Source organism: Cohnella soli (assembly GCF_042655525.1).
GTDB classification, from domain to species: Bacteria; Bacillota; Bacilli; order Paenibacillales; family Paenibacillaceae; genus Cohnella; species Cohnella soli.
Map to the genome: position 1 here is coordinate 1 of NZ_JBHSMI010000056.1, position 56335 is coordinate 56335.

Here is a 56335-nt window from a genome sequence, read left to right on the forward strand (position 1 = left end):
AGCTATGCCGAAGCGCTCTGGTGAGAGGCTTCGGCACCACTTAAAAAAGTGACATTTTCTCGGACGAGTTAGGGTGACATTTTCTCAGAAGTTTGACAGAGAAAAAGTGAGAATGAGCGACATAGCGAGAGTCACCCTCTGATGCTTGCCGAATAAGAATGGATTTCCGAATATGATGACTGATACCGCATTTTCCAATTCATCCGGACTCACGTAAAATTTGCTTCAGGTTGATGAAAAGCGGGAGGATGGGCTGCATGAACAGCGTGGACAAAATCCGATTTGTACTGCTTTACGGGGAAACGCCTGAGGAGCATTGTTGCGGGTATATGGAGTTGGATCAGGACGGCCATATGGTTGCGCTCTATAATAAGTATGGAGAAGAAATTGATTTGTACGGCGGGCACGAATTCGTCAAGGTGCAAACGATTGGCCGATTCGATAACGAAGACCGCGATCATTTTTACGACTTATTAGAGAGAGACGGCGTCGGATAATGTGGAGCGTAAGGAAAAATCGTCAGTGGATATTTGCGACTTTGTAATTAGTTGCATAAATGACATTTGTATTATCCACTTCAGCCTAATTGTGAGCAACTGGGCTGAAACAAGTGACCTTACTGCAATTATTCCGCTGAAAATCGAGGAAAAGCTGAAATGAGTTGATCTTTATACACTTAGACGATTATACGGTTATTCGCTCATGAAGAACAACGCATTCCACGTCCTTCTCGACGCCGGAGTAGCTTTATTCCGGCAAGAATAAACGTGAAACTTATACTTTTTGAATCGTTAAATAAGGCCATCCCCTTCGGGATAGCCTTGGACGAACCGCTTATCGCCTACCACGGAAAGTGCGGCGTAAATCATCAACCCACTGATCCGGAATCTCCCACGGGATGAAGTGTCCTCCATGCTCATGGGCTGTAACGTTCACGTGATTGTACCAGGCGGCGCGGTCGCTCTCGAGAAAATTTTGCACGCGATTGGCCGTCGTGATCCCTGGCGGATTCTCATAGCCTACGAAGGTGATGCCGGTCGGCGCCTCAATGACTGGCCAGCGATCGTGATCAGGGGTCCACGGATAACGGTTATTATTGGCGTAGATACGCATAGAAGTTTCAATGGCGTTGTTAACCCAGTAGATAGTCGCGTGGGTAAGGATGTCATCTTTCGAGAAAACATTCTCGACGTTGCCTTTGTTATCGCTCCACTTCGCCCATCGTTCCAATATCCACGCGAGCATCCCCGCCGGCGAATCGCTCAGGCCATACGCGAGTGTACCGGGACCGAGAACGTGCACGGCGAGATGCGATGCAAACCTCCGGTCGAACTCCAATATTTTCAGGCGGATGCTTTCAGGAATGTTATCGGGAATTGGCCGGCCTCCGGAAAAATCCCAAGCGCGATCACCGTTAAAAAAGTTAAGCTTCAGAGCGGATCCGATATGGATGGCGTATAGCTCGTCTCGATATTTGTGTCCTAACTGACCGGTCACGAGAGCGCCTACGTCGCATCCCGCCGCTGCGTATTTCGTATAACCTAGCGTATCGGTCATTAACGAATGCCATAGATCGGCGATTTTCCAGAAATTCATGTCAGGGTTGTTCGGCAGCGGCGTAGAAAATCCGAACCCAGGCAACGAGGGCACGATGACGTCGAATGCTTCAGCCGGATCGCCCCCGAACGCGCCAGGATCTGATAACGGATCGATGACTTTGGACCAATGCCAGAATGTCCAAGGCCAACCATGGGACAAAATTAAAGGCACAGGGTTGGGCCCAACGCCCGGTTTACGCATAAAGTGCACCGGAACACCATCAATATTTACTTGATAGTGCTCATAAGCGTTAATTGCCCGCTCCGCTTTGCGCCAGTCAAACTCGTTAACCCAGTAGTCGACGAGCTCCTCGAGATAGCTCCGACTAACCCCGTAAAACCCATCGTCATTTCCGGCGTCAACCGGCCATCTCGTGGACTGCAGACGATTGCGCAAATCCGTCAGAACTTCATCCGATACCCGGATCGGTCTAGGCTCCAACTCGAATGAACCTGTTTCCATCCCTATTCCCCCTTACGAATCGGTTCCGATTTCAACTACGCGTCTCAATGCAGGAATTGCCGCTGCGATCGCCTGCTTCTCCTCCGGAGCGAGTCCTTCCATAAACTTCGATAGATGGTCGATGCGCTCCGAGCGGCGGGAATCAATGACATGCGTTCCCTTCGCTGTAATGTGCACTTGAACGACTCGACCATCGCTCGGATCCGGCCTGCGTTCGACAAGCCCGTCCCGTTCAAGACGAGTCACCAACTGCGTCATTCCCGACTGCGTCACTTGTTCGCTTGCCGTCAACTCCGTTAGCCGCATGGGACTCTTCCGAGATAAAGTATGCAGGACTGACAGTGTCGTAAAGCTCAGCTTTTCAATAGAAGGTAGCCTAATGATCATTCTCGTTAAATCTTCAAATACCATCGCGAAGTCGGCAACATTTAGCTCTTTAGGGTCTTTGTTAGGTTCCATGGGGAAATTATAACACGAATTTATATAAGCATCTAATATAAATCAGATTATTTCCCCATCCCGCTGCGGTACTCGCTCGGCGTAGCGCCACGAATGATGCACATTTCCTGATTATTGATCTGCCTCCCGCGGGTAGTACGTAAAGCCCGGATGTTTAACGATAAATTGTTTTTCTTTTTTCAAAGCGCTTATGAAATCCGGCCCCACATGCAAATTCTGCTGCACGATCTGTTGGGGCGTGAGCGCCATCCACTGATTTAAAGAGACGTCTTCAAAGCGGTCGCTCTGGAACATCTCCAATGCCCACACGCTTTGTGTGCCTGTGTTCTGAATGTAGTGTCCGAAGGCTCGCGGCACATAGCCAACATCCCCTGCGCGATAATCGAAAGTTCGAGCTGTACCATTCGGCGCCATAACTGTCATTCTCGCCGTACCCGAAATATAATACTGCCATTCGTCATTGTTCGGATGCCAGTGCATTTCTCTCATCGCGCCCGGTTTGATCTCCAGTAAAGATGCGGCTATTTGAGTCGATATCGGAAAATTGTTCGAATCGACAATACGTACCGTACTTCCTCCGGGGGTCACAATCGGGTCCTGCGCGAGCAATCGGTGCGAGAAACTTAAGGGTATTGTCCCCTGCGGATCAGTTACTTGCTGGCTTTCAATCGGACCGGGAACGGCTGATTGGAAAATGTACAACTGATGCGTCGGAATATGGTCAAAGGCGCTCGCTGGCACTCCAAAATTGGCAGATAAGACATCCTTCGGCGTATGAGCGAACCAGTCGGAGATCGATAACGTGTTCAGGTCGGAGAAGCTGCCGTCCGGGAACACCAGCAGAAATTCGCAGCCTTCCTCCAGTCCTTGAATCGAGTGCGGGATGCCCGGCGGGAAGTACCACAGGTCGCCCACGCCGATGTCGGCAATAAAGTTCCTCCCGTTCTGATCGACAGACGTAATGCGCGCACGCCCCACAAGCACGATTGCCCATTCCGCCTGCTGATGCCAATGTAGCTCACGCACGCCGCCTGGAGTTAGAGCCATATTCACGCCGGCAATCGTGGTCGCGATCGGAAGTTGTCTAACCGTCACTTCCCTTGACCAGCCGCCGTGATTTAACTGCATGTTTGTATCGGAAAAAGAGAACTTCAGGTTAGGAAGCGATCCGGCATCGGTGACAGGAGAAACAAGCATGTTCGGGTTCTCCTTGTCTCGCATGACGTCCCGCGGTCCAAAATCCCACCAACCGGCGCCATCGTTCCTTATCGGTTGCGGGACATCGCCATAATTCGCGTCATTGACCAACTGTTTTACACCCCGCGTTCTATACGCTTCATACTCGTCACTGGTTAAGTGCCTATGTTACGTTATGAATAGGGGTTGAATTTAGCAACTTGGCCCGCACCATCGACTTAAGTCAAATCATCCCTTGCAGGAACTATCCATCAACTGTCGAAATAGGATTTTATGAAAACAAAGAAAATCCTACTAATTCTGGGCGTATATCTGCTGTTGATAACGGGGGTCCGCCTTCTTTGGGTCGCCTGGATATATCCGCCCTCCCATCCCAATGCCCTTCAAGGCTCCATCGATCTCACCTCATGGGACTATTCATCGAATAAGGCAATTCCTTTGAATGGCGGATGGGAATTTTACCCGTACGCGTTTTACGCGACTGAACATGGAACGATGTCAGCACGCCCGCAGCCCGATTATGTCCAAGTGCCGGGCAACTGGGGGAAATCGTTAAATCCGGCAGGACATTCGCCGATCGGCTATGGCTCATACCGGCTTCTTATTCATATCCATGCCGACAAGAAGCAACTGCTCGGCATTCGAGTGCCTGCTATCCCTACCGCTTCCGAGCTATATATTAATGGGCATTTGTTGGCCCATTCCGGAATTCCGGGGAAGGACGCCGATTCTTTCACAGCGCGCAAAGTACCTTATCACGCCAATTTCCTCCCCGATGGGGATACTTTAGAAGTTGTCATCCAGGTTGCCAATTATTACGACTATTACAAGGGAGGTCTCACTTCTCCCGTCCTTTTCGGTTCTCAACAAGCGATTGAGGAGAACGTATGGTTTTCTCGCAGCATGCAGATGCTTGTTTGCGCCGTCCTGTTCATTCACGCCCTCTATGCTTGTCTGCTTCTTTTCATAATCGGTCGGACTCCCGGACTATTAAGCTTCTTTATGTTAATCGTCAGCGCCATGATCTCCATTCTTATCGATAATGAACGATTGCTGATCGTCTGGTTGCCGATCAACTACGATTGGGTGATCCGACTGTTCCATCTCTCCTATCTCGGCATCATCTACTTCTTGTTTAAACATGCAGCGCTGCTTATGGCGGAACGCTCAACAACCAACCGATACCGCTGGTTCAATTACATCTGCTTACTTTATGTCAGCCTTATTTTGTTTCTCCCTTCGCAACCCTTATTTAAAATGGGTTATTTCAACATTCCTTTATTCCTATTTACGATGGTGGCCGTTCCAACATTGGCGCTTCGCTCCGCTCAAAAAGGCAACCGCGATGCCATATTCCTGCTTATTGGAGGCATTACGATTTCCATCAACGCGTTATGGGGTATCGTTAATTCATTTAACTTTTCCGGAATCGACTATTATCCGTTCGACTTCATATTCGCCGTCATAGCTGTAGCCGGATATTGGTTCAAGCACCACAGCAACTCTATAACATCGTTGAAGCTCCTCACCGGGAAGTTGCAAACAGCCGACAAGCGTAAGGATGAATTTCTTGCTCATACGTCTCATGAGCTTCGCAACCCGCTCCATGGCATGCTTAACATTGCTCAAGCGGTGCTCGATGATGAAACCGACCGACAGCAGAGCAGACATAAGGAAAGCCTGCAATTGCTTATTTCCGTCGGACGTAGAATGTCTTTCCAGCTTAACGACCTGCTCGATATCAGCCGACTCAAGGACAATGCCATTCACATTCAGCCCGCTCCCGTCTACTTGCAGACCGTGGTTCCCGGCGTCATTGACATGCTGGGTTTCATGTCGGAAGGAAAGCCGATCCGGATCGTCAACGAAATCCCGGAGGCATTCCCCCCGGTGCAGGCGGACGAGAATCGGCTGATCCAAATTTTATTTAACCTTCTGCATAACGCCGTCAAATTTACGATGCAAGGCCATGTCGAACTTCGCGCTACTGTACAGAATGGCTATGCGCGTATAGCCATCTCGGATACAGGCATCGGGATTGACCATGCGATGATTCAAAACATCTTCCTCCCCTACGAACAAGCCGATTCGAGCGTAACTTCGTTAGGCGGCGGCATCGGGCTTGGACTAAGCGTGTGCAAGCAGCTTGTCGAGCTGCAGGGAGGTACGATTTACGCTGAATCCGTTCCCGATCGCGGATCCACTTTTATCTTTACGATGCCGCTTGCGATGATGGCAGACAAGACGGCAGGCGACCATTCTTCGGCGGAAGCTGCAGCAGCCATGGAGACCAATAGTATCGAATTGCCGGAAGCCAGCGAGCCAACATCTCCCATCATCGATAAAATTCGCATCCTGGCAGTGGACGATGATCCGATCAATTTGCGCGTACTGACTCATGCACTGGCTTCCGAGCCTTATATGATCAGCACAGCAACAAGCGGAAATGAGGCTATTGAGCTATTGGATACGGCCAGGTGGGACATGATGATTATCGACGTCATGATGCCCGGCATGTCCGGCTATGATCTGACCCAGAGAGTCCGACAACGTTATTCGCTAGCGGAGCTCCCCGTACTTCTGCTTACGGCGCGCAGCCAGCCGGAGGATATCCAATCCGGCTTCCTCGCGGGGGCCAACGACTATATTATTAAACCGACGAATACGATGGAGCTGAAATCGAGAATTCGAGCGCTTACCGATCTGACGCGGGCTGTCCGCGATCGTATGTCTATGGAGGCGGCGTGGTTGCAGGCGCAGATCAAGCCGCATTTCTTCTTCAACACGCTGAACTCCATTGTTGCGCTAAGCGATATCGATATGCAGCGAATGCGCAATCTTGCAGATGCATTCAGCTTATATTTGCAAGCCAGCTTCGACTTTAAGAATTCGGACAAGCTTGTGACCTTGAGTAGCGAATTGGAATTAGTAAAAGCCTATTTGTCGATTGAGAGGGAACGGTTTGAGGATCGCGTTCAAGTGCAGTGGGATGTACAAGCATCCTGGGAAACGCTCATACCGCCTTTATCCATTCAGCCTCTCGTTGAGAACGCAGTACGTCATGGCATTCTGAGGAAAGTACAGGGAGGCACAATCCTCATCCGGCTAATCGATCGTGAAGATAGCATCGAGGTTAACATTCAGGATGACGGCGTGGGAATGGACGAGGAGACCACCCGCCGCATTCTGGCTTACGGTTCTGCGAAAGGGGTCGGGCTGATCAATACCGATCAGCGGCTGAAGCAGCTTTACGGGCAGGGGTTAATGATTGAGAGCAGGCTTAACGAAGGCACCATCGTTTCTTTCCGGGTATTGAAGTAGCCTGCTTATGCTTCTTTACCCCTCTCGATATCGTTCCGGAGGTATGCACCGTGCTCCTGCGTCCAGTTCCACATCGCTTCAAAAATAGGCTGCAGCGCCTTCCCGCTCTCCGTAAATTCATATTCGACGTGTAAGGGCACGCCAGGATAAAGAGTACGGGTAACAAGACCTTTCTCCTCTAACAGCCGCAAACGGTCTGTCAGTGTTTTCGGGCTTATCGGATGCAGCTTACGACGGAGTTCCCCGAATCGCTTCGTCCCATTAAGCAGTTCGAATAAGAGGAGAAGCGTCCATTTGCCGTCCAAAAGCTCCAGAATCGGCTCAACGACGCCAGGACAGGATCGATCGATCATCGCAATCACTCCATAGTTCATTTTTTGAAACTATTGCATTTATATGTATCTACTTCTCAAATGTATCACAGGCCAATTATGATGTAAATCAAGAACCCACTTTGAAGTAGGCAGGTACATAATCCTATGACAGATGCCCATAACACGATCGAAGAGACTGCGCGCGATGCTTACGGAAGGTTAATTTCATATTTGACCCTGAACTGGCGGGATATTGATGCTGTAGAGGATGCATTGGCGGATGCTTTCGTTGCCGCCTTAGAATCGTGGCCGAGGGCCGGCATTCCAGATCAACCGTTATCTTGGCTGCTTAAGGTAGCCAAGAGGAAGCTGATCGACCGCGCCCGCCGCGAACGTGTATCCGAACGAGCGATGCCTGCGTTGATCGCCTTGTCGGAAGAGTCCCAACAGATGTCGGCTACTGACACTGCATTTCCCGATGAGCGGTTAAACATGCTATTTCTTTGCACACACCCAGCCATCGATCCGGCGATACGAACACCGCTTATGCTTCAGACCGTGCTCGGAATGGATGCCGCTCGCATTGCGTCCGCATTCGTTGTCAAACCTTCTACGATGGGGCAACGCCTTACTCGTGCTAAAGCCAAAATCCGTACCGAACGTCTGACGTTCGTCATGCCCGATGCCGAGGAATTGCCTAGCCGTTTAGATGCCGTTCTTGAAGCCATTTATGCCGTATACGGCAGCGGATGGGACGATTGGACAGGCGTAGATCCCCGAAGGAAGGGATTGGTTCACGAGGCCATTTATCTTGGCAAGCTTCTTGCGGGTTATTTGCCTGACGAGCCTGAAGTGCAAGGCCTCCTGGCTCTTATGCTGCATTGCGAGGCCCGGAGAGAAGCTCGGATGGATGCATCGGGAAGTTATGTTCCTCTGTTCGAACAGGATACGGCACGTTGGTCAACTGACATGATCGGGGAAGCGGAACAACGTCTTCGAATAGCCGCTCAAGCCAACAAGATTGGGCGATTCCAACTGTTGGCGGCGATACAATCGGTGCATGCCCAGCGAGTGCGCACTGGGGTCATCGAATGGAAAGAAATCGCCTTGCTATATGAGGGGCTCGCCCAACTTAGCCCTACGATTGGCGTGCTAGTCGGACGAGCTGCTGCTGTTGCGGAAGGATATGGCATGGAACGGGGATTTGCATTGCTGGAATCTATGCCTCGTGATAAAGTCGAGAGTTATCAGCCTTATTGGGCGCTAACAGCCCACTTGCACAGACAATTGGGGAGACGCGAGGAAGCGCGTTCGGCATATAGTCGTGCCATTGGACTTTGCGAGGATCCGTCTATTCGGCAATTTTTATATGAACAAGCTAATCGAATCTGAAATTATTCTCAAGGGCTCGGCCGAATCAAGCCCCTTTCCTCTTCTCTGTCGCAAAGTAAAGCATAGCAACGATCGGAAAAGCGATTCCGATCCATAACGTCTTACTCCACCCACCCGAGGCGTATGCCCATCCCCCTATCGATGAGCCGGCAGCACCGCCGATAAAGAAAATCGCCATGAACAGCCCATTCAGACGACTGCGAATTTCCGGACTTAATGAGAAGATCGCCCGTTGTCCGAGGACAAGATTGGCGGATACGCCGGCATCTAACAAGATGGCCGAAATCACTAGAACGGCAATTCCGACGGGAGAACTCCCCCCGATCAGAAGTGGCAACAGGACGGAGATGATAACAGTAGAGAGTGCGATCCAAGTTGCCGGTCTAGTCCAGCCACGGTCAGCTAACCGTCCAACCACAGGCGCAGCCACCGCACCGGCCACTCCTACAAGCGCGAACAAGGCAACGGCTTTTTGAGAAAAGTGATAACCCGGACCCGTCAACAACAATGGAGCCGTTGTCCAAAACAAGCTGAAAGTCGCAAACACGCAGGCATGATAGGCGGCACGACGGCGCAAGACCGGGGTTGTTCGCAGCAAGTGCCACATAGAACCCAGCAGCGCCGTATAGCGGGTATCCGCCGACGGCCTTCTTGCAGGCAATACTTTCATGAGTAAGATCGCTAAAATCACGATTGATACGGCAGACACGGCGAATATCGCATGCCAGCCAAAGAAGTCTGCCGCCAGACTCGACAACGGCCGCGAGAGCATAATCCCCAGCAACAAGCCGCTCATGACATTACCGACAACCCGGCCGCGTGAAGATTCGGGTGCAAGGTAGGATGCATAAGGGACGAGCACTTGCGCCGCGACCGCCCCCACGCCGATGACAAGCGATGCGGACAAGAACAGGATAGCCTGTTTCAACACCGCAGCGGCAACAAGGGCAACCGATGTGAGCAGTAAGGACACGACGATCAGCTTTCGATTTTCAACGAGATCCCCCATCGGCACGACAAACAGCAAGCCGACGACGTAACCAATCTGTGTCAGCGTTACGATTAGGCCGGCAGTGCCCGAAGACATCCCGATGGAAGAAGAGATGATCCCGATCAACGGTTGCGCGTAGTAAAGATTCGCTACAATCATTCCGCACGCGGTTGCCAGAAGCAGGGTCAACCACGCGGGCATCTCCTTCCCTACTGCTTGATTTTTTCCTCCAGCTACTTCGGCTACTTCGGCTACTTCAATCCCAACGTTTCTCTCCTCATTAAGAACTCCTCCTATTTTTAATACTGAACGTTTAGTTTATTAATTGCTAAGGAAATAATAAACTGTTCGTTTAGTTTTGTAAATAGGCAGTTTCGATTTTCTTTTTTTTCGCCAAACGGTATACTGTACGTATAGTTTATATTTAGGCACCCCATCACGATGGCGAAAGGCGATGATGTCGATGCAGGGCAAGAGAGGGCGGCCGCGTAATGTCGAAGCGCAGAATTCTATCCTTTCCGCATCTTACGAGTTGTTAGTGGAACATGGCTTTGCAGCGGTTACGGTCGATAAAATCGCCGAACGTGCGCAAGTGAGCAAAGCAACGATTTATAAATGGTGGCCCAACAAGGCTGCCGTAGTCATGGATGGTTTTCTTTATGCTTCCAAGGCCAGGTTACCCCTGCCGGATACGGGTTCGGCGTTAAAAGATATTCTCGTTCACGCTACGAATCTGGCCCTGTTTCTGACCAGTCGGGAAGGGATCATCATTACGGAGCTATTAGGAGAAGGGCAATTTGATTCCGGATTGGCGGAAGCCTATCGGGAGCGATATTTCCGCCCCCGCCGGCTTGAGGGAAGGAATCTGCTCGAGAAGGGAATTGAACGCGGGGAATTGAAACAAGACCTCGACATTGAAGTAAGCATCGATCTCATATACGGACCGATCTTCTACCGCTTGCTTGTGACCGGCGAGAAATTGGACGAATCCTATGTGCAGCATCTGGTGACCAGCGCATTTGAAGGAATCCGGTCTAGGTAGATCTACAAATGTCTTAGGAGCACTCATCGGGATTGACGATACCATATTGGAGCAGCAGTTCTAGGGTCTTATTGTCCATGATGACTCTCCTGATACAGCCGCAATACGGTTATTGGCTCGTTGTGGCAGATTTCGCCGTTCTCACGGAAACCGAAGCTTTCGTAAAGCTTTTTGGCGACCAAGTTATCTGCCTCATAACAAGTCCAACAGTAATTTGCAGGCCCTGCCGGAAGGGTGCGAATAAATTCCAAAATTCTTTCCATGGCTTCCCGCCCGTAACCCCGATTCTGGTATTCCTTGCCAATCATTAGACGCAGGATGCAATAGCTGTCGTGAGCGATCGAGGGAAGGTCGTAACCGGTGATTCCATAAGTCAACATAACGAAACCTACCGGCAGCTCATCCGAGTAAATAGCAAATGGAAACGGATGTCCCCCATTGGTCGCAAGGACATAACACGAAGCTACGCTTGAAAGATTGGACGCAACGAAACGCCGTTGTTCTTCTGATACTTCTAAGTTAAATATGTCACGACGGTTTTCCAGCGTGATTTTTCTGAGCGTAATCATGAGGATCTTCTCCCTTAAGTTCTTATGATTTGCGCCGCGGTCGCATAAATAACATACGATTTATCCAATAAAAGTTATAGACTTATGTTGATTATTTTTATAAAATATCATGTATCCATGGCATTTTTAGGGGTGTCGGATTGCCTGTGGCACAGTTCACTCCATTTTATATAAGGGCTGTCTCAAAAGTTTCTCATGACTCGGAAATATCACCGTTCATACTCGAAAGGACCTCAAATTCCACTGCAAAGCGTGTGGGGATTGAGGTCCTTTTTCTCTACGAGGGCCAATCGACTAACAAATCGCAATTGTGCCGCGAACGAGTCGACCGACTGACAATTGAATGGACGAATTCGGTTGAAAATTCATACAAAATCGGGAAGATCGGCAACTGAATGACGTATCTGGATGAAAATTCATACAAAATCGAGCGGATCAGTAACTAGGCGGACGTATTTGGATTAAAATTCATACAAAATCGAGCGGATCAGTAACTAGGCGGACGTATTTGGATGGAAATTCATACAAAGTCGTGCCTATCGGCAATTGGCTTTTGGGACAGCCCCTGCATTAGCTTGATACGTTTATCAGCCCGGCTTTCTTCAGCATCCGTTGTACGATGGCTGCTGTTAAGCCATATTGTCATCGAACACCGCACCATTAAACAAATAACTGCTTATTTTCCCACGACATCATAGAGATACATATAAGCACAAAATAGCCCCGTCCTCTCAGGGACGGAGCTAATCCGCGATATCGCTAACTAACCTAACTTCTTATAAATCTGTTTGACTCTCTTCAGCTGGGCGGCGGTTAGTTCTGGCTCTCTTCGACGCAAGACACTTAGAAAGTCCTCTTTGTTATCATCTGTTACGGCAACAAGCGTGCTTTCAGAGTGCTGTGGAACTTCCTTCGATCTGCAGTTGGCCAGGTGATCAAGCAAGAAGGGGAAAACCTCATCATTGTTGCTCTTACTGACGGCTGCCAGCTTCGCAAGCGTTACAACGCCTTTATCCACCGTAATCACCGAGCCCAACTTCATCGCTCTTTGCACGGTGTTAAGATGAGCCATCATCGTTTCCGACGCGGCCTCAGCAATCGTTGCCAACGCCGTCATGCCGCCCCACACCAAACGGTTATCGCGGCTTGTTAGCAGCTCGATGAAAGTCTGCGCATACTTGCTGATGAGCTCGGGTTTAACTTCACCGATCTCGTACGCGACTTTGATGCAATCATGCTGGATGGCTTTATTCTTGCAAGCAAGGTTCTCGATAATTTCCTCTATCCCTGCATGATCTTCCTCATTAGCTAACCGATGCGCCAGTTCAATATTCGGCTCTTCATCGTTTCGACCTAGTTGGGAAGCCAGTAAGCTCACTATGGACATCAAGATCCCTCACTTCTTTTGAAATTCTCTAATTCCAAACAAATTTCATCTCTCTATATCCAACATCCCACAGTTTCTCATTTCCTTCAACCGTAATCGTGAGTTCCTTCGCATGTTCGAGATAAAGGCCGAACATCTCCGGTTCGCGACTTTGATGTTCCGCAGACGTAGACAGGTACTCATGCCCATCGACGGAAACCGTTAATCTCCCCTGAAACTCCTCCTGATCGGGGATTCCGTAATTCATGTAGAAATAAAGCTCCTTTTTGTCAATCGTATACGTGTAGGTTTCAATCCTTTTGCCTTCGGTGCTATAAACATGATATTGGGGTTCTACGTCTTGACCGCCGACTTTGAAAGGGTATGGTTTCGTTCCCGTGGATGTATTCCCGCTGCTATCTTTCAGTTCGTTAAGCGCGACGAAGGAGCCTAATTCTTGGGTAAATGCCTTGTCCGCAATCCCGAACACTCCCCACACCCCGATCATAAGAACAACAGCGGAAATGCCCGTAACGAAAATATTTCTCCTGATATTTGAGGTGCGAAAGCCAAGCTTGTACGCTCCGAATCCAAGCGCTGCTCCTAGCGAGTTTTGAATGGCGTCATTCACATCAAAGCTGCCGAGCAATGAGAGTGCCTGAATGGTTTCGATGATGAGAATAGACAGGATGAACAAGGTAATGAATCTAATAAAGCTGATTCGATATAGCAAAGGAATCAACAAGCCAAACGGGATGAATGCTGCAATATTTCCAATATCAACCAAGTCCATCAGAGTAGGATGAAGAAGATCTGACAGGTTTGGCACCCTGAAGAAACTGTCCGGTACTAGAATGAAGGTGTAACTGCTCACTCGGTCTACGGTTCCTGTTCTGCCGAAAGCAAGAAACAGAAAATAAAGAATGATAAGGGTATAGACGACGGTTACGGCCAAAGTAATCTTACGCTGTTGTGTAGTCATGATTTACTCCTCTATAAGATGTGCGTACAGTTCTGGTCCGATTTTGAAAAACATCCTTTACGATTATAATGGAATTACACATCCTTATCCAAGGGAAGGAACATCGAATCAATGAGGGACTGGGAATTCGTACTTCTAATGATGCAGACCGTCATAGCCATCATGGCGAATCGATCCAGTACTCTCTTGCGTATCCTTTGCCTCCTCTTGCCTGTCCCTCTGATCGTCCACTTGATCGTTGAGGGCTACCGTTGGCAGATGGTTCCCGCGTACCTATTCGTTCTCTGGGCCTTCTCGAAAGCCGCGTTGCGGATCGTAAAAGGAACGTCGTCCCGCTCCGTTGCGACCGGCCCCCGCCGCTTGAGATGGACTCTTGGGGTCGGATTACTACTAATAAGCTGGATGATTCCTTACTTGCTGCCCGTACCTTCGTTGGAAACCCCTTCAGGGGATAACCCAGTCGGCACGATCGTCTACCACTGGACCGACCGCAACCGAGTGGAACAGACTCCAGGCAAGACGGACCGTTATCGGGAGTTAAACGTCCAAATCTGGTATCCGGCTCAAACAAAGAGCGGAATGAAGCAAGCGCCTTATATTCCCGAGTTGTCCGCATTGAGCCGCTACGCAGAACAAAAGTGGCACATCCCTTCCTTTGTTCTGGACTATCTTCGCCTTGCCCGGACGCATACCTACTTAGCAAGCGGCCTGTCCAATAGTCAAAGCAAATACCCGATTATTATCCTATCCCACGGCTGGCCAGGATTCAGCTTTGCCTATCATTATTTAGTGACGGGGCTGGCAAGCAGAGGTTATGTGGTCGTTGCAATCGAGCATACGTACGGCACGCCCGCGGCTGCATTTCCCGATGGAAGCGTGGAAACCATGGGGCCGTCGCCTTCGGAATTTGACCTTCCCGCCTGGGATCGCATCATCGAAGACGTATGGTCGGAAGACGACAAGTTTGTGTTGAATCAGCTCGGGAAACTCGATGCGAATGACCCAGAAGGACAGTTCACCCATCGGCTGAATTTGGAACAAGCAGGAGTTATCGGCCATTCCTTCGGGGGCGACAATGCGCTTGCTGCCCTCCGCAAAGACAAGAGGTTTAAAGCGGGGATTAGCATGGACGGTTCCTTTTATGGGGATGACAAGACGCCGCTTTCCGCAGAACAGTCCTTTCTATGGATGTGCACCGATAAATACGTCAACCGGATGGGTCTGCCGGAACCGAGCAGCAAACAGTTGTCCGACGCAGGGATGTCGAAGGTGACTTATGACCGTTGGGTAGCGGACTTCCATCGCAGAAGAACCCAAGCGATGGCCGAAGGCGGACAAGTGTTGCAATTACATGGCGCGTCTCATACGAGTTTCTCAGACAAGTATTTGTACTCGCCGATTACGCAATGGGCAGCCAAAGCGCCAAACCCACACCAGAGTCATCGAACGATTCTGAAATACGTCGTTGCGTTCTTTGACGAGCATTTAAAACGCGACGCACCCGGCCTGCTGGAGCAAGAAGCTCGGCAGGATGACCGGGTGCTGTTAAATCCTCCAATATTGCGCTGACTGGCCCTTATTCGCCGCTTGGCGGAGTTTTCGCAATCATGCGTGTAATCCTCCACATCAGATACGGCAGGGAGATTCCCGCGGGATACGCCAGAAATCGCGGTTCCCAGTTCGGGTCGAATTTTTCTTTATATTTACGAATTCCCGAGAAGCGGTACCATCGGTTCGCTCGGCGATAAATCTCGCGGGCTAAGCGCTCCGTCTTATGGGAGAATGTCGATTCTCCGACATTCGCCAAGGGCGCCATGCCGAGGTTAAAACGAGGGTACCCTTCGGATTTCGCCCACTCCAGCAAATGCAGGAACAAAGCATCCATAATGCCATTCGGAGCATCCTGACGATAGCGCATCAAGTCTATCGAGATCGATTGTTTGTCGTCGTATCCCGGCATCAAGTTGGCGAAAGCCAGTATTCGACCGGACGGGTCCCTAAGCAACGCGATTCCCGTACTCTGTAAATAGGATTCCTTGAACCACCCGAGCGAGAAGCCCTTCTCCTGCCGACCTTCCAGCCACTCGTCCGAGATTGCACGCAACTCATCCAGAATCAGCGAAGAAAACGGAGGCTCTATCACTTCATAACGAATGCCTTCCCGTTCATAGCGGTTTTTGACCGCCCGCAAATCCGCCTTGCTGCGCCCCGTCAGTTGAAAGGCGCCCACGTCCGTCATCCCTTCTTCCCCCAGCTTAAAGAAACGAAACCCGTTCTCGTGATACAGGGGCAAATACTCCGGGCGTACTTGATAGAAGACCGGTATGCATGCGTGATTATCAGCGTACTGCCAGAATTCCTGAACCGCTTGGCGGATGGAATCGGGCTCGCCGATCGGGTCTCCTAAAGCGACAAGAGCTTTGCCCGTTCGACGATAGGCAATAAGCGCCTTGCCATCCTTGCTCCAGAACAGGTTCTTATCGCCAAGGAACAAGAGATGCGTGACATAATTGCCTTGTTGATGCTTATCCAGCCACTGTCGCAAGCTGAGCAGTTGGAGCGCATCGGGCGGCTTGGCGACAGGCCTTCCCGGACGCAGCAGCAACCATGCGAAGATCGCAATCCATGTCAAGAACAAAGCGATAATACCGCTGCGCAAGTGCTCATGCTCGGTAATGAGATAGCGGTAGGGCATATGACGATAGAAGCGCGCGGGTGCATCTGGCACCGTATTCAAACCGACCTCGATATACAGCACCGTCATCGAAGCGGTCGTAATCAATAGCCCGGGCAGCGACCGCTTGGTCAGCACGACGTCTTTTCTGCGGAACCGGTCCTTGGACATCCACAAGAAGATCAACACCAGGGCCAGGAAGATCGCTTCTTCGACGTCCATTCCCTTGGTCAGGGAGAACATGATGCCGGCGGCAAGCATAGCCAACGTCGCGAAGTATGCCCTCCGCACTTGTTTGCGGATTCCCGTCGACAGGACGATCAGCATTAGCCCGACCAACACGGTGAAATGGTGCGATACCTTCATCGTATGAAAGGTGACCCAGTGGGTAAGCACGTGCGATCCATGAAGGAACGTTGGAACGGCCGCCGACATCAACAGAACGAATCCGCTGCTGAAGACAAGAGCGGCAAGCGCAACATTGCCGACCCCGCCCATCAACTCCCGTGTTCCCGGCCAGTTCCAAAGCGCCTGCCATCTCCTCCAGGCGGGCTTGAGCAATTCCTCCGCCACGGCGTCGCGTTGAGGGATCCATTCCACGGCTACCAACATCAAGCCGATGAACCAGGGAATAAAGTAATAGAAAACCCGGTATACCAGGATGACCGCCAAGGCTTGGTCGGCGCCGATTCCGTAAGCCGACAAGCCTGCCAGCATGACCAGATCAAAGGAACCTGCTCCGCCAGGGAGCATGCTGATCACGCCGGCGGCGGAAGCTAGGCCGAACAATCCTGCCAATTCCTGAAAAGAAAGATTGATATGCAGCAAATTGCACGCGTTCCAGAATACCCATACTGCCCCGAACCATTCCAAGACAGAGACGACAACGGCGCCGCCGATGTACAGCCATCCGACTTTTTCTTCTAATCCTATACGCCTTCCTATCCATGGAATCTTCGAAATTCCGGCGAACGTCGGCAAGTATAAGACAATGGCCACAGCGGCAATCATCAGGAGGGGGAACTCGGCTCGCAATGGCGATGGTTTGATCAACGCGAAGAAGGAAAGAACGGAAAGCCCTGTTAGCATAGAAGCAGATAGGAAGATGAGCTTCGGCAAAAACATTTCCGCGGGGCCCCCGCGTTTGCGATATAACATCAGGCGCAGGCTAGAGCCTGTCAGACCAGCGAAGCCCATTAGGTTATTGAAGCTGTTTGCGATCCAGCCCACCCTCCATAGGGTGACGATACGAAAGCGATAGCCGGCCATCCTGGTAAGAATGAAGTCATAACCGCACATGAGGGAGACCGCAATCACACTCGTTGCAAGCAGCCGGACATGGTCGGGAAACGTTAACTTGAGCACGAGATGCGCCGCGACTTCCGGCCGAATGCCGTGCATCACGTCGCGGGCTTGAAGATAGATCACTGCGATGATTGCAGCGGGAATCAGGAACTTTATCCACTTTTGGTACTTCCGCAGCCATCCTGCCGCCATAGCCAACTTGCTCATCCTCCAGTTCGAACGCAAACGATAAACCAAATAAAGAATGAATTTCATTCTCCAGAACATAAGAACTTCAACACAAAGGGCCGAGAATCCTTCCAGGAGATGGGGAGATGTTGACGTCTCTGTGTAACGGAAAAACTTTATTGACACAAATGTAACCAACGGTTATATTGTAACCAGTGGTTATGTTGTAACCGGCGGTTATAAAAATATTCCGAATCGAGGGTTGCCATCATGATGACCAGACAGAAGCTCCGTTCCGAAGAGACGAAACAAGCCATCTTGTCCGCGGCGGGAAAGCTGTTCGCCGATCGAGGTTATGATGGCGTGGCGATGAGAGAAATCGCCAAAGAAGCAGGCTGCTCCCACACCACGATCTACATTTATTTTAAGGATAAGGAAGTACTTCTGCATGCACTGTCCATGCCTCCCTTAATCGAACTGAAAGAAAACTTCGAACAACTCGTCACACAAAGCCAATTGGCGCCAGAAACAAAGCTCATTGAAATGAGCATGAGATTTATCCGCTTCTGCTTGTTACACAGATCCATTTACTCGGTTGTTTTTATTGCCAAAGGGGAAAGAGTGGACAAAGAGCAGCAGGATCTCGAAATTAACGAGACCCGCGTTGCCTTATTCAAACAGCTCGGCCAAGTGCTTCAAGACGTTCTTCCCTTGCCGCTGGGCGAGGAGCGCTTACTGCAATTCAATCGAATTTATTTCTTTATGCTGCACGGTATCGTAAGCACGTACTCTCATACTGAAGAGCCTCTGACGGACATCATGGACCGCCTAAGCTCAACTTTCGAGACCGCTTTTGACGCACTTCTTAACGGATTCAAATTAAAAATGACTAACGGAGGATGATGAAAATGGTTGCAACGCAAATCTCGCCAAACATCTGGAGCTTGAGAACGTGGGTGCTGATCCCAATTACCGTATGGGTAGTCGTGGAGGAGGATGGCGTCACTTTGGTCGATACGGGAATATCGCTGATGACCAGAGGCATTCTGAAATTCATCGAACGGCTGAAAGCCGGCCCGCTGAAGCGAATCGTGCTCACCCACGGGCATCCCGATCATGTCGGAGCGCTCAAAGCGATTCTGAGAAAACATCCGGTCCCCGTGTTCGCGCACAGCAAAGAACTTCCCTACCTAGAAGGCGAACTGCCCTATCACGCAGGCAAAAAACCGGTCGCGACTATGGGACGGGGGATGACTCGCATCTTCAACGAAAACGAGCAAGGGCATTTACAATCCATCGGAAGCTTAACGCCTTATTTTACGCCCGGACATTCGCCAGGACATGTCGTCTTCTACCACGAGAAGGATCGCGTCATGCTCGCGGGAGATCTGTTCTCTTCCAAGAAGGGCAAACTTCGCAAACCGCTTTTTACGCCGAACATGAAGGAAGTGCTGGAAAGCAGCAAGATCGTAAGCAAGCTGCATCCCGCTCGGTTGGAAGTCTGTCATGGCCATTCCGTGATGAATCCGGCGGATCAGTTAGAGGCTTATTTCGCGAGTAATGGCAGCAAAAAAACTACGACGGCATAACGAACGATGTACTTTCGGATGGCGTTTCCCCACCGGAAAAAATCGCCGCTATGCTCACCTCGAAGGGGAGAGTCCGCCAAGTAACGGATAATACTGCCGCTACTAAAGGCAAGAGGGCGTGCCGGAAAAGGGCTGCTTCCAGCACAAGAGACCCGAGAGCTAATCTCGGGTCTCTTGGCTAAGATTACTTGCCGAGTTCGTCGGCGGTCGGGCCGTAAACGCCAGGAACCGGCTGGTCGAGCAGACGCAAGTACACGCCAAGCTGTGCACGGTGGTGAACCATGTGGCTCATGCCCATCGTGCGGAATGCAATCGCCTTTGGCTGGACGACCATGATGGTATCTCCGCGACGAAGAGTCCAGTCCGAAGACAGCGCCGTTTCGTCAATGGCGTCCAGTGCCCGATCGAGCTCCCTAATGTTCGTGTCGAATTCGCCCAACAGCGCTTCGCGACTCGTTAACGCAGATCTCCGAGAAGACGTGATCGCCAGGTCAATACCCGGATCGCGAAGAATGCTCAGTTGCCAATTCAATAAGTTGACGAGATGCGTCGCCAGTTCCCCGAGGGCAAACGACTTCGCGTGCGGTCTCCAACCCAGATGTTCATCCGGCACATTTTCTAACAGCCGACGCGTCCCCGCCCACTCATGCATGACATCCCCGACCACTAGAGCTTTATTTAACATCCGCTTGTCCCCCTATTGAGTAAGTTGTAATGTCCTGACCTGCCTAAAATATCCTGTTGGTACAAGCATAATCGAAGGTTTTTTATTTGTAAAACATAGCAGAGGGCCTGAACAGGGCAATCGCTTGCGAAAAACGTGTGCCTGTGTTCGGACGGGGCTCGGGTGGGGCAGTTGCTCGAAAAAATCGAACAACTCGCTCTCGGACGGGGCTCGGGTGGGGCAATTGCTCGAAAAAATCGAACAACTCTCCCTCGGACGGGGCTCGGGTGGGGCAGTTGCTCGAAAAAATCGAACAACTCTCCCTCGGACGGGGCTCGGGTGGGGCAATTGCTCGAAAAAATCGAACAACTCTCCCTCGGACGGGGCTCGGGTGGGGCAGTTGCTCGAAAAAATCGAACAACTCTCCCTCGGACGGGGCTCGGGTGGGGCAGTTGCTCGAAAAAATCGAACAACTCTCCCTCGGACGGGGCTATCAGGATCAAGATACGGACGTGCTCATAGCGAACATGGTGCGTAAATGGCTGCATTCTTGAACGTTAGCTTAGGCGAAAAGGCTGATAGACTTCCTTCTTCGAATAAGTCAATTTTTCTTGACCTGCATCTGGGCATAAATACCGGCGTGTCCACACCATGCAGCCATTGCGGTACTTGTGCCCTTCTTCGACGCGAGGCAGGATTTCTTGAATTATTTCATTGTCAATCCTGACCGTTCCCGCGAGAGGGACTGGCGAATAGAGGCGGCAAGTTAACTGTAAGCTGTCAAAATCAAAGGCCGTTTTTACGACAATATCACCATCATGCGAATTCAAGAGCTTAAGATCTTTGCGACCATATACATAGGCTGCGTCTCCCCCGAGATGAATGAAACGTGAATCTCCCCACATGTCGGTGCTATGATTATGCTTCTCAAGAATAGAAAGATTGGCCTTCAATGCCGCATCGAAAATCAAAGTAGCAACCGCACAAACGCTGCCGCCGTTGGAAAAGACAACCTCGCCGTTAACAATAACCGGGCCTTCTTGAAACCCCAGCTTACCCGAGGTGTCCTTAAAAAACCTGCGCAGGGAAAATACCCGGTTTGGTTCGATCAATACGTCATCCAAGAGAGTACATGCAGTATGCATGTTATGGAAGCGACGGGCGTTAATCTCATCTTTCCCTTCCCAGCGTGACATCTGGATAATAGATTCAGAGAGGACCGCGCAATTCACCAGCTCATAATCAGCATTAACCTTACGAGTAGTCATTCGAAACAACCAGCCGCGCAATAAGCTTCTCAGATTATCTGTGAGTAATCTTGCTTTAAGCCACCTGACTTGCGTGCGATCTCGGCTTCGGAGCATCAAGATCCTCCTGGGGAAATTTATTCTACGGCTTAGAAAAGATATGCTTCTCGCCCCATTCGCTCATCTTATCCAGAAATACAATCATGGATCGTCCTGCCGCAGTCAACCTATACTCTACTCTTGGTCTTGGTTCCGGATACGATTTCCTTTCCACTATTCCGTCTCGCTCAAGTTCACGAAGCTGCTCTGTAAGTATTTTTTTCGTACTTTCCATCTCCCGCCTAACATCGATAACACGCCCTCTACCGGGCACTCATTGAGTTGGGCAGGCATATTTTCCCACCCCCTTTCTAACATTATATACCATCGCTTAAGCAAGCGGTTGGGATACTAAAAAGTGCCTAATTGTACTCATGATTTACAGTCCATATAATCACCTGTAGAAGGGAGAGGGTGATCCGAATGAATATTGGTATTGTTGGGGCGGGGAATGTCGGCAAGATTTTGGGCAAAGGATTAGTCGCAGCAGGTCATTGCGTCGCGATCAGCGGTCGTGAGCCTCACGATCCTAAACATTTGACTTGGAAGCAGGAAGTAGGGGCATCCGGGGATATTACATCGTTTAATGAAGCAGCGCTGTTTGGTGAACTCATTATTGTAGCCCTTCCATGGTCCTGCTTAAAAGATGTGGTTGAAACCATTAATCCTATCTACTGGAAAAATAAGACAGTCATTGATATCAGCAATGCCGTTCATTTTGATGGCGGACTACGTTTACAGCTTGTCGATACATCGGCAGGAGAAATCGTCCAACAGTTGTTGCCGGAAAGTCATGTTGTTAAAACGCTGAATAACGTTAACGACAAGATTATGGTCGATCCCAAGTTCAATGACGGGACACCTCTTATGTTTGTATCTGGAAACAACCCTTCATCCAAAAATCAGGCCCAGACTCTTCTTAAAGACCTTGGTTGGTCCACGATTGTTGACTTGGGCGACATTAGACAAAGCCGATTGCAAGAATCCATTATGGTTGCGTGTGTAATTAGTGAAATTCAGTTACAGTCGCCTGGATCGGCATTTGCTTTACTGCAATGTTGATTTATTAACGATTTGGCCCCTTTAAAACAAACAAAACTGACCATTTATAGAGGGTCAGCTTGAACGACTGGTCTCATGGTTTGAAAACCATGAACACAATCGAGATGAGAACGGCGAGATTAGCGACCGCTTCCAGCCAGAAGGAGCGTCTACGGCTCAGTCGGTACGCCTCGGGCAGATCGTCGCTCTGCGTCTGCTGCAGCAGCTTAAGCTGCTGCTTGATACCGGCAGGAAGCAGTACGGCAAAGATGATCACTATGACCAAGAATAAGACAATCGACGCCACATACCACAGTTCTTGGAACAATGAGGATTCTTGGAAGCCAAACACAAGACCCGTAAGAAACAACAGCGTGCCACCGAGCTTGGGCAGGATCGCTGCCTTTTCCAGCAAGCCAAGCGCGAACTTGGCCTGGCCCACTGTCCTTGCGCCGCTCATGATTAAGGGGTAACAGATGACTGCGGCTATAGCTACCACTGCGGCTATGATATGGACGGATAGTAGGTAATTATACATGGATTGTCTCCTTCTTATGTTCAATCTGATTGACTTCATTGTATAGCGGTTGTAACATCCTGTTAAGAACGCACTTTAAAGTAATGCACTTACTAATAAGTAAGGGACTGATCGATCATTGATTCATCAGCGCGAATGTCCAATAGAGACCATCATTCATGTCATGGGCGGAAAATGGAAGCCGATGATTTTGTGGAATTTGGCGGAGTCAGCTAAGCGATTCAGCGATCTGGAGAAGCTCATCCCCGATGTTTCCCAGAAGATGCTTGCACAGCATCTTCGCGACTTGGAACATGAAGGCATCATTGAAAGAACTGTGTATCCCACCAACCCTCCGAAAGTAGAATACTCCTTTAGTGAATATGGCAAAACATTGCTCCCCGTAGCAGAAGTGATGTGTGCTTGGGGAGACAATCACAATGAGCGTAAACGAGAAGCTCCTGCGTCTTAGAGCTCTTTCGGACATAACGTAATCGTAAAAAGACCCCGTTGAGGGGTCTTTTTCGTATGGCCCCAAGCTACGCCAGACTGGATCTATCCGCGCTGTTACCAATAGTTCATTTTTTTGAAACTATTGCACTTAAATGTAACTGCTTTTCAAAAGTGCCATACGCCATTTATGATGAAATCAAGCCAAGGGAAAACATCCCAAGCCGCTATCCGAACATTATCGAACCGAATATTAGGAGGAATATAACAATGAAAACAGTACTATGGGCAACATTAACCGCTAACGGCAATTACGCACAATCCGGACCTGAAAATCCGCCGAAAAAGGAAGCATTGGATGACTTCTTTACACAAGTCAAAGCAACAGGGAATTTCATTGTCGGGCGTAGGACATTTGAAGGCATGCGCGGCAACGGCGGACCAGGACCCTTCGCCGATATCGATATCGTTGTCGTCTCTAAGAGCGCAACGGAAATCCCAGGAGTAACGGTTGTAAGCTCGCCGGAGGAAGCCTTGAAATACCTGGAACAGAAAGGTCATCAGACCGCTCTGATTAGCGGCGGTGCGGACATCCACAATTCCTTCCTGGGCCAAGATCTTGTGGACGAAGTGATTTTTAATGTAGCGCCTGTGATGGAAGGCAGAGGATTGAATCTGTTAATCGACAAAGAGAACTACCTATACAAACATGTACAACTGCTGGACTGCAAGCCACTCGGCAGCGGCGTCGTTCAATTACGCTATGCGCTTGATCGGGCTGTTTCCTGAGATGGATGAAGAGAAAACCAGGGCATCCATTTCGGATGCCCTGGTTGCATAATATAGGAACTCATAAAATTTTCATCCGTAGCCTATCCTTATAATGGAAACAACCGGTTAATAAAACGGCAAGGGGCTTCGGCATATGACGTATGGAGAAATTCTATTTCGCACGGCAGCGTCCTTCATTGCTTTGCTTGTATTGACTCGTCTGCTCGGCAAAAAACAAGTCGGACATCTCACGTTCTTCAACTATGTTACGGGCATCACCCTCGGCTCCACCACCGCCGAGATCATCGTCAACAACCACATCACGCTGCTGCAAGGAATATCCAACCTAATCCTGTGGTCGCTCATGGCGTTCATTATCGCATTGATGGGGTTACGCTCAGTTAAAACGCGCGAGATTCTCGATGGCCAGCCTACGATCCTGATCAAACAAGGAAAGATTCTGGAGAAGGCGTTGGCTAAGCAACACCTCAACATCGACGATTTATGCATGATGCTTCGGAATAGGGACGTCTTCTCCCCCACAGAAGTCGAATTCGCGATTCTCGAACCGGATGGAAACTAAGCGTGTTGAGAAAAGAAGAGCTGCAGCCTGCGACGAAAAAGGATCTACAAATCACCGTTCAGCCAATACACAGCATCCCGACGGAACTTATCGTGGACGGCAAAATCGAACAAGGGGTTCATACCCGCCGATCCGCCCATTTGCGGAAGCGAACCGTTCTTGCAACAAACACGCTTCCTTTCATCACCGCTTTGTCGCTTGCTTTCCAGGTATGGCTATTTTTATTTTTTCTTCGAATGCCTACGAAATTGTAAGGCGAAGTGGCGAACAGTCTATACCCCTTAGCGCGGCTTCTCCGAATAAAATCTGTATCTTCTCCGAGAGTCCGTGAAGCAAAACGAATGCGTCTGTATAATCGTCTCCTGAACAGCAGCGTACCTCCGGCCACATCTTTCACGAATTTATTTTTTCGAGAAGGCGTTGTAATGACGAGGAGACGCTTTCCTTCAAAAAATTTCAAGTGAGCTCCTTTTCCGACGATTCCGGCCCCTGTACGATGCAACGCTCTTACCTGCTCTTTTAAATAATTGGGCGAGTAGTAGTCATCGTCGTCAAACTTGGCGATGATTGAATATTGGGCTTTTCCAATTCCGTAATTCAAACAACTGCCCAATGAAAGCTTTTCCGGCCTTTTATAAACTTTGATATTCGAAAATGGGGAAGCCTCTCGGCGGTATTTGGCCAGGTTCATGCTGTCTTTGTTTAATACGATGATAAGCTCCTTTGCTTTGTACCGTTGCCTTCTGAAGTTGGCGATTAAGTTTCTGAAAAACAGCGGACGATTCGTGCAAGTAATCACCGAAACCCCGTTTCCACGCCTAACGTGCACACTCATAATGAACTCCTCCCTAAGGTCCACGAGCTTATCCTTGAATTCGAATAACCTCAAATGCTTCTGCAAATTCCTCGTAAATCTGATTGCCGCGAAATTTGGCTTTATGGAAGAGGCTTTCAGGATGAACGGGGTGACGTATGGAGCCTAGCTGAGTCTTGTAAGCCTCCAATGCTTTCATTTTGAGACTGATTTCCTCTTCCGTAAGCGGAATAAAAAGATTAGGTTGAAAGGACAGTTCCCCGTCGGTCTCATAAACCAAGATGGTGCCGTTCCAGAAGTACGGTCGGGCCGCCGCTATCGCTGCTCGATGAAGAGCTTCGTGGTCTTGATGTTTGGTGATGGATGGGATGTATAAAACAGTTGGACGAAACTCCTCGATATGGCGTTCAATATCGGCAACCAGTGCGGCTCGGGGGATACGGTCGAGCTTGCCATCGTAAAGCTGTTTGCCGGAAAGATCCGGGTAAAGGATATGATAGTCCGCCACCCCAAGCAGACGCATCGCTTCTATGAATTCAAATATCCTCCTTTTCCCACTATAGGTGCCGTAGCCGCTTTCTTCCCTGCTGTAGCGTTTGGAGTCGCTTAAAGTCAGGGAGGCGATAACGGTTCGAACCGAACTGCCCTGACTTAAATATTTCTGTATGACACCGGCGCAGCCAAGCGTCTCATCATCTGCGTGAGGGGCTAAAACAAGCACTCGCTGCAAGGAGTAGAGAAAAATCCCCATATCATGACACCCCCTTCGAGTTTTGAATCAATCCGAATACTTTATGAAACGATAGAAGTAGATTCCTATGTAAAAACCCTATTTCTTATCAATTTGTTCGCTTGTCCAGTGCATAAAAATAGCCCTCGAGCGTACTCGACGGCCTGTTTCTCTCGTGCAAGCGCTCCTATTTGATGGAGTTCAATGGACGGTCCACGAATTTTCGGTAGGTCGTGCAATTCTTTCGAACAATGCGCGTTTGCCGATGACGGATAAATTCCCGATCGCTTACTTTCCAGGTATGTGAATTCTGTTGCTTTCGCCGCAATGCGCAGAAATTATATTTGTCCCCTGCATAAAGCTTAAAGCCTTTCCGCCGACAGTCCCGGCAAAACTTCACATCTTCTCCAAGGGAGAGGTTGGCGAATTTCACCTTATTCCACACGCTCTTCTTATAGGAAATCGTTCCGCCCGCCAGAATGCCGACAAAACGTTTTTGCGTGTAAAAGCGCTGCAGCAGCATCTTACTACCGCTTAAGTGGATGAAATACGCGCGTTTACCGACAAGTGCTGCCTTTGAATTACTAAAAGAACGCATGATGCCGGTCAGGTAATAAGGCGCATAATACTCATCATCGTCCATCCTGGCGATATAGGGGTGCTTGGCTCTTGCAGAAGCAAAGTTTAAGCATTGTCCTAATGACCGCCGACCTGGTAGCTGAAACACGCGGATATTTTTAAATTTGGAAGCCATAGCCTGAAATCGTCTGATATCGGCCTTGTCCTTATTCAATACAATGATCCATTCCTTGTTCGGCCACGCTTGTCTGCGGTAATTTGCAAACATATGCTTCAAAAAATGAGGTTTGTTCGTGCTCGTGATTACGGTCACGCCGGTTGGAGCTTTTTTCAATTTATCACCCCTTATTCGTTATGCGTTACAGTCTATGGCCGTGGATTAAGCGATTCCTATGCTGTAACCTATTTCTGCTTTTAATAGGTGCTCGTCCGAATCCAATTGATCCAGGCGGTGACTATATTAGAGATAAAAAGCGAGTAGGTGCGTGAAGATAGATGAAACCAATCATCCGTATTCTCTTAACGGGTGCCGGATCCCCTGGGGCTCCAGGCGTCATTCAGTCGCTGAAAAAAAGCGAGGACTATAAGATCTACATTGTCGGCGTTGACTGCAATCCGAATTCCGTCGGGTTCCACATGACAGACCGGCATTATGTCGGACCGAAGGCATCGGAGGAATCATTCATCCCTTTTATCGAACATATTTGCAAGAAAGAAAAAATCGATGTGCTCTTCTCGCTTGTGACGGACGAATTGATCAAGCTCGCGGAGCATCGGGATGTATTCAGTCGATCGGGTACGCGAATGAACCTGTCATCTGTCCCTGCATTACAAACCGTAATTAATAAAGGAGTACTCTATACGGCCCTGCAGAAGATGGGGATCGCCGTCCCCTCGTTTCAAGTCACCTCATCTGCCAAGCAGTTCAGAAAAGCTCTAACAGCGTTGGGGTACCCGGAACAGCCGATCTGTTTTAAGCCAACGATCTCTGACGGAAGCCGCGGCTTCCACATCCTGGACGACCGAGTTGACCGCTTCGAGCTGTTGTTTCGACAGAAGCCAACGTCTGTTTATATCAGCCATTCCGAGCTCCTTCGCATCATTCAAGGCAGAAAGGAATTTCCGGAAGTGCTGGTGATGGAATATTTGCCCCATGAGGAGTACAGCGTGGATGTGTTAGCAGAGAATGGGCAGGTTGCGATTGCTGTCCCCCGACTTAGGGAAGCAACCGTAGGCGGGATTTCCACCAAAAGTCTCATTCGTCAAGATCAAGACATTATCGACTACGCTACCATGGTAGTGGAGCGCCTGGCGTTACATGGCAATATCGGGATTCAAATCAGAAGAGACCGGTCACATCAACCTAAAATCGTGGAGATCAACCCTAGAATGCAGGGAACGATAGTTCATTGCACGGCGGCGGGGATCAATCTGCCGGTTCTGGCCGTTAAGCAGGCTTTAGGCGTGTTGCCGCTGCATCTGGATTCGAAAGTAAAATGGGGAACTCGGATGGTTCGGCATTGGAAGGAGGTTTTCTATGATGCTGATGGATCTTCATACACACTCTAACTTTTCGGATGGGAAAAATACACCGGAAGAAATGATTCAAACTGCGGTCGAGCTAGGCTACGAGGCAGTCGCGATCACTGACCATGTATGGAGAACAAGCGCTTGGGTGCCAGATTACGCAGAGCATCTAGAACAGCTGAAGGCCAAATTCCGCGGATTAATCCAAGTTTATTCCGGCATTGAAGCCAAAGTTTTAACTTTGGATGGGGATATCGACGCCGATGCGTCCTTCCGTCCACTGGTGGATCTTGTCCTAGGCTCCTTTCACCGCATACCAAAGCCCAATGGTTTTTACTCGAAGACGAGCGATGCCCACATTCCTCGGACCGAGATTGTGGAACATTGGCTCGTCTCCTTCCGCCGTATGCTGGACAACCCGCTGGTGGACATTATTGCCCATCCATTATCTGAACTCAAAGGCTTCGGTATTCAGAAGGATCAGATTCCGACAAAAGAACTCGTTGATCATATCGCAGCATCCGGTAAAATCCTTGAGATAAACGTTCGATACAATTCTGTCGACGAACCGATCATTCAAATGGCCGCGGAGCAGGGTGTCCCCCTCATTGTCTCTTCCGACAGCCATTCTGCGATCGACATGGTCAACAATAGCGTGCTTGTCAAAGACCTCTCCAATCGAGGCTTCCAGCGGGTTGACATCGAGCGCTACATTCGTAATAGAAAACATCGTTTCTGAAAACTAACCATTATTAAGCGAATTCATCATTTGAGTGTATTCCTTGTACCATTTTTCCCATTCGCTTTTACGTGAACCAAACGTCGTCTCATCCAATAAAGCTTTGACGACATCCAGACAGACATGCCAACCGGCAAGATCTTTGGGTGTATGGCTGGTTATCTTATTCAGCTTTTCAATTAAGACCAGCCTGCACCCTTCTGATTCCGGATACAGTTCAAAGCGAACTTGGTCTTCTCCCCACGTGTATTCCAACACGGAATGCAGCCTGAGCTCGATAATTTTCAGTTCCTTAAACGTACCGTCTTGCATGTTAAACTTAATAACTCCACCTTCGCGAAGGTCATCTACTTCCAACTCGGAAAACCATTGCTTTAACTTGTCGTTTTCCGTAAGCGAAGACCACACCTTCTCCACAGAATGCTTCAGATGACGCTCAAACCGCGCGACATATCCACCCTTCGTTTGTTGCAAAGTGGCTAACATGATTTCCCTCCTCTTAGCGCTTTGTCGATATTATTTCTCTTGCTCCTTTATCACTTGCTCGATCCCCAGCAAAATCAACCTCAAACCGAACTCAAACGCCGTGTCGGTCCCCATCAACTCGAACAGCCCGTTCGTGAACATCCTCCGGAACAGTCCCGCTTCCGCATCGCCCATCGTGTCCAGAAGGCGGATCATGTCTTCACCCGGAAGCACTTTATTTTCTTTAACGATAGCGGACACATTGCGCTCATGCTGATAATGGTCCAGAACGAAGTAGAAGACATAGTTCATAAGCGTAGTTGCCACTTGCATTTTCTGATCTGGCTTCAGCGGCGTCGATTCCACGCAAAGCAGCATACGGTTCGTGAACCGTATGATATCCGGCTCATGGGGCAGCGTCATCATCATGAGCTGCGTGGAGCAAGGATATCGGCTAAGCACGCGCCGCACCGTGACTGCCAGCCCCGTTAGCTGCTCCTTCCAGTCCCCATCGGAGTGAAACTCCTCCAGGATCATTTTCGAGACATGGTTGGCCAGACGCTGGTATAGATCTTGCTTGCTTTTGAAGTACCAGTACAGAGAGGGCGCCTGAATGCCAAGACGGTCGGCTAATCGCCTCAAGCTGAATTTCTCGATGCCCTCCTCCCCCAGAAGTGCCCATGAGGCTTCCACAATCTTATCCTCCGAAATTTGAGGCTGCTGCTTTTTCATCGGAATCCGCCCTTTTATCTAACAGTGTAAGTTTGTTGTTTACAGGTTCATGACTCCATGATATCATCTAACACTGTAAGGTTCAAACTAACACTGTAAGATAAACAAAAGAAGAAAGAAGTGATCCGCATGGATGCACAAAACCTCCACTATTTTGAAAAAGCGCCGGTCGCTAAAGCCGTAGCTCACTTCGCCGTACCGATGATGTTAGGCACGTCAATGAGTGTCATCTACTCCATCTTGAATGCCTATTTCCTTGGCACACTGGGCAATACGTCCATGTTAACCGCACTTGCACTCACCTTGCCGCTATTCGCGATCATTATGGCGCTAGGCAACTTGATTGGCATAGGCAGCGGCACCTTCATCTCCCGTTTGCTCGGAGAGAAGAAATACGACGATGTTAAACATGTGTCTTCATTCGCTTTTTACAGCAGTCTAGTTCTCGGTCTCATCGTGATGGCCGTCGGCCTCCCATTCATCGATCCGATCGTTCACGGTTTGGGGGCAACACCTGACTCCTTCGGCTTCACGAAGGACTATGTCACGGTTATGCTGCTTGGCTCGCCGTTCGTCGTCTTATTCTTCACGCTGGAGAATATCGTTCGCTCAGAAGGAGCGGCTATTACGTCCATGATCGGTATGATCCTTAGTGTTGTCGTAAACATTATTCTCGATGCGTTAGTCATCTTCGTGTTCCATTGGGGCGTCATTGGCGTGGCTTCTGCTACTGTCATCTCCAACTTGGTGGCAAGTGCCTTCTATGCTTTCCATATGGGATATAGAAGTCAATTTCTAACCGCCTCTATAAAATGGTTCAAAGCAAGCGCGGATATGATGAGCAATGTATTCAAAATCGGGGTTCCCGTCTTTATTATGAGTATTTTCTTGGGCGCTATGTCGCTCATCTTTAATCATTTTCTGGTCGAGTATGGAGATCCGGCCGTGGCCGCTTATGGCATTTCGTCGCGTTTACTGCAATTCCCCGAGTTTATTCTGATGGGGTTATGCGAGGGTGTCGTGCCGTTGATCGCTTTCTCTTTTACAGCGAACAAATTACGGATGAAGCATACCGTTGGTTTTACCATCAAAGTGATTGTGGCGTTAGCAGTCGTGTTCGGCATCATCGTCTATCTGATATCCGATCATTTAATTGGTTTATTTACAAATGATCCGCATCTCATTGAAATGGGCAGCTACATTCTGCATGTCACGTTCTTATCCTTGTTCATCACAGGAATGACCGCGTTGTTTACGGGGATCTTCCAAGCGACAGCGCAAGGAACCGCCGCTTTCATTATGTCCGTCATTCAAGGAATTACGCTGATTCCTGTGCTCTTCATCTCCAATCGAATGAGCGGCTTTCACGGAGTAGTCTGGTCGCTCGTCATCGCGGATGCCGTCGCCTTCCTTGTCGGCGCTATCATGCTGTATATTCTGCGGAACAAATTGCAGCCGGATTTGGATAGTTTGGTGCAGTAGATCATGCAATGGCAGGATCTGTGCACTTTGTTTTCCATCGTGACTGTTATGCTTGGATTTCCCAGGGCACAAGCTCTATCAGTTACAGCCAACTCATGGGGCTGGAAAGAAATTGCTGTGGATACCACACACAGTTTGGGCTGTGGGCTTATTTCCTGATTCCTCTTCGTCCACCGCAGAAAGCGGCTTGGCATTGCAAAAGAATAAGCATGGACGTGGCATGATTGGCGCGTCTCCACCCCGTCAATCAAAGGCGGCTGAATAGCCTGCTACCGTCTCCGTAAACGAAAAGGGTGCGGCCGAGACCGCTCCCACTGATAACATCTGTTATTCAATTAGGTCGGGCAACTCGTCACCTTCAAAAAGGGGACGAATCGCCCGCGAACTGTGAGGTTTCCAGAATATAAACTTTCTTAGCGCGAAATCGAGAAACTTGAAGCAGTAGCGGTTGACGTTATGCTTGATGGAGCATTAGAAATTTGAAATCCACTTGCAGCTGCTGACGATACAACCCCGAGTAAAGCCATTGTTGCCAGTGATACAGTAACCCATTTCTTCTTCAGCATCTTCCTACCATCTCCTATAATTTAGTATTTTCTGGTACAATCAATATACTAGCTAAGATAATGTTATATATTAAACCTTCTATCAAAAGGAAAAATTTCTATTTTTATGTGTTATAGATATATATATATCCAAAATACATGGAATGGTGCTATTGATGAATAAGCTGCTAACAATACTTTGTTTATGTGTTTTGATCGTTGGCTGTTCCCCTAATTCCCCTAAAGATAAAGAAATCAAAGATACCACCATTCTCACTCAGAACGAGGCTCAAGAGCTGATAGCCAAAAAGTATGATGTTGCCACAAAAGAAATAAAAGTTAAAGAAATAGAAAAGCGAGATCTCTCGTACAACGTAAGTTTTCTAAAATTGAAGAACGGAAAATGGGAGCCTGAAAGTCCCGGTGTTTATTTAGCACTAATCAAGAAAAATAGCGCCGGTGAATATATTGTCGATGTGCCAATATTTTAAGTATTTTACTGTTCAGTTGCACACCTATCATCTGTTTTTCTTACAAACGCAAAGTACTTTATTGTGTAATGACTAGGCATTCAGCTCCTATTCCGTTATGCTCTTGGCTATTGTAGCGCTTTTTCCGTCTACGCAAAGGGAGCGGCCGAGACCGCTCCCACTGATAACATCTGTTATTCAATTAGGGCGGGCAACTCGTCGCCATTATCTATCCCACGTAAAACAAAAACGCCGCCGGCGAAGGTACTCCTTGATTTCCTCCATGACCGCGGCATAGCTGCTTTGTACGCGCCCATCCGATGAAGCGCCTCGAGCGCATTGACTTGAACTTGAGCTTGCTGTAATCGAATCGCCCAGGCAATAAAATGAAAGGGGAAATATTGGCAAATCATCAAGCAAAATATGACAATCGGTATTGATGATATGTCGTTTAAACGATAAATTAGTAATAAAGACTCATAAATAGCAAATCCCGGAACCGACCCGGAGTTAAAATGGTGAAAACATGAAAAAAATTGTGGCTTTAAGCATAGCAATTGTTTTGTTGTTCAGCTCTGCCTCTTCTGCTCTTGCTCATTCTGGTAGGTTAGACAAAAACGGCGGGCATAATTGCTCTGCGAAGTCTAAGGCTAAAGGATTATGTACGGGTTACCACTATCATAAGAAGAAATAGGAAGAACTCCGCCGTTCAATGATCCCCTCGGAACACTCGACTAATAACGACGGGGTTAGTGTTATGCTGTTGGGGCAAATGTTACTTTCAAGTAACTATATGAGTTCAAAGTGCGTACTTTTCACCAGCTTTCCTCCCTCTCATAATAACCGTTATAAGAGAAGGAGGAATGCCCTATGGAACCAAATGAAATCAAAGCAAATAAGACCGCTCTTGTCGTTGGAGCTAACGGAGTGATCGGACGGAATCTCATCGACTATCTGATGACACTTCCTGAATGGAACATTATTGGCGTTTCACGACGAGGCGGAGAGGACGTTGGCCGTTTACGGTATGTGGCGGCAGACTTGCTTAATGAAGAGGATACGTTAGCAAAACTGGGCGGGTTAACTACAGTCACACATATCTTCTATGCCGCTTATCAAGACCGCCCTACATGGGCCGAACTGGTCCCGCCTAACCTAGCCATGCTTGTGAACGTGGTCAACGCGATCGAACCGATTGCCCCGAACCTTGCGCATATCAGTCTAATGCAAGGCTATAAGGTGTACGGCGCGCATCTCGGTCCCTTCAAAACGCCGGCGCGGGAGACGGATGCCAACCATATGCCTCCCGAGTTCAATATCGACCAACAGCAATTCCTTGAACGACGTCAACCGGGAACCGCGTGGACCTGGTCGGCTCTTCGTCCGTCAGTCGTTAGCGGCTTTGCATTGGGAAATCCAATGAACCTCGCGATGGTGATTGCGATTTATGCTTCCATGTCCAAGGAGCTCGGCCTGCCGCTTCGTTTTCCCGGGAAGCCAGGTGCTTATAACAGTCTGTTAGAAATGACTGATGCGAACTTGCTAGCCCGCGCTACAGTCTGGGCGGCAACTGATGAACGTTGCGCGAATCAGGCATTTAACATTACGAACGGCGATTTGTTCAGATGGAACGAGCTTTGGCCGAAGATCGCGGCATTTTTCGAATTAGAGACCGCCCCTCCGTTACCAATGTCTTTAGAGGTAGTCATGGCTGACAAGGAAGCGCTCTGGAACTCCATGGTGGAGAAATATGATTTAATGGAGAATAGCTATAAGGACGTTTCTTCCTGGCGGTTCGGGGATTTCGTGTTCTCATGGGATTACGACTTTTTCTCCGACAGCTCGAAATCTCGCCGTTTCGGCTTCCATGAATTCGTCGATACGGAAAAGATGTTTATGGACATCTTCGAACAATTCCGCAAGCGCAAGGTGATTCCATAACTTAGGGATAGTCGTACCGGTTCCTTCTTTCCAGGGACCGGTTTTTTTGCTCATTCGTCCGATTGCGGCGGTTCGAATAACACCTTGCCTCTAGTGCCGTATACCTTCTCGATATGCGTATCGCCCCATCTGCACATGAGATGAAGGATTTCTTTCAGGCTCCAACCATAGTCCGTCAGCTCATATTCGACCTTCGGCGGAACTTGATTATAAGAAATACGGAACACGACTCCATCGTCTACCAGTTCAGCTAGCTGCTGAGTCAGTACTTTTTGCGTTATGGCAGGCATCAGACGCATCAGCTCACTATTACGCCTTTTCCCAAACGTAAGATGGAACAAAATAACCGGCTTCCACTTACCTCCGATTACTTCAAGAGTGGCCTCTACCGCAGTGTTATAAATTTTATCGGGCTCCTGCATAATCTGAAATTACCCCCTACTGATTCCGCTCTCTGCTGCTGCCAGTTACTTTTCGACCGGACCGAGGAGCGTAAATAAGAGACATCAAGCTGCTACACTTGATGCCTCATTATCCATGCTTCTATATCCTTTTCATTAAACTTACCTTCTGCAGTTCTTAATCCGACTTCAATTAGCTCTTGTTGTGTATACATAATTCCTAATCCATTTATTTTAATTAGGAGTAACATTACTGCAACTCCAATCCGCTTGTTACCATCAACAAATCCATGGTTTTTAATCAATGAATATGTAGTCACAGAGATCTTTCTAATGATTCCAATATACAAGTCTTGTCCATCAAAAGTTTGATTCGCTTTGTTAATCGCACTTTCAAGTAACGAACGATCTCTTACTCCATGTGATCCGCCAGTACTTGTAATAATCTTCTCATGGAAAAGAAGGAGCTGCTCAACAGTGATTGTCTTCACTTAGCCAGCTCCTTCAGGGCTTCTTGGTTTTCAATTATTATGGTATCCATTACGGACTCTAAAGATTGATTGGATTTTGATTTAAGAAATTCAACAAAATCAAGCACTTCAATTTTCTTGTCTTGGGGTAATGAAATAAAATCCTGAAGTAATTTCTCTTCAAGGCTCATTGGAATACCTCCATTCCTATCTTACATTATACACCAAGAAGCTCTGTGGCTTAACATCCGCTCTTACGGATTATAATTAGCCTTTGCTGGTATTTCAGCGTAATAACGCTAATGCGTTCACGACGTCCAACCGACTTAGACTTTTTCCGAGAACCTAGGCTCCTTCGCGTATAGTGGTTACACCTTCAAAATATAAATTTTTCAAATCATCATCTTTAATCCAAAAATAAAGTCTTCCAGTATCATCCCATTCCATATTAGTACTGTCTTCTGAATCAATTTGAAGAAGGAGCCTCCAACCCTCGCCCTTGTATTCACCCTGAACAGAATCATGATACCCATAAAGTCTATTCATTCCTACATGGAATTCCGAAGTGTAGCCATCTATATATTTTTTCGAGAAATTTTCTTTGAATACTTCCCAGTACTTATCGTAATTTTTATCACCCCAAGATAACCCTAGCACTCATTTACTTCAAAAGAATCCGACTCGGGAACACTCCATTCAAGTCGAGGTGTAACTCCCGCGCTAAAAAACTGCAATTCTTTCGATAGTTTTTCAGGTGGTTGAGTTCTTATCAAATTATCCATTTCTCCGCCGTAAAATAGAACTTTTGAAGTTTTAGGGTTATCATCAAAATCTCCATCCATATACATCGCTTCGGGATAGGTTGTATAAAAGAAATAAATGATACCTTTAGTTGGTAATTTATCATCATCCGCCTGAATGTTAGGCATTTCATGCAAATTGATCTGTGCAATAAATGACATGGGATACTCTTTCCAATACGGCCATTCCATATTTGCAGGCAAGTCTGGTTGGCCCCCTAGTTTAGTTTGGCCAATTGCTAATTTTTCCTCTGACTCTCTTTCCGTTATTAAACGGATAGATGGCTTGATCATTCTTTGAAACTTTTCTGAATAATCTTCTAGCCCTGCTTTATGAAACATAGACAAAATATCTACTTTCGCATCCATTGCTGAGCTCGCCTCTTCATTATTAATTGCGTATTTCTTGCCACATCCGGATAAAATCAAAATAGATATTACCAAAAAGATTTGTATACTCTTCAATTTGCTCCTCCTAATAGCTCGAACTAGCTTTCGAAATCTTGTTTAAGTACTTTGAAATATAAATTTACATTGTCTTCTGGTCCATTCATAATTCTCTTAAATATTTTTGCGGGTGGGTATATTTCAGATTCCCCGATTTTAATAGCAATTGCATTCTCAAATGCATTGCTCTTAACCCACTCTCCGCCCAAATGTCTGATTATTGTTTCCCCTATGTACCCACCCCAGACCTTTGCCATTTGATTGATTTGCTCTTCAGATGGCCCTTTAGAGAAGAACTTTTTGAGTCCTTTGGGAATTCCTTGATGATAAATTTCGAGAATTTGATCTAATTTGAACATGCTTTCTTCAGAAAAATCTAATTCAACATTTAGCTGTTTTGCGAGATCTATAGCATCCTCTGAATAAGCACGCATCATGTCAGCGACAGTAAACTGAGTCATAGTCATTCTCCTTGAAGTAGAATGTCACAATCAATTATTTAAATCATGTTTTTCATACTTATTAATAAGTTCTTTATCATCTATATCTTCAAACCAATCAGACTTAATCCATAGAGGGATTTCCAATAAATTTTGAAGCTCTTCAACCGCTTGTTCACAATCTTCAATATTCAAGATTTCATTTAATTTATTTATAAATTGATAGCCAATGTGTTGAGACAAAACACTTATGTCAGCACACTTTTCTTCTAGTCCATAAACTTCTCTAGTTTCTTCTGAACACCATATATGTCCGGTTTGCAATTCCCCATTCAAAAAGAGATTCAATTCAAAAAGATCATCATCAAAATAGGAGATCGTTAAGATCGGAGAACTTATATAACTCGAAAGTTCTTCTCCAAATGCTTCAACTTCTCCCCAATTAAAAGAATCATTCAATACACTTATCCAACCTGGCCTTAATTCACCTAGGTAATAAATGTTCTTAATTTTATTTAATTCTAGTATCGATTCAAAACCTGAATACATTTCGGGATTATAATTTGTTTGTGTTCTACCCGAAGAAATATCTTTTAATGCAGAAGTAACTTCGTTTTTATTATTAGTTATGATATGAATGTTTCCGAATTTAGTCCCCACAGAAATACCTCCGGATGATAAGATGCATTAAATTCCGATGAGCCGGACCGAGGGGCAAATGACCCAAAGAGTGAACATAGTGTTACACGCTGCCCAGCTTCATTGAATCGCCTTCAATTCATTCCTTGACTATCTCTTCAGGCATTATCCAGTATTTATTTGTCTCATTATTCAATTTTAAATGAACTGTTTTTTGTTCACCTTTCTTCAGTCGTTTGTAGCTTGTCCCCATACTGTAGATACTTCTTCCTGGTATTAATTGCAATCCGCTCACTTGTCTATTGTTATGTACTACAAAATATTCGTTAGCTTCAATTTCACTTCCCTCAATAAGATTATTAGAAGTATTATTCCATTTGATGTTTAAAATCCTTATTTTAGTAGAGACTTTATCTGCAATAATGTTTTGTTTACCTGTTCCTTCAACTAAAACTTCTGCATCAGCCTGCACTTGAAAGAAATCATAGATACCTAATTCTTTGTTCGTTCGATCAAGCACTATTAATTGATTCAATATTAAATATGTCCCGATGATTCCGAATAAAGTTAGTGATAACATAACTAATATTTTTCGCTTGAGCGTCATCGAATTCCCTCCAATATCTTTATCGAATTCGCGGGGTTGAGTATAAACGCCAAATTCACGAATCCCCGCTATAGACCCTGCATCAGAATCTAATCACCTTTTCCCAAGCATACCACACCATGGAAAATAGTGGTCGATATTCTAGCTGCGAAAACCGAAAACCCCCGGAACCCAAGGTCCCAGAGGCTTTGCAATCCCTATATGATCATTTCCTCACCGATTTACCCACTGGAATACTTTGAGCAAAACGAAACACATTATGCGGGTCGTACTTTCGTTTCACCTGCTTCAATCTGCCGAAGTTCACGCCATAATACGCCTTAGGCCAGTTCTTAATCTGCAAATCGGGAAAGTTCACATAATCCCCATTAACAAAGGGGCGTAACGCTCTGCGGAACCTTTCCACCCACTGAATATTCCGCTGCTGCTCCCCGTTGTTCCTCCAGCGGGCTGACAGTTCGTAGATGGTCTCCGCCTTCCGATGAGGATAGGCCGTTGCAGTCGTCGATACTCGACTCACTGCGCTTCCTGCACCGCCTAAGCTCTGACTCCACACGCTGGCATGCTTGTTGGGTGCTCTGGATAGAAAGTCGCGAATGATTCGTACCCCTTCACGAGGCAAGGGTTGGAACCTGTAAGCTCCGGTTATTTTAAACCTCGGCTCCAAATTTAAGTCCGACTCGGCAAAAAAGCGGGTGGCTTCAATAAAAGGCACTGTCTTCACCATCACCTTCACCGGAGTGCCTGCTCGGAGGAGCGGTCTGATCAACAGACGCAACTCCTCTGCACCGCCTAGCAATTGCCCGGTAGATAAAATCGTTCCCACCTGCTTGGCTGCTACCTCTATGGTTGAAGTTAAGCGGTTCGTGACAGACGGGGCCCAGCGCTGCCACACCGGTAACACCTTCTCAAGATCAGCCCATTTCCACGTAATGCTGTAAATAGAAACCGATGAAATCGGTCTAACTCGAAAAGTATAAGCTGTAGCAATGCCGAAGTTCCCTCCCCCGCCGCCCCGCGATGCCCACAGCAGATCGGAATGTTTCCTCTTGTTTGCCACAATCGTCTTTGCCCCATAGCGCCCCGAAGCTACGACCATCTTTACTTGTTTTAAGTTATCGCACGTAAGTCCATATTTGCGTGACAGAAGTCCAATGCCGCCTCCCAACGTTAGCCCGCCTACGCCTACGTCGGGCGCAGTTCCAGCCGGGAGTGCCACACGCTTATTCCACAGCTTTCTGTACACACGGGCAAGCGGATTTCCCGTCTGTACGGTTGCCAGCAACTTTTTGCGATCAACTTTAACCCGATTCATCTCGCTGACATCAATAATAATACCGCCGTTTACAGTCGAAAAGCCTTCATAGCTGTGCCGCCCGCTGCGCACTCGCAGCCGTACGCCCCGCTCACGAGCCCATTTGACTGCGTTGATCACATCCTGGGTTCGTCTGCAGAAAACAATGACCCTAGGAAATTTGGAAAAGCGCCTATTGTACTCCATTCTGGCCGCATTGTAGGACGGATTGTCCGGAAATACGATCCTTCCGGTTAATTGTGTACCTGTCTTTTTCCGGGTTTGGGCCATTTATTTTACACCATCCCTTTTCAAGGCATAAGCCTTTCTCATCAGCTTATTTCTATGTAGGGACACCTGACCTAGCAACGGCAAACGCCTTGTTCGCGTCCTGTTTGATCCGTTCCGCCATCAAGGCTTATGAAGTTCTTTTACTTCCATTTCCTTTTTATCAAACCGATACGCTACAGAAACACTTTTTATAATCTCGGTATTCTCGTATGCAAGGGAGCCCTCGAACTCTAAAGTTTCATTGTCACTCCACACTAAATGATCTACGTAACTATAATTTTCATGATCCGTGCGAATCCATATATTTAATCCTTGCTGTGCACCATATTTGACTCTTGCCGATTCAACTAGCTCCGGACTTCTCATTCCCTCTTCAACGTTAATAATTTGAACGAAATTGCTTTTATTAGAGCCTGTTACGATCGCAACTAACTTGTGATTCGGTGAAGGAATCATTTTTGTCACATACATGGACGGTGCAGTAAATCGGGTATACTCTTCAAGTACGTTATCTTTTATTCTCCAAATGACATTTTGACTGCCGTAATCCGAGTAATTGTTAAACAGGGTGAATATCATACTTCCGTCTGCCAACTTCACAATATAAGGACTCTTATAGCTTTTGGACAAAATATCTATGGCAAAAATAGCCGCATCGGCAATCTTGGGATTATCGTTCCCCGAAAACGGTTGAAGCTCTTTTAATGCTCGTTCCCTCAACGCGGGATCATTAAAACATTCCACCAACCTGTTAATGGAAATATATATATACTCATCATTGTCGCTTCTTAGAGCTTTTAGAAATTTCTCCGCATCATATTGAGTAGCAGGCAATAACTCCATGTCTTCCGCCGTTAAATAACGTATGTAAGGTTCAGCGGCTTGATTTTTATAATATTCTCTGGCAAACAAAACCGTGGAGGTCGAACTGTACAGGACAAGACAGGCAACCAGAATAACCCACTTTTTAGACATTCTTTTTTTCCTCCCCTCTATTCCGCTTTGCCCGGCCTCTTCAATTAGGTTTTCATCAATTAATCCAATCGCCCTGTATAACTCTTCCCTTTTCACAGGCTAACCCCCTCTTGCGCTAAATGAGCTCTGAGTTTATTTCTTGTCCGAAATAATATGGACTTCGTTTTGCTACTACTGATGTTAAACCTCTTGGAAAGCTGATCTATGGAGTCTGAATACCAATACCTCCTGATGAATAAATGTCTGGCTTGCTCATCTATTGCTAATAAAAATTGATTGATTAAATTGGCCACCTCACCTGCTTCAAACCCTGTCTCTGCTGTCTCAGGGGAGGCTAAACATCCTTCTAATTCCGTTAGAATGACTTCAAACTCCCGATTACGTTTTTTCGCCGTATTGTAACCATGTTTATCAAGCGCAATATTCCGTGTGATTCTTCCTAGAAATACAGAAAACTTCCTGGGCCTATTAGGCGGTATCGCATGCCAGGCAGCCAAGTAGGTATCATTCTCGCATTCTTCAACATCTGAATGATTAGAAACAATGTTTCTGGCAATCGCTTTGCAGTACGCCCCGTATTTATTCTTGGTCTCTACAAGCGCCTGTTGCGAGCGCTGTAGGTATAGGTGGATTATCCCCTGGTCCTCCATCCGACATCTCCCTTCATCCCCTAACTATATAGTAGAACGTTCGTCGAATCGGTTGCACCTGCACTATACTTTTCAATAAAAAAATACTGAGGCACATATTCTGACCAGTGACTACAAAAGTTATAACACCTGCCCCAACCGTCAATCCTGTTACTATCGAGCCGTAAGACAGCTCCTCAGATGAGAAAAAGGAGTCCGCCCCATGCAAGCATACGTAGAAGTTATTATTCGAACGATCGCCGCTTTTGTCCTCCTGATGATCACGGCGAGAATTCTCGGTAAGCAGACCATATCCAATATGACCTTTCATGACTTCGTGAGCGGCATCACGCTGGGCGCCATTGCGGCGAATTTGGCGTTTAACGATAAGCTCAACCACTGGCTCATCGTCATATCGTTGCTAATATTTTTCGGCATCTCCTATCTCGTGTCCAAGATCGCCCTCACAAGCCGGACATGGAGCCGGTGGGTGTCCGGCACTCCGACCGTCGTCATCGAGAACGGCAAAATTCTCGAAGACAACATGCGGAAAATTCGCTACACGATGGACTCCTTGGTCCAATCTTTGCGTGAAAAGAATATTTTCAATATGGAAGAGGTTGAGTACGCTTGCCTGGAGGATCACGGGAAGCTGTCCGTCAAGAAGAAAAGCGAGTATGAGTGGGTAACGCGCAAAGATCTGAAGCTGCACGCCGCGGCCGTCCAGTCGTTCCCTGTCGAGCTGATCATGGACGGCAAAATCCTCGAAGACAATCTGGCCAACAACGGGCTGACCGTCCAATGGCTGGAGCAGGTGCTGCGGCAGCGGAAAAAGTCCGTGTCCGACGTTTTCTACGCCGTGAGAGGTACGCAAAATCAGTTGTATTTTGACTACTATCAGGATCACATTGAACAGCCTATCGATTAGGAGGCGCACCTCTAGTGTGATATCTGTTCGTTCCGCAGTCGGAAGGCTAGAGAGGACACCCAACCGAAGGCGACCATCCCGGCCACTCCCATCATAATGCCAACCCCACTGTTCATCCCCATACCCGCAACAATGAGTAATGGTGCAAGTATCGCGGAAGACAGGCAGTAGATTCTCCACCCCTGTTCGCCTTGTACGCGGAAACGTCGGGAGAATATCAGCATTGCCGCAATCAGGCAAATAAAGGACGCGAAGAATGCCATGGAATGAAGCGCCGCATGGCCGCTCATTGCTGTCGGCATTCCTTCAGGCGCACCGGAAGGAAATCCAAAACCCGGGTCGGGCTTAAAAAGCCCCGCCATGATCATGCCGATTCCATAAACTCCAATCAACCATAAGCCCGCCTTGCCTGTTCCTCTTTGAAGCAAACCGCGTGCCCCAACGGCTGCCCATACAGCCAGTAACCCCGTGACGATGAAATTCGCGCTTTGAATCCAGCCCAGATCCCCCAATGTCAGATTGCTGATGGCATGACGCTTGATATCAAATCCTGTACGGGTAAATACCTGTACGATTGCAATGAGAAAGAATAGCGGTGCTGAAATGACTCCTCCAAGCAGTAATAGTCTTGTTATGATCTTGTTTTTCATTGAAATCCTTCCTTTCTTAGATCGCTTCTATTGGAAAAAGTTTTTGAGCTCCGCAGCAATAAGTCCGGCATTAAGTTGCTTCGTATGGCCGAGACCTTTCTTGCTGACCAATATCGCATTGGGCGGTCCTTGTCCTGTCTGGTCATAGGCAATCTTGGTGCCGTCTTTCGAGGTTACGATGTTCATGTTCAAACTCTCCTCATCTCGGTGTTCGTGCTTGGTTTTTCTGGCTCCTATTATGACAACGAACGGCTAACAGTGAAATCGACACGTTCAGGAAAAAGATTTTTCTGAATCATAATCCCGCACACGATCTCGATAAAATCACTCATTCATATGGAAAACCACCTGTCGTATGATCGAAAGGCAACACTCTATAAACTGACTCATGGAAGGAGGGACTTTGATAGCGGTTAGCAAAGATAACCACGACGGGCAGACACTCGAGGGAAATGAATTTCGAAATCCATTTCGAGAGGAGATTTCATGATGAGAAGCCTTAATCGTATCGTCGCTTGGGTTGGTATGCTGACTCTGGTATTGGGAACGTTTCTCTCTTCTGTTGGATTTCCGAACGCTGTTCAGGCAGCCGGAGGACCGAATCTGGCGCTTGGCAAAACGCTTACAGCGAGCAGCTACACGCAGACTTATACCGCGAGCAATGCTGCGGACAGCAACCAAGCAACGTATTGGGAGAGTGCGAATAACGCTTTTCCCCAGTGGATTCAAGCAGATCTGGGCAGCGCAACGAGCATCGACCAGATCGTTCTGAAGCTTCCGACAGGCTGGGGATCGAGAACGCAGACGTTATCGATTCAAGGCAGCACGGACGGCACGAACTTCACGAACATCGTCGGCTCTGTAGGCTACACGTTCGATCCGGCTTCGGCCAACACGGTGACGATTAACTTCGCCGCCGTCAGCACCCGGTACGTCAGGGTTAACGTGACTGCCAACACCGCCTGGCCAGCCGGACAATTCTCGGAATTCGAGATTTACGGCGCTTCCGGAAGCACGACGACTTACCCGATTCCGGGCAAGATCGAGGCGGAAAACTACAGCGCCATGAACGGCATCCAGACGGAAACGACGAGCGATACCGGCGGCGGCCTTAACGTCGGCTGGATCGATGCCGGCGACTGGCTGGATTACAGCGTGAACGTGCAAACCGCCGGATCCTACACCGTCGAATACCGCGTAGCCAGCCCTAACGCAACGGGGCAAGTGCAGCTCCGGTCCGGTGCGACCACACTCGCCGCGACAACCGTGCCGAACACCGGCAGCTGGCAAACTTGGCAAACCGTGACCGCAACCGTGAACCTGAGCGCCGGGCAACAAACGCTCCGCGTATACGCGGGCGGCGGCGGGTTCAATATCAACTGGCTTAACTTCGTTCAAGGAGGAGGAGGAGATACGCAGCCTCCAACTTCCCCTGCCAACCTGACCTACACTGAGCCAACAACGGGTCAGATCAAGCTGACCTGGAACGCCTCTACGGATAATACCGGCGTAACCGGATATGACATCTACCTCAACAATGCGCTGCTGACGAGCGTGGCGGGCAACGTCCTGACGTACACGGACAATCAACCGACAACCGCTACTGTGTCCTACTACGTGAAGGCGAAGGACGCGGCAGGCAACGTCTCGGCCGCCAGCAACACGGTGACCCGCAACGGCAACCCCGGCACCGGCACGAACCTCGCCCTGAACAAGCCGATCTCCGCTTCCTCGAATACGCAGAACTTCGTGGCGGCGAACGCGAACGACGGCAACACGGCGACCTATTGGGAGGGCGGCGCCGGCTCCTATCCGAACACCTTGACGGTGGACCTTGGGGCGAACGCGAGTATCACGTCCGTCGTGGTGAAACTCAATCCCGATTCGATATGGGCGACGCGCACCCAGACGATCCAAGTGCTGGGGCACGACCAGAACTCCACGAATTTCACCAACCTGGTGTCCGCAGCCCTGTATACCTTTAATCCTGCATCCGGCAATCAGGTGACCATTCCGGTCACGGCGACGGCCAGCGCGGTACGGCTCCAGTTCACGACCAACTCCGGCGCATCTGCGGGGCAAGTGGCCGAATTCGAGGTCATCGGGACTCCGGCGCCGAATCCGGACCTGACGATCACGGGTATGTCCTGGTCGCCCTCTTCTCCGGTTGAAACCGACGCAATTACGCTCACTTCCACGGTGAAAAACATCGGTACGGCGGCTTCCGCAGCTACAACGGTCAATTTCTATCTGGGCACGACCAAAGTCGGCAATGCCTCCGTCGGGGCATTGGCAGCGGGAGCGTCCGCGAACGTGTCGGCCAATATTGGAGCCCAGATTGCGGGAACGTATTCCGTCATCTCCAAGGTCGACGAGAATAATGCCGTGATCGAGGTCGATAAGACGAACAACAGCTTCACCAACCCGACCTCGCTGACGGTCAACCAGGTTCCAAGCTCCGACTTGATCGGTACGGCTTCCTGGACTCCCGGCAATCCGAGCGCCGGTAATACGGTAACCTTTACCGTCAACCTGAAGAACCAAGGGAACATCGCTTCCGCATCTGGCGCTCACGGCATCACGCTCACGCTTAAAAATGCTGCCGGCGCAACCATTCAAACCTTAACCGGATCTTATACCGGCGCTTTGGCCGCGGGAGCATCGGCTAACGTGACCATGGGCACTTGGACGGCAGTTAACGGTAGCTACACGGTAACGACAACGGTAGCGGCGGATGCCAACGAAGTCGCGATCAAGCAGAGCAACAATACGAGCTCGGCCAGCTTGTATTCCGGCCGCGGCGCAAACATGCCGTTCACCGTCATCGAAGCCGAATCTTCGTCCAACACGACCACCGGCACCAAATTGGCTCCGAACTTCCTGCCAGGCGACTTCGCGGGCGAAGCTTCCGGACGTTCAGCCGTTTATCTCAACGCGACGGGCCAATACATAGAGTTTACGCTTACCTCTCCGGCTAACGCATTCGTCCTTCGCAATGCCGTTGCCGAGAACACCACCGGAACGGTCAGTATTTACGCAAACGGCGTTAGCAAGGGCAAGTTTACGGTCTCGTCCAAGTTTTCCTACGTGTACGCGACTCCGACCACGCTTGGGCGGCTCGGATACGACAACTCGGGCTCCAAAGCTTACTGGCTCTATGAGGACTCCCAGTTGATGCTGGATCAAGTGTATCCGGTAGGAACGAAAATCCGGATTCAGAAAGACGCCGGGGACGTCTCCTGGATTTACCTCGACTTGCTCGAGACGGAGAATGTCGCTCCTCCGGCGACGAATCCGGACCCGGCCAAATACGTGGAAGTGTCGAGCACGAAGTCGATCGAGCAGGCTTTGACCGAATTCAGGCAAGACGCCTCCAAGAAAGGCATCTTCATCCCAGCCGGAACGTGGACGATCTCGAACAAGATCTTCCTCTACGGTCGGGCGACGGAAATCATCGGAGCCGGTCCTTGGTACACCAAGCTGACAGCTCCGCAAGACCAGTCGAATACCGACGTCGGATTCAACATCAGTTCTGCCGCCAACGGTTCGGTTATCAAGAACCTGTCGGCTTGGGGCAACTATATCTACCGCGTTGACGGACCTGGCAAATTCATCGATGGAAATGGCATGCAGAATGTTACCGTCGAGAACGTCTGGGCCGAGCACTTCGTCTGCCTCTATTGGGGCGTGAACTCCTCCTACAACACGTTCCGGAACAACCGGATCAAAAACACGTTCGCGGACGGGATCAACATGACGAACGGGTCGTCCTATAACATCATCGACAACAACTATGCCCGCGGAACGGGAGACGATTCGTTCGCCCTGTTCAGCGCAATAGACTCCGGCGGTTCTTACAACGTCGGCAACAAGTACACCAACCTGACCGCCGTGAATGTCAGACGCGCAGCAGCCTTCGCCGTCTATGGCGGTCAAGACAATCTGTTCCAGAACCTGTACGGAGCGGATACGCTGACTTACCCGGGCTTTACGATCAGCAGTCTGAGCTTCGGGTATAACACGTTAGGTTTCGGCGACTTGGACACGGTTATCGACGGAGTGACGCTGGACCGCACGGGCGGAGACTTCTGGACCAGCGTCGGGGCCGACGACAAAATCAACGATTATCAGAACTTTGGCGCAATGTGGTTCTTCGGCGGCGACAGGGCGCTCAAGAACATTCTGGTGAAAAACGTGGACATCAATAATTCGGTTTACTTCGGACTGATGTTCCAGACCAAATCGCCGGAAAACCTGGCGATGCAGAACATTCGCCTGGAGAACATCAATATCAATAATTCCACCCGCTACGGCATCAAGCTCGTCGCCAAGGCGGAAGACGGTCAAGGGCCGGTCGTAGGCTCGGCAAGCTTCACCAACGTGAAGGTGAACAACTCCGGCGTTCAAGCCATTTACGGCGAAAGCAAGAGCCCGAACTTCACCGTCGTGAGAGTATCCGGCAACAACTGGTGATCCCTCTCTGACGCAAGTTACCCCTTTGGCAGCCGGGAATGGCGTCCAAAGGGGTAACTTTTTTTGCGTTAAGTATGAGGTGATTAATGGAGGAAGAGGTTTTCCGGTGCTGGAATTGTTGATTGGAAAACATATCCGGCACTCCCCGGCTGACCGTTTACGCTAAAAGACGAGCTGCCGTTTCCTCCCGTTCCTCCGCTGCCGCCTCCGCCGCCGCCCGGATTTGTGTTCGCTCCGGAGCCCGCAGAGGCACCGCCGCTGCCTCCGTTTGCATTTATTGTTCCGGTTACGATCGGGGCAGAGGAAGAGATGAAGTGGATGATTCCCCCGCCTCCTCCACCGCCTCCACCTTCTGATGCTCCGCCATTGCCGTCGAAGGCGGCCGCTCCTGCGCCACCGTTAGCGAGGATCGTGCCGGCCACCTGCACGGATGCTTTCCCGACAAGGATCACGACACCGCCTCCGCCTCCGCCCGTCCCGACAATACCTTGGCCGGCTGTCTGCGGGTTGGTCCCGCTGGCGCCCGAAGCGTTTATGATCCCTGAGCTTTGGATTTTGACATTTCCTTTGGCAACCAGGACAAGCGACCCGCCGCCTTCGCCGCCCGCTCCGTTAGACTGCCGGTTCCCGGCCCCGCCCGCCGCAGCCGCGGGCGACACAATCTGAGCAGCTTGCAGCTTGGATAAGCCGGTTCCGCCATTCGGTTTGCCTGCCGCTCCCAAAGAGATTCCCTGGTTCGGTAATCCTCCGGCGCTATCTTGTGCGCCTCGGTCGACAGTAATGGTTCCCGTAACCGTGATATCGCCCAAAGAGCGCAGTATCGTGCCGCTAGGCAATACAAGCGTTCCCGAAATATTGATGCTAGTGAACTGTAAATTGTCCTTGTTGGGCAAAGAGTCAAACCCCGCTGCGGTCGTTAAATCCAAAGTTTGACCGGACGAGACAGTAAGCGCTCCTGCCGAGCCATCCCCATAGAGGGCGTCCGTAGAAGCAGGTCCTATCGGGCCAACGGGACCTGACGGACCGGTTGGACCCGTTGCCCCTTGAGGACCCGTTTGCCCTGCAGGTCCGACAGCCCCTGTATCGCCCTTCGGTCCCTGCGGACCTGCAGCACCTTGCGGGCCTGCCGCGCCTTCAGGCCCGACAGCCCCCGTTTCGCCCGGGTCACCCTTCGGTCCCTGCGGACCTGCAGCACCTTGCGGACCTGTCGCACCGTCAGGCCCGACAGCTCCCGTTTCGCCCGCGTCGCCCTTCGGTCCCTGCGGTCCCGGAGCACCTTGCGGACCCGTAGCCCCTGCCGGTCCGACAGTTCCAGGCTCGCCCGGGTCACCCTTCGGCCCTTGCAGACCTGTCGCTCCGGCCGCTCCAGTCGCGCCAGCCGGACCAGCCGGTCCTTGGTCGCCTTTCAGCTTCAGCTTATACATCGTCTCGTTGTTGGCACAGCCGCTTCCCGGAGCGATGAGATTAATCTTCCCGCTGCTTCCGACGCAGATGTTCAACGAATCTAACGCCGTAGGGGCTGCCCACGTCCCTTGTATATTGGCTCCGGCTATCACGACTAACACTGCCAGTGCCAGTTTCCCTGTCCATTTCTTCACCTTTTTCCGTGCCCCTCTCGCCTAAATAAATTGAACCAGATTCAGCATTCGCTTGAGCATTGCAACCGTTTCTGCCCGGGTGGAGTAGCTTGTTGGTCGAAATTTACCGTCCAAGCCAACAATTCCCGTTCGCTGGGCATACTGCACGTACTCCCTCACCCAGCCAGAGATCGCCGTCTCGTCACCGTAGGGCTGGTAAGCCGGAAGGCTTGCGGAGGAAAAACCTCCCGCATAGTTCATGGCCCTGATCATCATACCCGCCAGCTCTTGTCTCGTAACCTTCTGAAGCGGCCGGAAGGTTCCGTCGCTGTATCCCGAGATCAATCCGGCTTGATAAGCCGTATTGACCGCCGCAACATACCAACCCGTCCCGGTGTCGGAGAAAGGGTTTCTTGCGTCCGATTCGTTCAGTCCTAACGCCCGGACTAGAAGGGCAGCGATTTCCGCCCGCGTGATGTCGGCGTCCGGGGCAAAAATCCCTTCCCCGCGACCTTGCACCAGGAGCTTGGAGGCCAGCAACTTTACATCCGCCGCTGCCCAATGCTTGGCCGTATCGGAGAACGAGACGGGCCGGTCGATGACGGCATAGATGCTGGCCCCCGGCCTTTTCATTATCGCCGTCCATTGGCTCCCGTCCTGCTTGGCGAAATGCGTAGGAACGAACCGTAACTCGTTCCGCCCTGGCATCCACCAGACCCCCGTCGCCGTATCCGGTACAAGATCGCCTTGGACGGTCAATATCCGGGTAACGTATTGACTGAACGCGCTCATCCATACGCTCTGTCCCGTCGACCCGACGATCTGCACTTCAAAGGCCAGCGGATTCGACAGCAGACGTCCCCCCATGTTCGAGACGGAGTCGCGAATTGCTTGCTGCGTCGACTCATCCGGCTCACGAATGGAAATGTCGCAACGGATTGCCTCTTCCGGGATTCCGAATTGCCGGCTGTAAGGCGAAAGATCCAGCTCCGATAGAGGGAGACTCATGGAAGCAGCGCCTGCGTTCATCACGATTATCGCTTGCGGATTGATTGATTTTAGCTCCTTCAAGTTCTCCGCAGAGATAGCGATCGTCCCGCCCTCGGAGCTTAATTGCAGCTCGACCCGACCTTTGAGAACATCCTCCTTGGACAGGGTCTGTCGACTGCTCCCCCCGTCTTTGGACACGATTTCGAAGCTTAAGCCCGTGCGGGGATTTTCGGTCGAATTGCCCGGCGTAGACGGAATCCCAGGGTTCGGCGTGCCTCCCGGATTTTCCGGCGTTGTTCCGTTGTCCTCGGTTACCGTCACGGTCGTCTCCGCCGTGAAGCCTTCATAGGTTGCAGTCAGCTTCGTCTGCCCGCTTCTCAAGCCCGTCACAGTGCCGTGGACATCCACCGATGCTATGGAAGCATTCTGTACTTCGTAGGAAGCGAAAGAGGCAACATTCGTAGTCGATCCGTCCGCTCGAACCGCCTCCAAGGAAGTAGAGCGCGTCTGCCCTGACGTAACCGAGTAAGAAGTCTGACCGAATCTTAACTCGTTAATCGGATTTGGCGAACTGCCTTCCGTGAATGCCACTTCAATGCTGGAGGCTACAGATACGCCGTTCACGCTCGCCGTAATTTCCGCCGTTCCCGCAGACAGAGGCGCCATCAGAATCGCTTGGTAGACTCCGCCGCTTTCATAGGTTGAAGCAATCATGACCGGAATGTCTTCTCCGACAGGAGCCTCAGGCGGAATGATTCCCTGTTCGCCAATCAGTTCCAGCGGATCGTCGACAGGACCGAGTGTCCCCGACAAGCCGCTCAGCGTTCCCAGCTTGCCGTATTTCGCCGAAACGAGAACCGTTTCATATCGCCCGCTCGTCGCATAGGATACGCTGCTCAACGTTCCCAATGTCGCAGTCAGTTCAAACAAACCCGCCTGCTCGGTGACGTCGTTCCCGAACTCGTCCTTCAATTGAACCGTGATGACGCTTTGGCTGGAACCGTCCGCCGGCACGGTCGACCGACTTGCGGTAATCACGGAACGCTCCGGAGACGGAGGACCGGCGATAAAGCTCACGCTGGCCATATCCGCAACAGCCTTTCCACCTACGAAGGCGCCGATATACGCAACCCCCGCTACAGTCGGAGCCGTCAGAACGGACGTATATTCCCCCGGACCGACGACCGACACCCCTTCCTCCAACCGACCGCTCGTTGAACGGAATTGGATGTCTTCCGGCGGAATGGATACCGGATTTCCCTGGTCGTCCGTCAGCAACAAAGAGACGATCGTCCTGCTTGTCCCGTCAGCCGGAACGGTTGTTTCCCGAACATCGACCGTGCCGTTGACGATTTCCTGATCCTCCGCCCCGTAAGACGTTCCTGGGCCCGGAATAGAACTCGCGAGAAGCGCCATCATCAGGAACGGCACCATCAAGTATCGCAACGAGCCCGCTTTTTTTCGACTTAGATTCAACATCTCCCATCCTGCCTTCCCATTGTGCCGCTGCTAGAACGCTTCCTTGCTATTTCTACCAAAATGATATCATACCAAACGAAAAAGAAAACGATTTATGTCGGGTTGTGGCGAATATCATGGCGCAAAAGAGCAATTAAAATGGAGCAAGGCTGCTTTGAATTTGACTTCAAAGAGCCTTGCTCCATTCATGTGACATTCGCCCGCAGGATGCTTATGATTTGCGAGCCTTATACGATGAGCTGCAACCTGCCGCTTACCGCTTCTTCCTCGTGACCAATATCCCGATGCCGGTCAGGATACCTAATCCGACTGCACCGTATAGGTTGATAAGCACATCCTTCTTTCCCATTGTCCAATACAGCAGTCCGTTCAAGGCAAATGAAACGACGCAAAGCAACAATACCCAGTTCAAAACCCGATTCACCATTTGATCAAATCCTCCCGTTCCGCTATTTCAGCACGTCGACATGCTCAATGTTACGAATCGACATATACGCGATGGCCGCACCGACGATTGCCAGAGTAATCGGCACCGCAATGATGTTGTACAACGAGAAACCATCGCTATTCTGGCAGACGACCGCCACAACGATAAGAGACGATACGATGGTGGCCGAGCCGGAATGCTTGCGCATGCCGAAGTAAAGCGGAATCAGGCTGAAGAAACTGGTCGCCAGCGCGCCCAAGACGACCGTCAGAAGCGACTTGGCTGCAATGGACCACGTTAGAGGCTCCGGGACAATGGACGAAAAATGATCCACGACATAGAATCCACCCCCGACGAATAAGTTCGCCGAAATATCCGCCAACAGCGTAAACAGCACGATGACGAGCAGCTTGGCCGCGATGAGCTTCTTGCGGTTGATCGGGTACATGAACAGCACCGTGATCGATTTGTTACGGAACTCGTCAATGACAAGCCGTGATATGAGCACCGACGCGAACACGATATACGTCCCTCGCACGATCGTGTCAATAACGGAGAAAACCATAGCGTAATCCGTAAATGGTATCTCTTTACTCGTTTCTTCAGTAAGTCCGATCGCACAGATTAATCCTAATATCAAGATGTTGGCGATCATCGCCGCCCGAATGTAAGACCCCAAGCGGAACTTGCGCATTTCAAGCTTCATGAGCTTAAGCAACGACGCCACCCCCGTTCAGGATGGATAAGAAGTAATCCTCGAGCGAACCTTTTTTCTTATGAACTGCTTCGATCGCGACATTGTGCGTCACCAATACCTTCATCAGCTCGCTTTGCGGAATGCGGCAATCATAAATACGGATCTGGCCTTCGTCCGTGACGCGAACATTGGATATGTGCAAATGGTTTTCGAGCACGTAAACCGCTTTACTGCTTTCGCTTGTCGTGATTTCGATATATTCCGTCGTTTGCTTGGCGACATGCTCCATCGAAACCTCCTGCAGCAGCTTACCGTCGTTCATGACGGCAATCGTGTCGGCGACCAGCTCGATTTCCCCAAGAATATGGCTCGAGATCAGAATCGTGATCCCGTATTGCTTGCAAAGCATTTTGAACAGATCGCGAAGCTCCTTGATGCCTAACGGGTCGAGGCCGTTAATCGGTTCATCGAGAATAAGCAGCTCCGGTTTCGTCGTGATCGCTCGCGCAATGCCAAGCCGTTGCTTCATCCCTAGCGAGAACTCTTTAACCGGTTTCCTATCGATCCCCTTCAAATTCACCAGCTCAAGCGCCTCATCGATAGACTTCTTGTTGTGGTAGCCCATGTATTCGCAGTGGAGCTCCAAATTTTCGCGGGCCGTCAGCTTGTCGTAAAAAATCGGAGTTTCGATGATCGTACCCATTCTTCCCAACTGCCGGTACGACGTATCGGTCAGCTGTTCGCCGAAAATTTCGATCTCGCCCGCCGTCGGCTTCACCAGGTTGGTGATCATCTTCATGACCGTTGTTTTACCCGCGCCGTTCGGACCAAGCAAACCGTATATTTCTCCTTGCCTGATGTTCATATTGACGTTCGAAACAACTTCCTTCTCCCGGTAAGCCCGGGTCAGCTGTTTCGTTCTTACGATATGCGCCATTGTTCGATGCCTCCTTAGCTCTTGACAAGTTTTATTGTAAGCATCGAATTCTGCTTTTTTCTTACCCGATTCTTACAAAATTCTTAAGCCGAGAAGGCGACCCGTTTCAACTTAACGGTAAACACCGTTTTCTCATATGGCTTGCTACGAATCCGGATCGTCCCTTCTTGCGCTTCGACTAGCCTCTTGGTAATCGTCAACCCAAGACCGCTGCCCTGATAGGATTTGTTGCGGGAGTCCTCCAGCGTGTACATCCGCTCGAACACCCGGTCTTGATGCAGCTCGTCGATCCCTTTACCCCGATCCCACACGTCCATGTATACAAATTCGTCGTCGCCCCGCAAGGTTAATCCGACCGCCTTTCCCTCCCCGCCGTGCTGAATCGCATTGGCGATGAGGTTGTTCAAGACGCGGTCCAGCGCTTCCTCGTTCCCCCACGCTAGCAGCGGCTTGTCCGGGATATCGATCGCAACCTCGAAACCTTTGACCGTCAACGTATCGTAGAAGGCCAGCATATTTTTTGCGCAAATATCGTTGATGCGAATCCGCGAAATCGGAATCGGTTTGTCCCCCGACTCGAGCCTCGCCAAATCGAAAAACTGGCGGATCAGCTCCAGCACCTCATTGGCCTTGGCGTGCACCTTGGATAACAGCACTTTTCTTTCTTCCACGTTCATATCCGGGTCCAGATTAATCGTCTCAATATAACCAAGCACGACGGTAAGCGGGGTCTTCAAATCATGCGAGATGTTCGAGATCATCTTCCGCATCGACTGCTCCATCTTCAGGAAATTCGCTGCCCTTTGTTGGTTGTACTCCAGCAAGTGATTGATTTCGATCAAGACGGGTATCAATGCGTGATCATCCGTATGCACGAGCAGCTTCTCGCTTGTGCCTTCCTCGATAATTTCCTTTATTTTATGGTGAATTTGCTCCAGGTTGGAGCTTCTTGCCCGATAGGCACGGTATTGCATCCCAATGACGACGAGCAATATAACGACGATTACAGCTAGAGCGATCACCATGTCATTGCCCTTCCCACTTGTAACCGATGCCCCACAACGTCTTGATATTCTTGGGCTCGGACGGCTTGTCTTCGATCTTCTCGCGTAAACGGCGAATATGGACGTTAATGACGTTCTCATCGCCGTAATATTCGTCGTTCCAGATAAAACCGTATAGCTGCGCCTTCGTAAATACGCGATTCGGGTTTGTCGCGAACAGCTTCAGGATTTCGAATTCCTTGGCCGTCAGCTTCAGGTCGACATCGTTCTTCGACGCTGAGAAATTATCCAGATCGATACGCAGCGCACCGAATGTCAACATTTTAGGCGCCTGGGCTGCAGCAGCCGCAGCCGTGGCGGAGGTCTGCCCGGCGTTCGAATACGTCGTCGCGCGCCGAATCGCCGATTTGATCCGGGCCGACACTTCGATGAGGGAGAACGGCTTCGCGATGTAATCGTCGGCACCGAAGCCAAGCCCGATCGCCTTATCGACGTCGCTATCCTTCGCCGACATGATGAGGATGGGCACCGCGCTGTTTTCCCGGATCAGCTTAATGACCTCGATCCCATCCAGCTTCGGCATCATAATATCGACAATAACGATATCGAAGGCGCCCTGCCGGAACCGCGCGATTCCGTCCAGTCCGTTAAACTCTGCCGAGACGTCGTAGCCTTCTTTAACCAAATAATTGCGCAGCATTTCGACGATCTGGGTATCGTCTTCGATCAGTAGTATGTTATGAGGCATGGTGTTCTCCTTCTGGCAAGATTACACGAAAACATGTGCCGCCATCTTCATTATCCGTAACGGTAAGCATACCATGATGCTTTTTGATAATACTATCCACGATCGAAAGCCCTAAGCCCGCTCCGGCCATTTGGCGAGAGCGTGACTTGTCGACACGATAAAAAGGTTCGAATATATGCTTTTTGTTTTCTTCGGGAATGCCGATACCTGTATCTTTAATTTGGATTGAAACCTGTTCCTGATTTAATCGGTTTACAATAACCTCAACCGTGCCGCCGTTAATATTATACTTGATCCCGTTCTCTACAAGGTTGTAAAAAGCACGATACAACAAGTCCGCGTTCCCAGTAACCATGCTGTCATCACAATCCAAGACCAGAGCGACGTTCTTATCTTTAGCGATGTGAGATAGCTCGGAAGTTATATCCTCAAAAATATCCTTTAAGCAAATGCTGCTTTGCTCGCCGCTATCGTCCATATTCGTCATATCCAACAAGTTGCCGACGAGTCCTCTCAAACGCTGGGTTTGCTTTTCAATAACGGAAATTAGCGCATCGTATTCCTCGTTAGTGTGCTCTTTTCTCTTCTTAAATACATCCACTTTTG

The 56335-nt window shown here is 49.4% G+C and carries 59 protein-coding genes (1 of these 59 cut by a window edge); 19 read left to right on the forward strand and 40 right to left on the reverse strand.

Translation table 11 applies throughout. The features are described from left to right. Positions 1-257 precede the first annotated feature (257 nt). Positions 258-497 (forward strand): hypothetical protein, encoded by a 240-nt coding sequence (locus tag ACFPOF_RS27335; protein WP_378138562.1) that lies wholly within the window; start codon positions 258-260, stop codon positions 495-497. Positions 498-834: 337 nt separating this feature from the next. On the opposite strand, the gene ACFPOF_RS27340 is transcribed toward ACFPOF_RS27335, so the two are convergent. From ACFPOF_RS27340 to ACFPOF_RS27350, 3 genes are all read right to left on the reverse strand, one after another. Further along, positions 835-2061, reverse strand: coding sequence for an epoxide hydrolase family protein (locus ACFPOF_RS27340; protein WP_378138563.1), 1227 nt, complete (start codon positions 2059-2061; stop codon positions 835-837). Between the two features lie 12 nt (positions 2062-2073). After that, positions 2074-2520, reverse strand: a complete 447-nt coding sequence (locus ACFPOF_RS27345) for a MarR family winged helix-turn-helix transcriptional regulator (protein ID WP_378138564.1) — start codon at positions 2518-2520, stop codon at positions 2074-2076. Positions 2521-2631: 111 nt separating this feature from the next. Beyond that, entirely contained in the window at positions 2632-3828 is a 1197-nt protein-coding gene (locus ACFPOF_RS27350; protein WP_378138565.1) for an oxalate decarboxylase family bicupin, read from the reverse strand. Positions 3829-4155: 327 nt separating this feature from the next. Here ACFPOF_RS27350 and ACFPOF_RS27355 point away from each other — a divergent pair, with 327 nt between their 5' ends. Continuing rightward, positions 4156-7038 (forward strand): hybrid sensor histidine kinase/response regulator, encoded by a 2883-nt coding sequence (locus ACFPOF_RS27355; protein WP_378138566.1) that lies wholly within the window; start codon positions 4156-4158, stop codon positions 7036-7038. Positions 7039-7043: 5 nt separating this feature from the next. Here ACFPOF_RS27355 and ACFPOF_RS27360 read toward each other — a convergent pair whose 3' ends face one another. Continuing rightward, the gene (locus ACFPOF_RS27360) at positions 7044-7391 is read right to left on the reverse strand and encodes a winged helix-turn-helix transcriptional regulator (RefSeq protein ID WP_378138567.1); all 348 of its coding nucleotides are present in this window, start codon (positions 7389-7391) and stop codon (positions 7044-7046) included. A gap of 126 nt (positions 7392-7517) precedes the next feature. Between ACFPOF_RS27360 and ACFPOF_RS27365 the strand changes: the two genes are divergently transcribed. Further along, positions 7518-8744, forward strand: coding sequence for an RNA polymerase sigma factor (locus ACFPOF_RS27365; protein WP_378138568.1), 1227 nt, complete (start codon positions 7518-7520; stop codon positions 8742-8744). Between the two features lie 25 nt (positions 8745-8769). Here the strand turns inward: ACFPOF_RS27365 and ACFPOF_RS27370 are convergent, their stop codons facing one another. Beyond that, positions 8770-9936 carry an MFS transporter gene (locus ACFPOF_RS27370; protein WP_378138569.1) on the reverse strand — a complete coding sequence of 389 codons (1167 nt, stop codon included), beginning with the start codon at positions 9934-9936 and terminating at the stop codon, positions 8770-8772. 262 nt (positions 9937-10198) lie between these two features. Here ACFPOF_RS27370 and ACFPOF_RS27375 point away from each other — a divergent pair, with 262 nt between their 5' ends. Then, positions 10199-10777 carry a TetR/AcrR family transcriptional regulator gene (locus tag ACFPOF_RS27375; RefSeq protein WP_378138570.1) on the forward strand — a complete coding sequence of 193 codons (579 nt, stop codon included), beginning with the start codon at positions 10199-10201 and terminating at the stop codon, positions 10775-10777. 68 nt (positions 10778-10845) lie between these two features. Here the strand turns inward: ACFPOF_RS27375 and ACFPOF_RS27380 are convergent, their stop codons facing one another. The 3 genes from ACFPOF_RS27380 to ACFPOF_RS27390 form a co-directional block, all read right to left on the reverse strand. Then, positions 10846-11346, reverse strand: coding sequence for a GNAT family N-acetyltransferase (locus ACFPOF_RS27380; protein ID WP_378138571.1), 501 nt, complete (start codon positions 11344-11346; stop codon positions 10846-10848). Positions 11347-12109: 763 nt separating this feature from the next. Beyond that, positions 12110-12733: a HEAT repeat domain-containing protein gene (locus ACFPOF_RS27385; protein WP_378138572.1), complete on the reverse strand. Its 624-nt coding sequence runs from the start codon at positions 12731-12733 to the stop codon at positions 12110-12112. A 28-nt stretch (positions 12734-12761) separates the two neighbouring features. Continuing rightward, positions 12762-13694: a VanZ family protein gene (locus ACFPOF_RS27390; protein WP_378138573.1), complete on the reverse strand. Its 933-nt coding sequence runs from the start codon at positions 13692-13694 to the stop codon at positions 12762-12764. Positions 13695-13805: 111 nt separating this feature from the next. On the opposite strand from ACFPOF_RS27390, the gene ACFPOF_RS27395 reads away from it, so the two are divergent. After that, positions 13806-15263, forward strand: a complete 1458-nt coding sequence (locus tag ACFPOF_RS27395; RefSeq protein WP_378138574.1) for an alpha/beta hydrolase family protein — start codon at positions 13806-13808, stop codon at positions 15261-15263. Positions 15264-15270: 7 nt separating this feature from the next. Here ACFPOF_RS27395 and mprF read toward each other — a convergent pair whose 3' ends face one another. Beyond that, positions 15271-17880: a bifunctional lysylphosphatidylglycerol flippase/synthetase MprF gene (gene mprF / locus ACFPOF_RS27400; protein ID WP_378138575.1), complete on the reverse strand. Its 2610-nt coding sequence runs from the start codon at positions 17878-17880 to the stop codon at positions 15271-15273. Positions 17881-18111: 231 nt separating this feature from the next. Between mprF and ACFPOF_RS27405 the strand changes: the two genes are divergently transcribed. Both ACFPOF_RS27405 and ACFPOF_RS27410 read left to right on the forward strand, forming a co-directional pair. After that, positions 18112-18744: a TetR/AcrR family transcriptional regulator gene (locus ACFPOF_RS27405; RefSeq protein WP_378138576.1), complete on the forward strand. Its 633-nt coding sequence runs from the start codon at positions 18112-18114 to the stop codon at positions 18742-18744. Between the two features lie 5 nt (positions 18745-18749). Beyond that, positions 18750-19430, forward strand: coding sequence for an MBL fold metallo-hydrolase (locus ACFPOF_RS27410; protein ID WP_378138577.1), 681 nt, complete (start codon positions 18750-18752; stop codon positions 19428-19430). Positions 19431-19614: 184 nt separating this feature from the next. On the opposite strand, the gene ACFPOF_RS27415 is transcribed toward ACFPOF_RS27410, so the two are convergent. The 3 genes from ACFPOF_RS27415 to ACFPOF_RS27425 form a co-directional block, all read right to left on the reverse strand. Further along, positions 19615-20115, reverse strand: a complete 501-nt coding sequence (locus tag ACFPOF_RS27415) for a DinB family protein (RefSeq protein ID WP_378138578.1) — start codon at positions 20113-20115, stop codon at positions 19615-19617. 536 nt (positions 20116-20651) lie between these two features. Beyond that, complete coding sequence (locus tag ACFPOF_RS27420) at positions 20652-21362, reverse strand: VanW family protein (RefSeq protein WP_378138579.1); 711 nt, start codon at positions 21360-21362, stop codon at positions 20652-20654. 121 nt (positions 21363-21483) lie between these two features. Further along, the gene (locus ACFPOF_RS27425; protein WP_378138580.1) at positions 21484-21714 is read right to left on the reverse strand and encodes a winged helix-turn-helix transcriptional regulator; all 231 of its coding nucleotides are present in this window, start codon (positions 21712-21714) and stop codon (positions 21484-21486) included. Between the two features lie 149 nt (positions 21715-21863). Here ACFPOF_RS27425 and ACFPOF_RS27430 point away from each other — a divergent pair, with 149 nt between their 5' ends. Further along, on the forward strand, positions 21864-22502 hold the full coding sequence (locus ACFPOF_RS27430; RefSeq protein ID WP_378138581.1) for an NADPH-dependent F420 reductase: 639 nt from the start codon (positions 21864-21866) through the stop codon (positions 22500-22502). 73 nt (positions 22503-22575) lie between these two features. Here the strand turns inward: ACFPOF_RS27430 and ACFPOF_RS27435 are convergent, their stop codons facing one another. After that, positions 22576-23019, reverse strand: a complete 444-nt coding sequence (locus tag ACFPOF_RS27435; protein ID WP_378138582.1) for a DUF2269 family protein — start codon at positions 23017-23019, stop codon at positions 22576-22578. Positions 23020-23137: 118 nt separating this feature from the next. Here ACFPOF_RS27435 and ACFPOF_RS27440 point away from each other — a divergent pair, with 118 nt between their 5' ends. The 3 genes from ACFPOF_RS27440 (at position 23138) to ACFPOF_RS27450 (ending at position 24802) form a co-directional block, all read left to right on the forward strand. Then, positions 23138-23470, forward strand: coding sequence for a winged helix-turn-helix transcriptional regulator (locus tag ACFPOF_RS27440; protein WP_378138583.1), 333 nt, complete (start codon positions 23138-23140; stop codon positions 23468-23470). A 248-nt stretch (positions 23471-23718) separates the two neighbouring features. Beyond that, a complete protein-coding gene (locus ACFPOF_RS27445) occupies positions 23719-24237 on the forward strand; it encodes a dihydrofolate reductase family protein (protein ID WP_378138584.1) in 519 nt (172 codons plus the stop codon). Between the two features lie 136 nt (positions 24238-24373). Continuing rightward, a complete protein-coding gene (locus ACFPOF_RS27450) occupies positions 24374-24802 on the forward strand; it encodes a DUF421 domain-containing protein (RefSeq protein ID WP_378138585.1) in 429 nt (142 codons plus the stop codon). A 118-nt stretch (positions 24803-24920) separates the two neighbouring features. Here ACFPOF_RS27450 and ACFPOF_RS27455 read toward each other — a convergent pair whose 3' ends face one another. The 3 genes from ACFPOF_RS27455 to ACFPOF_RS27465 all read right to left on the reverse strand — a co-directional run bounded on the left by ACFPOF_RS27455 (position 24921) and on the right by ACFPOF_RS27465 (position 27259). Beyond that, positions 24921-25637: a glycosyltransferase family 2 protein gene (locus tag ACFPOF_RS27455; protein ID WP_378138586.1), complete on the reverse strand. Its 717-nt coding sequence runs from the start codon at positions 25635-25637 to the stop codon at positions 24921-24923. 28 nt (positions 25638-25665) lie between these two features. After that, the gene (locus tag ACFPOF_RS27460) at positions 25666-26367 is read right to left on the reverse strand and encodes a PIG-L deacetylase family protein (protein ID WP_378138587.1); all 702 of its coding nucleotides are present in this window, start codon (positions 26365-26367) and stop codon (positions 25666-25668) included. 166 nt (positions 26368-26533) lie between these two features. Further along, positions 26534-27259 (reverse strand): glycosyltransferase family 2 protein, encoded by a 726-nt coding sequence (locus ACFPOF_RS27465; protein WP_378138588.1) that lies wholly within the window; start codon positions 27257-27259, stop codon positions 26534-26536. 161 nt (positions 27260-27420) lie between these two features. On the opposite strand from ACFPOF_RS27465, the gene ACFPOF_RS27470 reads away from it, so the two are divergent. Both ACFPOF_RS27470 and ACFPOF_RS27475 read left to right on the forward strand, forming a co-directional pair. Then, positions 27421-28494 (forward strand): ATP-grasp domain-containing protein, encoded by a 1074-nt coding sequence (locus ACFPOF_RS27470; protein WP_378138589.1) that lies wholly within the window; start codon positions 27421-27423, stop codon positions 28492-28494. After that, positions 28463-29191 carry a PHP domain-containing protein gene (locus ACFPOF_RS27475; protein ID WP_378138590.1) on the forward strand — a complete coding sequence of 243 codons (729 nt, stop codon included), beginning with the start codon at positions 28463-28465 and terminating at the stop codon, positions 29189-29191. Before ACFPOF_RS27470 ends, ACFPOF_RS27475 begins: the two co-directional genes overlap by 32 nt. 3 nt (positions 29192-29194) lie before the next feature. Here the strand turns inward: ACFPOF_RS27475 and ACFPOF_RS27480 are convergent, their stop codons facing one another. Together ACFPOF_RS27480 and ACFPOF_RS27485 are read right to left on the reverse strand one after the other, a co-directional pair. Next, positions 29195-29677 (reverse strand): SRPBCC family protein, encoded by a 483-nt coding sequence (locus ACFPOF_RS27480; RefSeq protein WP_378138591.1) that lies wholly within the window; start codon positions 29675-29677, stop codon positions 29195-29197. Between the two features lie 30 nt (positions 29678-29707). After that, a complete protein-coding gene (locus tag ACFPOF_RS27485; RefSeq protein ID WP_378138592.1) occupies positions 29708-30388 on the reverse strand; it encodes a TetR/AcrR family transcriptional regulator in 681 nt (226 codons plus the stop codon). A 129-nt stretch (positions 30389-30517) separates the two neighbouring features. Between ACFPOF_RS27485 and ACFPOF_RS27490 the strand changes: the two genes are divergently transcribed. After that, positions 30518-31870 carry an MATE family efflux transporter gene (locus ACFPOF_RS27490; protein ID WP_378138593.1) on the forward strand — a complete coding sequence of 451 codons (1353 nt, stop codon included), beginning with the start codon at positions 30518-30520 and terminating at the stop codon, positions 31868-31870. Positions 31871-32283: 413 nt separating this feature from the next. Here ACFPOF_RS27490 and ACFPOF_RS27495 read toward each other — a convergent pair whose 3' ends face one another. After that, positions 32284-32436 carry a hypothetical protein gene (locus ACFPOF_RS27495; RefSeq protein WP_378138594.1) on the reverse strand — a complete coding sequence of 51 codons (153 nt, stop codon included), beginning with the start codon at positions 32434-32436 and terminating at the stop codon, positions 32284-32286. Between the two features lie 155 nt (positions 32437-32591). Between ACFPOF_RS27495 and ACFPOF_RS27500 the strand changes: the two genes are divergently transcribed. The 3 genes from ACFPOF_RS27500 (at position 32592) to ACFPOF_RS27510 (ending at position 34826) form a co-directional block, all read left to right on the forward strand. After that, on the forward strand, positions 32592-32906 hold the full coding sequence (locus ACFPOF_RS27500; RefSeq protein ID WP_378138595.1) for a hypothetical protein: 315 nt from the start codon (positions 32592-32594) through the stop codon (positions 32904-32906). A gap of 505 nt (positions 32907-33411) precedes the next feature. Further along, positions 33412-33579 (forward strand): YHYH domain-containing protein, encoded by a 168-nt coding sequence (locus ACFPOF_RS27505; protein ID WP_378138596.1) that lies wholly within the window; start codon positions 33412-33414, stop codon positions 33577-33579. Positions 33580-33755: 176 nt separating this feature from the next. After that, on the forward strand, positions 33756-34826 hold the full coding sequence (locus tag ACFPOF_RS27510) for an SDR family oxidoreductase (protein ID WP_378138597.1): 1071 nt from the start codon (positions 33756-33758) through the stop codon (positions 34824-34826). A gap of 50 nt (positions 34827-34876) precedes the next feature. On the opposite strand, the gene ACFPOF_RS27515 is transcribed toward ACFPOF_RS27510, so the two are convergent. The 11 genes from ACFPOF_RS27515 to ACFPOF_RS27565 form a co-directional block, all read right to left on the reverse strand. Next, positions 34877-35248, reverse strand: a complete 372-nt coding sequence (locus ACFPOF_RS27515; RefSeq protein ID WP_378138598.1) for a winged helix-turn-helix transcriptional regulator — start codon at positions 35246-35248, stop codon at positions 34877-34879. A 92-nt stretch (positions 35249-35340) separates the two neighbouring features. Next, entirely contained in the window at positions 35341-35718 is a 378-nt protein-coding gene (locus ACFPOF_RS27520) for a type II toxin-antitoxin system death-on-curing family toxin (RefSeq protein ID WP_378138599.1), read from the reverse strand. Beyond that, complete coding sequence (locus tag ACFPOF_RS27525; RefSeq protein ID WP_378138600.1) at positions 35715-35888, reverse strand: DUF2281 domain-containing protein; 174 nt, start codon at positions 35886-35888, stop codon at positions 35715-35717. Before ACFPOF_RS27525 ends, ACFPOF_RS27520 begins: the two co-directional genes overlap by 4 nt. A gap of 154 nt (positions 35889-36042) precedes the next feature. Next, positions 36043-36354 carry a DUF1963 domain-containing protein gene (locus tag ACFPOF_RS27530; RefSeq protein WP_378138601.1) on the reverse strand — a complete coding sequence of 104 codons (312 nt, stop codon included), beginning with the start codon at positions 36352-36354 and terminating at the stop codon, positions 36043-36045. Then, positions 36348-36962 carry a DUF1963 domain-containing protein gene (locus ACFPOF_RS27535; RefSeq protein ID WP_378138602.1) on the reverse strand — a complete coding sequence of 205 codons (615 nt, stop codon included), beginning with the start codon at positions 36960-36962 and terminating at the stop codon, positions 36348-36350. The genes ACFPOF_RS27530 and ACFPOF_RS27535 overlap by 7 nt, the downstream gene beginning before the upstream one ends. A gap of 23 nt (positions 36963-36985) precedes the next feature. Further along, the gene (locus ACFPOF_RS27540) at positions 36986-37405 is read right to left on the reverse strand and encodes a hypothetical protein (RefSeq protein ID WP_378138603.1); all 420 of its coding nucleotides are present in this window, start codon (positions 37403-37405) and stop codon (positions 36986-36988) included. Positions 37406-37435: 30 nt separating this feature from the next. Beyond that, complete coding sequence (locus ACFPOF_RS27545; RefSeq protein WP_378138604.1) at positions 37436-38044, reverse strand: hypothetical protein; 609 nt, start codon at positions 38042-38044, stop codon at positions 37436-37438. A 118-nt stretch (positions 38045-38162) separates the two neighbouring features. Beyond that, positions 38163-38630: a hypothetical protein gene (locus ACFPOF_RS27550; protein WP_378138605.1), complete on the reverse strand. Its 468-nt coding sequence runs from the start codon at positions 38628-38630 to the stop codon at positions 38163-38165. 205 nt (positions 38631-38835) lie between these two features. Then, on the reverse strand, positions 38836-40215 hold the full coding sequence (locus ACFPOF_RS27555) for an FAD-binding oxidoreductase (RefSeq protein ID WP_378138606.1): 1380 nt from the start codon (positions 40213-40215) through the stop codon (positions 38836-38838). A 120-nt stretch (positions 40216-40335) separates the two neighbouring features. Next, a complete protein-coding gene (locus ACFPOF_RS27560; RefSeq protein ID WP_378138607.1) occupies positions 40336-41286 on the reverse strand; it encodes a hypothetical protein in 951 nt (316 codons plus the stop codon). Further along, positions 41283-41840, reverse strand: coding sequence for an RNA polymerase sigma factor (locus ACFPOF_RS27565; RefSeq protein WP_378138608.1), 558 nt, complete (start codon positions 41838-41840; stop codon positions 41283-41285). Before ACFPOF_RS27565 ends, ACFPOF_RS27560 begins: the two co-directional genes overlap by 4 nt. Positions 41841-42042: 202 nt before the next feature. On the opposite strand from ACFPOF_RS27565, the gene ACFPOF_RS27570 reads away from it, so the two are divergent. Then, positions 42043-42747 (forward strand): DUF421 domain-containing protein, encoded by a 705-nt coding sequence (locus ACFPOF_RS27570; RefSeq protein WP_378138609.1) that lies wholly within the window; start codon positions 42043-42045, stop codon positions 42745-42747. Between the two features lie 11 nt (positions 42748-42758). On the opposite strand, the gene ACFPOF_RS27575 is transcribed toward ACFPOF_RS27570, so the two are convergent. Together ACFPOF_RS27575 and ACFPOF_RS27580 are read right to left on the reverse strand one after the other, a co-directional pair. Next, complete coding sequence (locus tag ACFPOF_RS27575; RefSeq protein ID WP_378138610.1) at positions 42759-43397, reverse strand: DUF998 domain-containing protein; 639 nt, start codon at positions 43395-43397, stop codon at positions 42759-42761. A gap of 27 nt (positions 43398-43424) precedes the next feature. Beyond that, positions 43425-43583, reverse strand: coding sequence for a hypothetical protein (locus ACFPOF_RS27580; RefSeq protein ID WP_378138611.1), 159 nt, complete (start codon positions 43581-43583; stop codon positions 43425-43427). 300 nt (positions 43584-43883) lie between these two features. Here ACFPOF_RS27580 and ACFPOF_RS27585 point away from each other — a divergent pair, with 300 nt between their 5' ends. Next, positions 43884-47870 carry a discoidin domain-containing protein gene (locus ACFPOF_RS27585; protein WP_378138612.1) on the forward strand — a complete coding sequence of 1329 codons (3987 nt, stop codon included), beginning with the start codon at positions 43884-43886 and terminating at the stop codon, positions 47868-47870. An 83-nt stretch (positions 47871-47953) separates the two neighbouring features. Here the strand turns inward: ACFPOF_RS27585 and ACFPOF_RS27590 are convergent, their stop codons facing one another. From ACFPOF_RS27590 to ACFPOF_RS27625, 8 genes are all read right to left on the reverse strand, one after another. Continuing rightward, positions 47954-49468 carry a collagen-like domain-containing protein gene (locus ACFPOF_RS27590; protein WP_378138613.1) on the reverse strand — a complete coding sequence of 505 codons (1515 nt, stop codon included), beginning with the start codon at positions 49466-49468 and terminating at the stop codon, positions 47954-47956. A 21-nt stretch (positions 49469-49489) separates the two neighbouring features. After that, complete coding sequence (locus tag ACFPOF_RS27595; protein ID WP_378138614.1) at positions 49490-51916, reverse strand: invasin domain 3-containing protein; 2427 nt, start codon at positions 51914-51916, stop codon at positions 49490-49492. Between the two features lie 253 nt (positions 51917-52169). Then, positions 52170-52343 (reverse strand): hypothetical protein, encoded by a 174-nt coding sequence (locus tag ACFPOF_RS27600; RefSeq protein ID WP_378138615.1) that lies wholly within the window; start codon positions 52341-52343, stop codon positions 52170-52172. A gap of 22 nt (positions 52344-52365) precedes the next feature. After that, a complete protein-coding gene (locus tag ACFPOF_RS27605) occupies positions 52366-53061 on the reverse strand; it encodes an ABC transporter permease (RefSeq protein WP_378138616.1) in 696 nt (231 codons plus the stop codon). Then, positions 53054-53977, reverse strand: coding sequence for an ABC transporter ATP-binding protein (locus ACFPOF_RS27610; RefSeq protein ID WP_378138617.1), 924 nt, complete (start codon positions 53975-53977; stop codon positions 53054-53056). Before ACFPOF_RS27610 ends, ACFPOF_RS27605 begins: the two co-directional genes overlap by 8 nt. An 83-nt stretch (positions 53978-54060) precedes the next feature. Next, entirely contained in the window at positions 54061-55002 is a 942-nt protein-coding gene (locus tag ACFPOF_RS27615; protein ID WP_378138618.1) for a sensor histidine kinase, read from the reverse strand. A 1-nt stretch (position 55003) separates the two neighbouring features. Next, entirely contained in the window at positions 55004-55729 is a 726-nt protein-coding gene (locus ACFPOF_RS27620; RefSeq protein ID WP_378138619.1) for a response regulator transcription factor, read from the reverse strand. Further along, positions 55719-56335, reverse strand: the 3' portion of a protein-coding gene (locus tag ACFPOF_RS27625; RefSeq protein WP_378138820.1) for a sensor histidine kinase. It continues 556 nt past the right edge of the window; only the last 617 of its 1173 coding nucleotides appear in the window; its start codon lies off the right edge, out of view; it ends in the stop codon at positions 55719-55721. The genes ACFPOF_RS27620 and ACFPOF_RS27625 overlap by 11 nt, the downstream gene beginning before the upstream one ends.

Excerpts from the sequence above, each read along its gene's own strand:
- ACFPOF_RS27515 (WP_378138598.1), bottom strand. The coding sequence starts at position 35,248 with ATGCAGGAGCCCGATAAAATTTATAACACTGCGGTAGAGGCCACTCTT.
- ACFPOF_RS27345 (WP_378138564.1), bottom strand. The coding sequence starts at position 2,520 with ATGGAACCTAACAAAGACCCTAAAGAGCTAAATGTTGCCGACTTCGCG.
- ACFPOF_RS27565 (WP_378138608.1), bottom strand. The coding sequence starts at position 41,840 with ATGGAGGACCAGGGGATAATCCACCTATACCTACAGCGCTCGCAACAG.
- ACFPOF_RS27335 (WP_378138562.1), top strand. The coding sequence starts at position 258 with ATGAACAGCGTGGACAAAATCCGATTTGTACTGCTTTACGGGGAAACG.
- ACFPOF_RS27495 (WP_378138594.1), bottom strand. The coding sequence starts at position 32,436 with ATGCTGAAGAAGAAATGGGTTACTGTATCACTGGCAACAATGGCTTTA.
- ACFPOF_RS27490 (WP_378138593.1), top strand. The coding sequence starts at position 30,518 with ATGGATGCACAAAACCTCCACTATTTTGAAAAAGCGCCGGTCGCTAAA.
- ACFPOF_RS27575 (WP_378138610.1), bottom strand. The coding sequence starts at position 43,397 with ATGAAAAACAAGATCATAACAAGACTATTACTGCTTGGAGGAGTCATT.
- ACFPOF_RS27445 (WP_378138584.1), top strand. The coding sequence starts at position 23,719 with ATGAAAACAGTACTATGGGCAACATTAACCGCTAACGGCAATTACGCA.
- ACFPOF_RS27360 (WP_378138567.1), bottom strand. The coding sequence starts at position 7,391 with ATGATCGATCGATCCTGTCCTGGCGTCGTTGAGCCGATTCTGGAGCTT.
- ACFPOF_RS27500 (WP_378138595.1), top strand. The coding sequence starts at position 32,592 with ATGAATAAGCTGCTAACAATACTTTGTTTATGTGTTTTGATCGTTGGC.
- ACFPOF_RS27430 (WP_378138581.1), top strand. The coding sequence starts at position 21,864 with ATGAATATTGGTATTGTTGGGGCGGGGAATGTCGGCAAGATTTTGGGC.
- ACFPOF_RS27390 (WP_378138573.1), bottom strand. The coding sequence starts at position 13,694 with ATGACTACACAACAGCGTAAGATTACTTTGGCCGTAACCGTCGTCTAT.
- ACFPOF_RS27615 (WP_378138618.1), bottom strand. The coding sequence starts at position 55,002 with ATGGTGATCGCTCTAGCTGTAATCGTCGTTATATTGCTCGTCGTCATT.
- ACFPOF_RS27525 (WP_378138600.1), bottom strand. The coding sequence starts at position 35,888 with ATGAGCCTTGAAGAGAAATTACTTCAGGATTTTATTTCATTACCCCAA.
- ACFPOF_RS27475 (WP_378138590.1), top strand. The coding sequence starts at position 28,463 with ATGATGCTGATGGATCTTCATACACACTCTAACTTTTCGGATGGGAAA.
- ACFPOF_RS27450 (WP_378138585.1), top strand. The coding sequence starts at position 24,374 with ATGACGTATGGAGAAATTCTATTTCGCACGGCAGCGTCCTTCATTGCT.
- ACFPOF_RS27555 (WP_378138606.1), bottom strand. The coding sequence starts at position 40,215 with ATGGCCCAAACCCGGAAAAAGACAGGTACACAATTAACCGGAAGGATC.
- mprF (WP_378138575.1), bottom strand. The coding sequence starts at position 17,880 with ATGAGCAAGTTGGCTATGGCGGCAGGATGGCTGCGGAAGTACCAAAAG.
- ACFPOF_RS27405 (WP_378138576.1), top strand. The coding sequence starts at position 18,112 with ATGATGACCAGACAGAAGCTCCGTTCCGAAGAGACGAAACAAGCCATC.
- ACFPOF_RS27510 (WP_378138597.1), top strand. The coding sequence starts at position 33,756 with ATGGAACCAAATGAAATCAAAGCAAATAAGACCGCTCTTGTCGTTGGA.
- ACFPOF_RS27505 (WP_378138596.1), top strand. The coding sequence starts at position 33,412 with ATGAAAAAAATTGTGGCTTTAAGCATAGCAATTGTTTTGTTGTTCAGC.
- ACFPOF_RS27540 (WP_378138603.1), bottom strand. The coding sequence starts at position 37,405 with ATGACTCAGTTTACTGTCGCTGACATGATGCGTGCTTATTCAGAGGAT.
- ACFPOF_RS27580 (WP_378138611.1), bottom strand. The coding sequence starts at position 43,583 with ATGAACATCGTAACCTCGAAAGACGGCACCAAGATTGCCTATGACCAG.
- ACFPOF_RS27470 (WP_378138589.1), top strand. The coding sequence starts at position 27,421 with ATGAAACCAATCATCCGTATTCTCTTAACGGGTGCCGGATCCCCTGGG.
- ACFPOF_RS27380 (WP_378138571.1), bottom strand. The coding sequence starts at position 11,346 with ATGATTACGCTCAGAAAAATCACGCTGGAAAACCGTCGTGACATATTT.
- ACFPOF_RS27570 (WP_378138609.1), top strand. The coding sequence starts at position 42,043 with ATGCAAGCATACGTAGAAGTTATTATTCGAACGATCGCCGCTTTTGTC.
- ACFPOF_RS27385 (WP_378138572.1), bottom strand. The coding sequence starts at position 12,733 with ATGTCCATAGTGAGCTTACTGGCTTCCCAACTAGGTCGAAACGATGAA.
- ACFPOF_RS27375 (WP_378138570.1), top strand. The coding sequence starts at position 10,199 with ATGCAGGGCAAGAGAGGGCGGCCGCGTAATGTCGAAGCGCAGAATTCT.
- ACFPOF_RS27340 (WP_378138563.1), bottom strand. The coding sequence starts at position 2,061 with ATGGAAACAGGTTCATTCGAGTTGGAGCCTAGACCGATCCGGGTATCG.
- ACFPOF_RS27420 (WP_378138579.1), bottom strand. The coding sequence starts at position 21,362 with ATGACTACTCGTAAGGTTAATGCTGATTATGAGCTGGTGAATTGCGCG.
- ACFPOF_RS27365 (WP_378138568.1), top strand. The coding sequence starts at position 7,518 with ATGACAGATGCCCATAACACGATCGAAGAGACTGCGCGCGATGCTTAC.
- ACFPOF_RS27455 (WP_378138586.1), bottom strand. The coding sequence starts at position 25,637 with ATGAGTGTGCACGTTAGGCGTGGAAACGGGGTTTCGGTGATTACTTGC.
- ACFPOF_RS27370 (WP_378138569.1), bottom strand. The coding sequence starts at position 9,936 with ATGCCCGCGTGGTTGACCCTGCTTCTGGCAACCGCGTGCGGAATGATT.
- ACFPOF_RS27410 (WP_378138577.1), top strand. The coding sequence starts at position 18,750 with ATGGTTGCAACGCAAATCTCGCCAAACATCTGGAGCTTGAGAACGTGG.
- ACFPOF_RS27620 (WP_378138619.1), bottom strand. The coding sequence starts at position 55,729 with ATGCCTCATAACATACTACTGATCGAAGACGATACCCAGATCGTCGAA.
- ACFPOF_RS27585 (WP_378138612.1), top strand. The coding sequence starts at position 43,884 with ATGATGAGAAGCCTTAATCGTATCGTCGCTTGGGTTGGTATGCTGACT.
- ACFPOF_RS27485 (WP_378138592.1), bottom strand. The coding sequence starts at position 30,388 with ATGAAAAAGCAGCAGCCTCAAATTTCGGAGGATAAGATTGTGGAAGCC.
- ACFPOF_RS27460 (WP_378138587.1), bottom strand. The coding sequence starts at position 26,367 with ATGGGGATTTTTCTCTACTCCTTGCAGCGAGTGCTTGTTTTAGCCCCT.
- ACFPOF_RS27600 (WP_378138615.1), bottom strand. The coding sequence starts at position 52,343 with ATGGTGAATCGGGTTTTGAACTGGGTATTGTTGCTTTGCGTCGTTTCA.
- ACFPOF_RS27610 (WP_378138617.1), bottom strand. The coding sequence starts at position 53,977 with ATGGCGCATATCGTAAGAACGAAACAGCTGACCCGGGCTTACCGGGAG.
- ACFPOF_RS27415 (WP_378138578.1), bottom strand. The coding sequence starts at position 20,115 with ATGTTAAATAAAGCTCTAGTGGTCGGGGATGTCATGCATGAGTGGGCG.
- ACFPOF_RS27480 (WP_378138591.1), bottom strand. The coding sequence starts at position 29,677 with ATGTTAGCCACTTTGCAACAAACGAAGGGTGGATATGTCGCGCGGTTT.
- ACFPOF_RS27395 (WP_378138574.1), top strand. The coding sequence starts at position 13,806 with ATGAGGGACTGGGAATTCGTACTTCTAATGATGCAGACCGTCATAGCC.
- ACFPOF_RS27550 (WP_378138605.1), bottom strand. The coding sequence starts at position 38,630 with ATGACGCTCAAGCGAAAAATATTAGTTATGTTATCACTAACTTTATTC.
- ACFPOF_RS27595 (WP_378138614.1), bottom strand. The coding sequence starts at position 51,916 with ATGTTGAATCTAAGTCGAAAAAAAGCGGGCTCGTTGCGATACTTGATG.
- ACFPOF_RS27435 (WP_378138582.1), bottom strand. The coding sequence starts at position 23,019 with ATGTATAATTACCTACTATCCGTCCATATCATAGCCGCAGTGGTAGCT.